This window comes from Bordetella sp. 15P40C-2, from assembly GCF_009763235.1.
In the GTDB taxonomy this organism is placed as follows: Bacteria; Pseudomonadota; Gammaproteobacteria; order Burkholderiales; family Burkholderiaceae_B; genus Bordetella_A.
The window spans coordinates 57554-112900 of the sequence record NZ_WSJA01000001.1 but is presented as its reverse complement, the minus strand read 5'-3'; the positions used below and the strand labels follow the sequence as shown (position 1 = coordinate 112900).

The window sequence follows — 55347 nt, the reverse complement described above, 5'->3', positions numbered from 1 at the left end:
CCATGCTCGCACGCAGCCTCGCATTGAATCACGCGCACGAAGGCATACGCGTGAACTGCGTCTGCCCGGGCACCATCGATACGCCCATGGCACAGGAGATGTTCGTGGTGGCCTCTCAAATGGGAGGAGCCGCACCGCCGACCGTCGATCAATTCCGCACCCGCATTCCCATGGGCCGCTTTGGTCTGGCCGATGAGATCGGCGACGCCGTGTTGTATTTCCTGAGCGACGCCGCCAGCTACACCACGGGCGTGACCATGCCGGTCGACGGGGGTCTTAAAGCGTGAACGACATCGCCACAGCGGCCGCCGCGCCTGAGCTCGACATCGACCCCTATGAAGACAGTGTGCTTGCATCGCCCTTCGAGATGTTTGCGCAGCTTCGTCAGGCGCCCGCCGTCTACCTGAAGCAGTATGACGTCTACGCCATCGGCCGGTACCGTAACGTCAAGGAGGCCATGAAAAACTGGCAAGACTTTTCGTCCTCCGGTGGCATTGGCTTGACGGATGTGCGTAAGCCCGACACATGGCGCGCGCGCAGCCCCATTGGTGACGCGGATCCGCCAGAGCATACCCAGGTACGCACGGTGATGCAGCGCATTCTCTCGCCGCAGGTCGTTCGCAGCTGGCATGAGACGTTCGAGGAAGAGGCGGAAAAGCTTCTCGACGCGCTGATGGAAAAGCAGACCATCGATGGCGTGCATGACCTGGCCGAGGCGTATGTGTCGACGGCGTTTCCCAAGGCCATGGGAATTAAGCAAACCCCGAACCTGCGTGAAAACTGGAATTTGATGGGGCAGCTGAACTTCGATAGTCAGGGACCGCGTAACGCGCGGTATTTGGCCACGGAGAAACGTGCGGAAGCGATCAAAGAGTGGGCGCAGGCCAGCATGCAGCGTGATGCGATGTTGCCCGGTGGGTTTGGCATCAAGATCTTCGAGGCCGCGGATGAAGGCAAGATGGCACCCGAGCTGGCGCCGCTGCTGATCCGGTCATTCTTGCGCGGCGGCCTGGACACGACAATCAGCATGATCTCCGCGGTGTTGTGGTATCTGGCGAAGGATCCCTCGCAGTACGAACAGTTGCGCGCGGACCCGGCGCTGGCGCGTCCCGCGCTAGACGAAGCCATGCGCATGGAAACGCCCTCACAGACGGCCTATCGTCTCACCATGCGTGATGTCGTGGTCGATGGCGTGCTGATTCCAGCAGATAAAAAGGTCATGCTGCAGTTGGGCGCGGCCAATCGCGACCCGGAATTCTGGGAGCGTCCAGACGAGTTCGACATCCAGCGCAACCCGGTCGGGCATCTGGCGTTGGGTCACGGCGTGCACATGTGCATTGGTCAGATGATCGCGCGCCAGGAAGGCGAATGCGTGCTGAAGGCGCTGATCAAGCGCGCGAGCAAGCTCACGCTGCGAGCGCCGGCAGAGCCGCGCCTGAACAATGCCCTGCGTACCCTCAAGACCTTGCCTTTGACGCTGTCGGCATGACTATTACGGAGCGCGTTATGTCCACCATGCATAGATTCGAGGGCAAATCCGTCATCGTCACCGGAGCCGCGCGCGGTATCGGTGCGGCGACGGCCAAGCGTTTTGCCGATGAGGGGGCGAAGGTGCTGTTGGTTGACCTGCTGCCGGAAGTGCTGGAGACCGCCAAGAGCGTCGGCGGGCAGGGGCTGGTACTCGACGTGGCATTGCCCGGGGCGGGCGACGCAATCGTCGAGGCCGCGCTTGCGCATGCCGGCCGGATCGATGTCCTCGTCAATAATGCCGGGGTAGGGGGTTCAAAGCACCTACTGAAGTCGGATGACGAAAGCCTGTCGCGCATCATCGATATCAATTTGATTTCTCTGCTGCGCATCACGCGCGCCGTGTTGCCGCACCTGCCTCAGCCGGGCGGCAGTATTGTGAACCTGTCATCGATTTTCGGTATGGTGGGTTATCCGGGTACCACGGCCTATGCGGTGGCCAAGGCTGGCGTGACGCAGTTCACGCAGCAATTGACGAGCGAGGTCGCTCATCTGGGCATACGGGTCAACGCCATCGCGCCGGGCGTGGTGGTGACTCCGATGACGGCGGGCCACTTGCAAAATCCCAGCTATGTGAAGCTGATGGTGGACTCGACCCCGATGGGCCGGGTGTGTCAGCCCGAAGAACAGGCTGCCGTGATTGCCTTCCTGGCCTCTGAAGATGCCTCTTTTGTGTGTGGCGTGACGTTACCCGTCGATGGTGGCTATCTGGCCGCCCGCTACACCCCTAATTACTGAATCATGACCAAGACGTCATGTGAGTGGGAGTAAACACCATGAAACACGATATGAGTGTCAAATGGCCGAACGGCGCGCGCTGCGCCGTGATGCTGACGTTCGATTTCGATGCGGAAACCCTCTGGACCTCGCGCGATCCAGCCAACGTCAATCGTCCTGGCATTCTGAGCCAAGGCGCTTACGGGGCCAAAGTAGGCGTGCCCAAGATCTGCGAATTGCTATACGAAGAGGACGTCAAGGCTTCTTTCTATGTGCCCGGCTGGACGGCTGAAAACCATACCGATAAGGTGGAGCTGATTCTCAAGGGAGGCCATGAGGTTGGGCATCACAGCTATTCCCACCGCTGGTCGGATGCCAATGCCGACGCCGAGATCGAAGAGATGGAAAAAGGCCTCGAGGCGCTCAAACGCACCGTTGGCGTAGTGCCGAAGGGCTATCGTTCCCCGGCCGGCGAGGTCAGCCCCCTGCTTTTCGAACTCCTCAAGAAGCACAACTTTCTCTATGACACGTCATTAATGGACAGTGTCAATCCGTATCGTCACATCATGCCCGACGGCAGCAAAGGGGTGATCGAACTGCCCTGGCATTGGAGCCTGGACGATGCGCCTTACATGCTTTTCTCCGTCAAGAGCCCTCGCACGATTTGCTCCAACAGCCATGTGGGCGAGATCTTCAAGGCCGAGTTCCGGGAGATCTATCAGTGGGGCGGTCTGTACGACCTGGTCATGCACCCGCAAATCACGGGTCGTCCCAGTCGTCTCGCCTTGCTGCGCGAAATGATCCAGTACATCAAAACGTTCCCCGGTGTCTGGTTTGCCACGGGACAGGAAATCGCCGAGGCCTGGTCGGCGGCGCACGAGAATCAGTAAGGAATCACCATGAGCGGTACCATGACGACGGAAGCGTTCAGGCAAGCGCCTGTGCTGGACATCGATCCCTATGACGAGGCGGTGCTGGAGTCTCCGTTCGAGACCTTTGCCGAGATGCGTCGCGCCGGGCCGGTGGCTTTCCTGCCCAAGTACGACATGTACGTGATGGCGCGCCATCGCGACGTGCAGCCGGCCCTGAAGGACTGGCAAACCTTTTCGTCAACCGGTGGCTCGGGCGTGGCGGATATCCGCAAACCGGGAGCCTGGCGCCCGCCCAGCGCGATCGTCGAAGTCGACCCGCCGCGACATAGCTACGTGCGCTCTGCGATGCAGAAAGCCATGTCACCGCAGTTGATTCGATCCTGGCGCGCAGTGTTCGTCAAGGAAGCCGAAAAGCTCGTCGATACCGTGCTGCAACAAGAGTACGTCGACGGTGTGGTCGATATCTCGGAAACCTATATCTCCACGACGTTTCCCCCCGCGTTGGGCCTGCCTGTCACGCCTGAGACCCGCGAGAATCTGTTTTTGCTTGGATCGCTGAATTTCGATGCCCAGGGACCGCGCAACGCGCGTTACGAGGCGACTCAGAAACAGGCTGACAAAATCATGCCCTGGCATGACGCGATGATGCGGCGCGAGAACCTGTTGCCCGGCGGCTTTGGCGACCGTCTATACCAGGCCGTCGATGCAGGCGAACTAGAGCCCGAACTGGCGCCGTTGCTGGTCCGTTCATTCTTGCGCGGTGGTTTGGACACCACCAGTAGCGCCATTTCCGGGGCGCTGTGGTATCTGGCCCAGAACCCGGATCAATATGCCTTGCTGCGCCAGGAGCCCGAGCGCATCCGTCCCGCGTTGGAAGAGGCCATGCGCTTGGAAACGCCCATTCAGACCGTGGGCCGCTTGACCATGCGTGATGTCGTGGTCGACGGCACCCTGATCCCCAACGATCGCAAGGTCATGATGTTCCTGGGCGCGGCCAACCGCGATCCGGATTTCTGGGACAGACCGGATGACTACGATCTGACCCGTTCCACTTTGGGCCACGTCGCCTTGGGCAATGGGATTCACATGTGCATCGGTCAAATGATCGCGCGCCTGGAAGGTGAATGCATCTTGAGCGAGATCATCAAGCGCGTGGCCGAAATCCACCTGGAAGGACCACCCGTGCGGCGCATCAACAATGTGCTGCGCAGCCTGAAGTCCCTACCGCTGCGCCTCAAGGCGGCCTGACCTAATTTCCATCGTAGATACGTATCAATATGCCGAAAATCACCTTTATCTCCGCCGATGGCGGCCAGACCGAAATCGAGGCTAAGAACGGCGACAGCATGATGTTCGCCGCGCTGGATGGGCACGTAAAGGGCATCCTGGGCGAGTGTGGCGGGTCGCTGGCCTGCGCCACCTGTCACGTCTATGTAGACGAAGCCTGGGCCGACAAGCTGCCACCCGTGTCGGAGCTGGAAAACGATATGTTGGACGCTACGGCGTGCGAACGCCAACCCAATAGTCGCTTATGCTGCCAGATTGAGATGTCGGATGCGCTGGACGGTTTGACGGTCACATTGCCCGCGAGTCAGCTCTGATGCGCCCGACAATTTGCAAGGGCCATCTGGAAGATCATTAGCTATGGGCATCAAGCACCGCTTTCCCCCTATCGACGAACGGTTGTTGCTGCAATCGGTATCCCGAGCCTTGGACGTCTTGGAAGCTTTTGCGGAAAGGCCCGATATCAAGTCACTGAGCGAGATCGCGTCTGCCGCGGGCGTCAACAAAAGCGCCGCGCAGCGCATTTGTCAGACGCTGGCCAGCCGCGGCTATCTCGAGCAGACCGAGCGCGGCAGTTTTACGCTGGGGCGGGTGTTGCTGGACCGGTCTTTTGACTACCTGAGATCCAATCCTCTCATTGAAAAGGCCATGCCGATTCTCGCGGATCTCCGGCGTACGACGAACGAGCGCGTCGACCTGAGTCTGTTCGATGCCCAGCACGACAATCTGACGATGGTCTACGCGGCCCGTACCCAAAGCAGAAACGAGCGTTTTTACGCCACGCTGTCGGGACGGCGCATGCCCGCTTGCACCTCCACCGGTGGGCGAGCCTGCATGGCGGTATTGCCCGACGAAGTCGTCGAGCAAATCATTGCCGATAGCCTGCCATTGACCATGGTCACGCCCAAGACGCTGACCGAGCCCGAGCAGATTTGGGAGAAAGTGCGCGAGGCGCGTCGCGACGGCTATTCCTTTCAGCAAGAAGAGACCTTGCTCGGAGAGGTGGTGCTTGCGGCCGCCATTCGCGAACACAACGGCATGCCGGTCGGCGCGATTCATATAGCGGGTTCGCTCAGCGAGTGGACCGTTGAGGAATTTTGTAAACGTTACAGCCCATTGGCCATCGAGGCGGCACGTGCCTTGAGTCAATGGAACGCGCATCGCTGATGGGCGGATAAAAGGATACAACATGACGGAAAACGAATATCAGAAACTCGACGGCCTGGCCCTCGCGGATTTGCTACAGAAAAAGGAAGTGACCTCGAGCGAACTGATGGAGCATGCGATTGCGCTTGCCAATTCGCGCGGGGTGGAGCTGAACGCCATTCGCTACGAGCGCTATGACGAAGCGCGTCAATGGGCCGCCGACTGGAAGCATGAAGGCGTGTTCCAAGGCATCCCATTCCTGCTCAAGGATTCGAGCCTGGCCTCCAAACGCTTGCCCATGAGCTTAGGGTCCAAGCTATTTACCGATACGAAGTTCAGTTTTGACGCGACGCTGACGCAGCGCTTCGAAGCGGCGGGCCTGATACCGTTTGCTCGTACCACGGTGCCCGAGTTTTGTATGGCACCCACCACCGAGGCCCTGGCCAACCAAGGCCCCACGATCAACCCATGGGACGCGACTCGTTCCACCGGGGGCTCCAGTGGCGGCGCCGCCGTTGCGGTCGCTTCGCGAATTGTGCCGTTGGCGCATGGCAGTGACGGTGGCGGCTCGATCCGTATTCCCGCCGCTTGCTGCGGTGTCTACGGATTCAAGGCGACACGAGGCCGCATCCCCACGGGGCCGACCAAGGGCGAAATCTGGGGCGGCATGGGCACAGATGGTGTGCTCTCCTGGACCGTGCGCGACACTGCGGCCGCCATGGACGCGACTATCGGCCGCGAACTAGGCGCGCCCTATGACAGCACGGACCCTGAACAGCGATTGCTGTCGGTCGTGATGGAGGCCAAGCGCAAGCCCCTACGGATTGCCGTATGGACCGAGGCCTGGGATGGTATTCCGGTCGCGCAGGATTGTCTGGATGGCGTGCGATACGCTGCGCAGCTGTGCAGGGAACTGGGTCATGAGGTAATCGATGCAAAGCCGCCCGCCTTGGATTATGGGCAATTCGTACGCAGTCACGTCCATGTACTCGCCGCCAATATCGTGGCATCCACCAATGCAAAGCTGGCCGGCCTCAAGCGCTCGCTGCGCGAAGATGACCTCGAGCCCGCCATGTTGGACGGCTACGAACTGGGTCGCGCCATGACGGCGGAGCAGTATGTTGAGGCGATCAATTGCTTCCATCACGTGGGCCGGGTACTGCAATCCGATATCGATCAGTACGATCTGATCCTGTCGCCGATGCTGTGCCAACTGCCGGTCAAGCTGGGCTATCTGGCCATGCAGGGCAAGTTCATCGATTTCCGGGAAAAGGTTGCCAAGTACGCGACTTTCTCGGCCGTGATGAATGCGAGCGGTCAGCCGGCTGCCAGTGTGCCGATTCATTGGACGTCGGAAAGCGTGCCGGTCGGCGTGCAGATCATGGGCCAATTTGGTCGTGACGACTTGGTATTGCGTTTGTCTGCCGAGTTGGAGCGCGCGGCGCCTTGGCATAAGCGCATTCCTGCGCGTTTTGCGTAAAGCAGGATGTATAAGGCGTCAAAGCGACAGTCCCGCGATGGCGCCTGCAACTGAAGAGGCAGCGAGTTGATATGAATCGCTACCGCTTCCTTTGTTAGTCTCACCTGGCTTTAGCGTTAGCCATGGCCGCGACAACATGCGGAAATGGATGGCGCTGGCCGTGTGGGGCCAAGTCCGCAGCCACCTGAGCATTTATCCTTAGCCGACTACCTTGCTAAGGCGCTTGGCGGCGCGTAGTACCGCATCCAGATGCTTGGTGTCGAATCGATGAGCCGGCGCGGTCAGCGTCACAGCCGCTGCTAACGTACCAGATGCGAAGAATACCGGCGCAGAGATACCCGCCACCTCGGTCAGCCTGTCGCCCACCGCCGTGAAGTAGCCATCTGCGCGGATGCGCTGGTACAAGTCTTTATCCGGGCCATCGGCAAATCCCAGCACGGGATCATACGCCGTCAAGATCCGACCCCCGCTACCCCGAGTCAGGGGCAACAGGTCACCCGCGCGGATGTGATCCCGCACCGGGTGTGGCGAATCGACACGATATAGACAAAGACGATCATCACCCTGCCTGACATGATAGGCCGCGCTTTCGCCGGTGGCGGCGACGAGCTGACGCAAGACCGGCACGACCACTTTTTCCAACGAGAACGATGCGGCATAGATGGCGTTGAGCCTGGCGATTTCTCCGCCGAGGGCGTAGCGACCATCGTCCAGCCGCTGTACCCATCCGCCATGTTCCAGTGAGGCCAGTAAGCGCAACGCCGTGCTTTTGTAAAGCTTGGTGCGCTCGGCGAAGTCGCCCAGCGAGAGCGCAATGTCCCCAGGCTGAAAGACTGCCATGAGCGAGAGCGCGCGATCCACTGCGGCCACGCCACCTTGTGCGGCGTCCGTGTCGGCCAGAGAGGGCGTTGCGGCTTTGCGGGGCATAACGGCGCATCCAGTAGGGAGTAGGTCGAAACTTGACAAGCCGGCTGGCGGCTTTATCATTGTTCCAACTATAAGAATCACATTCTATCCTATGGAACGGAGACCGTCCAGATGAGTATTGCCCCTCAACACGATGTGTTGATCAGTGAGGTCGGCCCCCGCGATGGGCTGCAGTCCGTCAAAACCATTATGTCCACAGAGGACAAGTGTCGTTGGATCGATGCGTTGGTCGCGGCGGGTGTGCGGGAAATCGAGGTGGCGTCCTTTGTTCCGGCACGCCTGCTACCGCAGATGGCCGATGCGGGTGACGTCGTGCGACATGCGTTGTCGCACCCGGGCGTGACGGTGATGGCGTTAGTGCCGAACCTGCGCGGGGCCCAAGCGGCGTTGCAGGCCGGAGTGCACAAGCTCACGATGCCGGTCTCGGCTAGCCGCGCTCACTGCTTGGCCAACGTGCGGAAAACACCGGAGGAAATGGTGGAGGAGGTCCGTGCAATCGTGGAACTGCGCAATGAGATCGCCCCGGCAGTGAAAATCGAGGCGGGTATCTCCACAGCCTTCGGATGCACATTGCAAGGCGAGGTGCCGGAGGACGACGTTATCCGTCTTGCCGCGATGTGCATCGCCGCCGGTGCGGACGAGTCCGGCCTGTCCGACACAGTGGGCTATGCCAACCCCGCCCAAGTACGTCGTTTATTCCAAAGGCTCCAGAGCGAAATCGGCAGCCACGCGGGCGCGGCTCACATGCACAACACCCGTGGGCTCGGCCTGGCCAACTGTCTGGCGGCGTGGGACGTGGGTGTGCGCACTTTCGACAGTTCTTTGGGTGGGCTGGGAGGCTGCCCCTATGCGCCAGGCGCGTCGGGAAATGTCGTGACTGAGGACCTCGTATTCATGTTCGAAGCCATGGGTGTGCGCACCGGCATCGATCTGGACAGGCTCATCGCCGCCCGCGCGCCGCTCGCTGCTGGGTTGCCGGGCGAACAGCTGTATGGCATGACGCCTGAGGCCGGTATGCCTAAAGGGTTTGCAGCCGAAACGGCCTTGGCCGGGACCGATCACTAAATCCGAACTGTTATTCGCAACATGACAAATACATACGGTCCGCTGCCCTATGAAGGGATCCGCGTTATCGAATTCACACATATGGTGATGGGGCCCACCTGTGGGATGCTGCTGGCTGACCTTGGGGCTGAGGTGATCAAAGTCGAACCCATGGGCGGCGATAGCACGCGTCGACTCTTGGGTTCGGGGTCCGGCTTTTTCCCCATGTTCAACCGCAACAAGAAAAGCATTGTGCTGGATCTGAAGCAGCCCGAGGGTCTGCAAGCTGCATTGCGGCTGATCGATACCGCAGATGTGGTCAGCGAGAACTTCAAATCTGGCGTCATGGAAAAACTTGGCTTGGGCTATGACGCGCTTAAGGCGCGTAACCCCCGGCTTATCTATGTCAGCCATAAAGGCTTTCTGCCCGGCCCCTACGAGAACCGTACCGCACTCGATGAAGTCGTTCAGATGATGGGGGGCTTGGCCTACATGACCGGGCGCCCCGGCGACCCCTTGCGCGCGGGCACCAGCGTTAACGACATCATGGGCGGCATGTTCGGCGCGATGGGCGTGATGGCCGCCTTGGCTCAGCGCGAAAAGACAGGCGTGGGCACACAGGTGCAAACCTCGCTTTTCGAGAACAATGTTTTCTTGGTGGGGCAGCACATGATGCAGTATGCCGTCACCGGAAAGGCCGCGGCGCCGATGCCATCGCGCATCTCCGCCTGGGCGATTTACGACGTCTTCACCGTCAAAGACTCAGAGCAGATCTTTCTCGCCGTGGTGAGCGACAAGCAATGGGACATTTTTTGCCGGGCTTTCGACTTAGCGCAATTGCGTCACGACCCTCGCCTGGCAACAAATAATGACCGCGTGCAAGCGCGCTCGTGGCTGCTGCCCGCATTGCGCGAACACCTGGCGCAGTTCTCGGCGGCGGAACTTAGCGCGGTATTCGAACGCGAGGGGCTGCCTTTCGCTCCGATCACGCGTCCCGAGCAACTATTCGATGATCCCCATTTGATCGCCACCGGCGGGCTGGCTCCCATCCGACTGCAGGACGGGCGTGAGGCCCTGGTGCCCTTAACCCCTGTCACATTAGGCGGGGCGCAGCTGCCCGTACGGCTGCAACCTCCCGGCATAGGCGAACACACCGAGGAGTTGTTGCGTGGTGTGGGCTATGACGAACACGAAATTGGCGCATTAAAAGCCAAGCACATCACTGAAGGAGACTCTACATCATGACTTCGATTTCCCGACGCGGCTTTCTGGGCGTTGCCTTGGGCGCTGGCGTGTCGCCGCTGTTCTCTCGTGCGGTCGCGTCCAGTAGTGCTTTTCCCAACGGCCGTCCCATACGCTTGATCGTACCGTACACGCCGGGAGGCGGCACCGACACGGTGTCCCGCGCCATCGCCGCGAAAATGGGCGATGCAGCCGGTTGGTCAGTCATCGTGGAAAACCGGCCCGGTGCGGCCGGCAATATCGGCATGAACACGGTCGCCAAGGCAACGCCCGACGGTTTCATGATAGGCATGGGGCAAACCTCTAATCTGGCGATTAACCCGGCCATGATGCCCACCATGCCGTTCGACGCGAAAACAGACTTCGCCCCGATCGCACTCGTCGCCTCCGTGCCCGTGGTACTGGTGGTCAAGAGCGACGCGCGTTGGCATACGCTGGACGACCTTATCAAGGAAGCCAAGGCAAAACCCGGATCGCTCAAGCAAGCGTTGGCGGGTATGGGTACTGTGGGACACATGGCCGGGGAATTACTCTCGAACCAGGCCGGATTCGAAGTGCTAAACGTGCCGTACCGTGGCGCGGCGCCTGCTCTGAACGACCTGATGGGAGGCAACACGGACTATATGTTCGCCACCCCGCAGGCTGCACAAGAAATGCTCAGAGGAAACCTGCTCAGAGCACTGGCTGTGACTTCGCCCGAGCGCCTCTCGATCCTGCCTGAAGTGCCTACTGTCGCGGAATCCGGTTACGACGGTTTTTCCGCCGTTGACTGGAAAGTGTTAATCGCGCCTGCCGGTACTCCCGAGGAAGTCGTTGTGCAGATCAACGACGTGGTGGAGAAAGTGTTGCGCCTTCCGTCGACGGCCGCCATGTTTACGGCCGAGGGCAGCACCGCGATGGGAGGTTCGGTGGAGCAGGCTCGCGAGTACATCGCCGCAGAGCAGCAGAAATGGGCGCGTCTTATTAAGGAGGCTGGCATCACGATTGACAGTTAACCGTGCCTGAGTGTGCCGTCGAACGTGCGCCTGCGCCTTGTTAGCGCAGGCGGCCGGATGGCACTGTACGCTGTCCCCCCGGCCACCAGACGTTCCCGTCGAGGGAGCTAAAAACCGCTCAAGCGCTTTTTTCCAGATAAACCGTCTGACTCGGGAAAGCAAAATCGGCACCGTGTTTCTGCACGATATCAATGATCGACAAATAGATCGCCTGCTGAATCCCCAACCATTCCGCCCACTTGGTCGTCTTGGTGAAGCAGTAAACCATGATGTTCAAGGACGAATCGGCGAACGCATTGAAGTACACCAGCGTGGTTTGCGTGTGATCGATGTCCGGATGCTGCGCCAGCATTTGCCGGATGTCATCGACGATCCCTCTTATCTTGCCGGCGTCTTCATAGCGCAGCCCGATCTCTGTATTGATCCGGCGGTTCACCATGCGCCCCGGGTTCTCGACGCTGATCGAGGAAAACAGCGAGTTTGGGACGTATAGCGGGCGGTTGTCGAACGTCATGATCTTCGTCAGGCGCCAGCCGATTTCGACCACGGTGCCCTCGATATTACGGTCCGGCGAACGGATCCAGTCGCCAATACTGAATTGACGGTCGAAGTACAGCATGGTGCCGGAGAACACGTTGCTGAGGATATCCTTGCTGGCCATACCGATCGCAATGCCGCCGATACCGCCAAACGCCAGCAGGCCAGACATGCTCAGGCCAAAATGCTCGCCAAAGAACAGCAGCATGACGATGAAGGCAATGAACTTCATCACCCGGGCAAGCATGCGCGTCGAGGTCGGGTTTCTGCCCTTGTTGATCTGTATCTTTTCCAGCCGATTGATCAGCATGGATAAGGAATGCAGGAATGTCCCTGCTGCGGCGGCGACTGCCGCCAGGTCGACCATGCGCGGTGTGATCCATTTCAGTCCGTAGTCGGAAATGGCCATCAGGGTGTACTGACGCATGACGGCGATGGCGCAAAAGAGCACGCCCAATTCGACCATGTGTACGATGATGCTGCGCGACCAGCCGCGCTTGCGGCGCTTCATCAGCATGATGGCGCCCGCGGCCAAGAAACATGTCGCTAGTGCTCCCGCGCCAATCAGGTATTTGACGAGTAACGCGTGATCTTCCAAAACTTTCCCCTTCCAGGTGCGAGCTCAGACCCGGTGTCCCGCATGAATTACGTAGCGCGCATTATATGGGGGGGTGAATTTCCCGCTCAGGCGGTCATCTGGTGAACCGCGCCTGAGCTCCGGACGCTGTTCGGTAGAACTCCGCGCGCCGACTTCAGTGAGTCGTTATCGGGTGGCCAAGACCCTGGTCGACGCCGCAGTGGGGCGCCCGTTGGCCGTGTACACCGTTGCCTGACCGCTGGCTGCACGCAGGACAGCCATGGCCTCTTCGGTGCTTTTCCTCAAATGCTCGATCACGACGCCGTTAGAGGCATTGAGTTCGCGGGCGCGCTCGAAAGACGGTTTTAAGTCGTTCCACACAGCGCCGATGTCGGGGTGCATGGCCGCCAAGGTGGCCATGTCGGTCGCTGGATTCATGGTGTCCAGCAGCGCCTGGCGCTGCACGCGCAGGGTATTGAGCGCATTGGCCCGGTACCATTTTGACTGCGTCACATCGGCCAGGGCCTGCGGATCGGCACCCGAGGTCAGTATCTGCGCTTCTTGCTCCAGGACGGCGACAAAGGCGTCGGTTTCTTCCTGCTCGCGCGACAGAAGCTGATGAAGTTGAGTCAAATGTTCGGTCATGATGGTCAATTTCCGGCGTCGCGCGCGGTCGGATGACCTCGGGCAACAAGCGGATTACAAAAGATCTTTGGCGCTATTGATCAAGCCTTCGGCGATGCGTTCCGGGTTGATTTTGAGCGTACCGTCGGCAAGCGCCTGGCGGATGGCCTGGACGCGTTCCATGTTCACGTCGTTGTCGCCTTCGCTCAGGGCCTGCGAACCGGCGGAGAGGGCGACCTGCATACTCTTGGGCTGTGCGGGCACATTGTCGCCACCGGTCTGGGCGACCGGCTTGACCACGCCAGCGGCGGTGGCGTAACCCAGAGCGGACAGTTGCTTCACATTCATGTTGGTCTCGAGGAGAGGTGTGTCGATACTTTTACGGCACGAAAGCCGGAAAATTTAGCCCAAACGCTCAGAAAGTGACAACCACGGTCCCGGCGTCGCTCACCACGCCCTGGATGACCTTGCCATTGGGGATTTTGACCTCAATGGTGCCTCCGATGTCCGCGGTGGTAAGGGCTTCGCCCTGGTTTGTAACATGAAGGCCGGGTCCGCGTACCTCGATTTTGACGGTTTCGCCGCGCCGGATCGCCTGTGCGCTACGCGTGGCGCTCATGCGTACGGGCTTTCCCACCTGAATCCGGTGCGTGGTGACGCGTCCGACCAGCTGATCGGGCGTGGTCATGGCGTGATCGGGCATGCGCAGCAAATCGCCGGTCCGCGCATCCAGCATGTCTGCAGTGATGGCCTGGTTGACGCCCAGTGTCTGGGCCGCGACGTAATACGTACCGTGGATCTCGACCTTGGCTCTGACATAGACAGGCGCGGCGTTGCTATGTTGGCAGCGCACCGCGACGGTGGTGTCAGACCGGATCTTGCGTCCCGGGGGCATATACACGTGATACGCATCGCACCCCGCTAAAGACTGAGGGGCAGCCGGCGGCGTGACGTGGATGATGGGTTCGCCCTCGTATTGCTGGGCGGCGGCTTCGAACAAATACTGTTCTACCCGATCGGCAATCGCCTGGCTCAGCGCATTGGCGCCGGACTGCGCCACGGCGGGGCTCGACGTGAAACCGAATACCAGCGCGGCAGCCACCAGCACGACGCGCGCGAAGTCATGCAGAAAATGGTCACGGGGTCGGGATGTCATGCGAACAGTGTACGGCTGTGCCGAACCGGGCCAATGGCGGAAATAAGCGCGAATTCGCCGCTTGTTTGTGTCTTTGTTAAAGGGGGCGCGCTTCTATGATCCTCACCGTGCCAATGGTGTTTACGCAGAGCATTGGTGGCTGTTGTAAACCCGATCAGGCTTGGAGTGAACAGTGATAGATAAACTCGGTTCAGAGTTCAGCTTTCTACAGACGGCGGTGGCGCTGCGGCAACAGCGGATGGAGCTGTTGTCGACCAATATCGCCAACGCGGACACGCCCAACTATAAGGCCCGCGACTTCGATTTCAAGCAAGCGCTGGAAAAGGCGGTCGGAGCGAATGGTGCCTTGCCCAATACGCAGCTGACCTTGACCTCGGATCGTCATCTGCCGGGGATGGGCACCGGCCCGCTGCAGTTCGCGCCGCAGTATCGCGTGCCGTATCAGGTCAGTATGGACGGCAACACGGTCGAGATGGATGTGGAACGCATGGCCTTTGCCGATAACACCATGAAGCAGCAAGCCAGTCTGCAGTTTGTCACCGCGCGCATTCAAAGCTTGATGAGCGCGTTGAGCCCCACCACCTAAGGCGCTATCCATGACCTTGAGCATTTTTCAGATTGCGGGCTCCGCGCTTACGGCGCAGTCGCAACGTATGAACGTGTCGGCCAGCAACCTTGCTAACGCAAATAGTGTGGCCGGTCCCGATGGTCAGCCTTATCGGGCCAAGCAGGTCGTCTTTCAGGTTGACCCGCTGGGCGATGCGATGCATTTGAACCCTATCGGCGGCGTAAAGGTCGCCGGGGTAGTCGATAGCCAAGCGCCCATGCGCCGCCAGTATGACCCCAAGAACCCCGCGGCTGATCAAGATGGCTACGTCACCTTGCCGAACGTCGACGTCGTGGCCGAGACGGTCAATATGATCTCTGCCAGCCGGTCCTATCAAGCCAACGTCGAAATCGTCAATACCGCTAAAAGCCTGCTTCAGCGCACGCTGAGCATCGGCCAATAAAAGGATACGCATGACCACTGCCATTACGAATCAGGGTAATTCCAGTTCCCTGTATGCCACACAAGCCGCAGCGGCGAAAAGCGCGAACGACACGAGTCAATTGCAGGATCAGTTCCTGACCTTATTGGTCACCCAGCTGCAGAACCAGGACCCGCTGAATCCGATGGAGAACGCCGAGGTCACCTCGCAGATGGCTCAGTTGTCCACGGTCAGCGGCATTAACGAACTGAACGCCACACTGCAAGCCGTGGCCGGCCAGATCGATGTGTCGCAGTCGATGCAGACCGCCTCGTTGATCGGTAAAAGCGTGCTTGTGCCTGGCGAAAAGGTCAAAGTGGGCGAGGGTGTGGCGACGCCTTTTGGCGTGGATTTGATGAGTCCGGCCGCCAAGGTGACGACGTCTATCCTCGATGCGAGCGGCAGGGTCGTGCGCGTGATCGAACACGGTCCTCAGCCGGTCGGCGTGATGTCCGTGGCCTGGGATGGCAAGGACGACATGGGCGTGGCCGTCCCCGATGGCGCCTATACGGTCGAGGTCACGGCCAGCGATGCCTCGGGCGTCGCGGTCGCCGCCAGCGCCTTGACCTATGGTCAGGTCAACAGCATCGCCTTTACCGCGGATGGTCTGCGCATGGATCTGGGCTTGGCGGGCAATGTGCCCGTGAGCGATCTGCGCAAGGTCATGTAACTCACGCATCATTCAAATCTAGTACGAGAGAACAACATGGGTTTCGGACAAGGTCTGTCGGGTTTGAGCGCTGCGGCGCAGAATCTGGACGTCATCGGCAACAATATCGCCAACTCCGCCACGGTGGGTTTTAAATCGTCCTCGGCGTCGTTTGCCGACGTGTATGCAGCCAACTCGCGCGTGGGCCTGGGGGTACAGGTCTCGGGCATCAATCAACGTTTCTCGGTCGGCAATGTGAAGGTGACCGGCGGTCAATTCGACATCGCGATCGATGGCGCCAAGGGCCTGTTCCGCTTGCAAGAGAAGGACGGCTCGTTGGTGTATTCCCGCAATGGCGAGTTCTTTGCGGATAAAAACGGCTATATCGTCAACGCCCAGGGTCAACAATTGACCGGGTATGTGGGTGGCGCGGACAGCACCACGCTGGGCGCGCTGACCGTGCCGACGGGCAACATCGCCCCGCGGGCCACGAGCGAGGCAACGACGAAGGCCAACTTCGATGCCAATGCTCCCATTATTTCGGAAGTCGACATTCCCGAACAGCTGGGCGCCGTGACGCTCACGCCGGCGGACACGGGCGTGCCCGATGCGCCGGCTTATTATCGCGTGAGCAGCAGCGGCACCTTGTCGTGGTTCGATGCCGCTGGCAATGCGACAAGCTCGCCCGCGAACGGCAAATACACGAGCGGCAACGGCCTGCAGGTCGAGCTGACCGGCGGACAAATCATCGCGGGCTCGTTTGATACGAACGCACCCAACAATGCCTACGCCGCCGCGCAAACCGGCCGTCCGTTCTCGCCGACGGACCCTAAAAGCTATACCCACTCCTTGCCGATTCCCGTGTATGACTCGCTCGGCAATACGCACCAGTTGACGCAGTACTTCGTCAAACGCGACGGCGCCGCGGGCTTGCAAAGCCAGTGGGATGTGCACTACACGCTCGACGGTTTGCCAGTGAATGAACCCGCTGGCGGCGGGCCGGTGCAAATGGTCTTCGATAGCGCGGGCCGCATGATTTCGGCCGCCGAAACCACGATCGTGATGAACGCGCCCGGATTCGCCGGCGCGCCGGCCGAGCCCCTGGCAATTCGTTTGGATTACTCGGGTTCGACGCAATTTGGCGGCGGTTTCACGCCAAGCTTTACGCAGTCGGGCTACCCCACCGGTGAATACTCGGGGCTGTCGATCGCTGCCACGGGCGAAGTGATCGCTGCCTATACCAATGGCGAAACGCAGATCGTCGGTGTGGTCGCACTGGGCGACTTCCGCAATCTGCAGGGCCTTAAACCCGTGGGTGGCAACGCGTGGATTGAAACCTCGGAGTCGGGTCCGGTGCTGGTAGGCCGCCCGGGCGGCAACGGCCTGGCCGTGCTGAAGGGGCAGGCGCTGGAAGAATCCAACGTGGATATGAGCCAAGAACTCGTGAATATGATTGTGGCGCAGCGCACCTACCAGGCCAACGCGCAGTCCATCAAGACCCACGATCAGGTTCTGCAGACTCTCATCACGATGCGCTGACGATGGATCGGCTTATCTACATTGCGGGCGGCGGTGCGGCCCGTACGCTCGAGCATCAGGCGGCGCTGTCGAACAACATGGCCAACGTCAGCACGCCGGGCTTTCGTGCCCAGCTGGCGGCGTACCGTGCCGTGCACATCACATTGCCTGGGCAAGACGCCTCGACGACCACGCGCGTGGCGTCGGTGGCCGCGACGGCCAACAGCAAATTCGAGCAAGGCGCGATCCAGACGACTGGCCGCAATCTGGATATTGCGATTCAGGGCGATGGATGGCTCGCGGTGCAGACGCCCGAAGGCGAGGCCTATACGCGTGCCGGCGCGCTACAGCGCAACGCCGACGGGCTGCTGGTCACCGCCACGGGTCGTCCGGTGCTGTCAGCGCAAGGCGCGCCGATCGATCTGGGCGATAGCGAACGCATCGCCTTTGATCGCAATGGCGGCATCAATGCGCGTCCCGTGGGCGGCCGCCCGCGCGACGTGCAGCGCGTGGCGCAGATCAAGCTCGTCAATCCCGATCCGGCAACGCTGGTGCGCGGCGATGATGGCTTGTTCCGCTCGCTCGGCCCCAATGGTCAAGCTGTGCCTCTGCCCGCGGATCCGCAGGTACGGGTCATGGGTGGCGCGCTGGAAGGCAGCAACGTCAGCGCCGCCGAAAACATGGTCGCTCTCATCGAGAACGCGCGTCGATTCGAGATGCAGATGAAGATGATCGCCGACGCCAATCAAAACGAACAGAAAGCCAACTCGATCCTTTCACCGGGTGGCTGATCAAGTTAACAGGAGTACCCCACCATGCTGCGCGCCCTCGCCATTGCGAAAACGGGTCTGGAAGCCCAACAGACCAATATGGACGTGATTTCCAACAACCTGGCTAACGTGAACACGGATGGCTTTAAGCGCAATCGCGCCATGTTCGAGGATCTGATGTATCAGACCATGCGGCAGGCAGGATCCCAGGTGGGTGATGCCAACATGCTGCCCACGGGTCTGCAGTTGGGTACCGGCGTGCGCACGGTGGCGACCGAGCGCATTCATGCGCAAGGTGGCATGAAGAACACCGGGAACTCCCTGGACATCGCCATTCAGGGTCAAGGCTTTTTGCAGGTCGAGTTGCCTGACGGATCCTTTGCCTATACGCGCAATGGCTCTCTGCAGGTCGATGGCCAAACGGGACAGTTGGTGACGGCCGGGGGATATCCTATTCAGCCGCCCATCAACATTCCCGACAATGCGCTGTCCATCACGATTGCGCGTGACGGTCAGGTTTCGGTGACGCAGCCGGGCGCGCCTGGTATCAATGTGAACGTGGGCCAACTGCAGCTATCCACGTTCATGAATCCCGCAGGTCTGCAGAGTCTTGGCGAGAACCTGTATCTGGAAACGGATGCTTCGGGCGCTGAAAACGCGCTGCAACCGGGTATGGATGGCGCGGGTCTTATCATGCAGCAGTACACGGAAAGCTCGAACGTGAATGTGGCCGAAGAGCTGGTCAACATGATCACGACGCAGCGTGCGTACGAAATGAACAGCAAGGCGATCTCGACGTCGGATCAGATGCTGGCACGCTTGACGCAGCTGTAATCATGACTCGTGTGCGCGTGTCCTGGCACGCGCGACGAGCGTCCCAGGACCGCGTCGTTCAAACGGGGCGTGTCCCCTGCAGCGTGATGCGATGCATTTCCCGCCGCTCTCCAGGATAGTCATTGATCGCATAATGCATCGTGCAGCGATTGTCCCAAAACGCGATAGAGCCCTTGCGCCAGCGGAACCGGCACGTATTTTCCGGTTTGGACGCGTGTGCATATAGATACTGCAACAGTGGCAGGCTTTCGGCGCGTGTCATGCCTTCGAAGGCATGGGTGAACGGCTGATTGACGAACAGGCATTTCCTGCCCGTCTCGTCATGCGTGCGTACGACGGGATGTACCACATAGTTCACGCCGACGGTCTCAAGCAGTTTGGTCGAACGCGTCGCGTTGCGCGCGGCGGTATTGCCCGTCAAAAATTCGTTGGTGTGCACCGCGCGCATTCCTTCCAGTTGCTGTTTCAGTCCATCAGACAGCGTCTCGTACGCGCGATACAGGTTGCACCATAAGGTGTCGCCACCGACTGCGGGCACCTCGCGTGCGTAGAGCACCGATCCCATGGGTGGCGTTTCCTGATAGGTTTCATCCGTATGCCACGTATCGCCGATGATGTCGCGGTCGGTGGGCTCTTTGATCACGGGCATGATCTCCGGATGGCTGTCGAGCGTCTTGTACACCGGGCTTTTGCTGATGGCGCCGAACTGGCGCACAAAGGCGATCTGCTGCTCCTTGGTGAGCGTCTGGTCCCGAAAAAAGATCACGCAATGATCGAGCAGGCACTGGCGAATCTGCGCCAGCATTTCAGGCGTCAGCGGTTTAGAGACGTCGACCCCGTGAATTTCAGCGCCTATGGTCCCAGTGAGTTTGATAATTTCCATGTCGACTCCACTCTTTCTTTTTTGCCCAAAAACGGGTGTGAGCGGTCAGTATAATTACCAAAAAATTGACACGTCTAATACTGTTTTTCTGGTGAATTAATAGGTTTTCGCGAACTATGATCGATGCGAGACGCTTGCGTTATTTCGTGGCGGTGGCAGAGGAACAGCACTTTAGCCGTGCGGCCGAACGCCTCGGTATCAGCCAGCCACCGCTGACCGAGCATGTGCGCGCGTTGGAACACGAGCTGGGCACGTCGCTGTTTCAACGCACCACGCGCAGCGTCACGCTGACCGAGGACGGACAAAACTTTCTGCCGCATGCGCGCCGTATCCTCGCCGATATCGACCGCTGCGCGGAAGTCATTCGCGACGCCCGTTGGAAAAAGATGCGTACGCTACGCGTGGGAATGCTGCACGCCTACGCCTATACGTTCCTGCCCAAACTGCTGTCGACTTGGGCGCGCACCGCGCCGGATATCCGCCTGAGCCTGCTCGAACACGCGACGCAAGATCAGACAGCAACGGTGCTGGCTGGCGAGGTCGATATCGCTTTCGTGCGCGAGCCTGTTCAGGATCCCATGTTGACAGTGCAGAGACTGTTCTCGGAACCCTATTGGATAGCGTTACCCGAGCGCTGGGAGATCGCCGCGCAGCGCAAGATCTCGCTTGAACATTTGAACGGTCGCCGCATGATCGGTTTTCCCAGCCATCATGCGAGCGGCAGTACACGCGCGCTGTTTCGCGATGTGTTTATCAAGCATAAGGTCAAGACAGCCGATTTTCTACAGGTCAAGACGATGCACGCCGCTCTGGCGTTGGTGGCGGCGGAGCAGGGGTTTTGTCCTGTGCCGCAGTCGCAGTGTGATCTGAAGCTCTACGGCGTCAAATATCGCCCGTTCGCCGAGGTCATCCCACAGCTCTCGGTGGGCATCGCATACCGCCACGCCATGCAAGATGATATCGCGCGTGGATTTATCGATTTCTGCGTCGGTTATTTTCAGAATAAGTAACGGTTTTTCCTCTTGAGTTCGCGGATTTATAGGAAAACCAAAGAAATCAAAGCCTGAAATTGTATTGGTCACTGCTGTTGGCCGATGCTAAATTTTTGTCTCCAAAACCACGCAGAATGGGCGCTGTGCTTCGGTATGAAGCGCGCGGCTATCACTACTAGAGTCGATATCCGGATGCTGCGGTCCGAAGAACTCGGGAGACAGAGCGAGATGGAGATCAAGAGAGGTTTTGCCTGGCCGCAACTATGCATGGCGATCGGTGCGAGTGTCGTCACCCTGACCGCGAGCGCACAATCCCCGCAAGAATGGCCCAGTCATCCGATCACGTGGGTGGTGGGTTACGCGCCTGGGGGCTCCACCGATGTCGTGGCGCGCACCATAGCCAAGAAAGTCTCGGAGGACCTCGGCCAGCCCATCGTTGTACAAAATCGGCCGGGCGCCAATAGCAACATCGGTGCGGTGTCGGTGTTACGCGCTGGTTCCGACGGCTATACCTTATACGTGGGCTCGGGTGCGAATGCGATCAACCGGACGCTGTACTCGAATCCGGGCTATGACATCGCAAAGGACTTTTCCGCCGTCGCGTTATTCGGGACGGTATCAAACCTTTTGGTAGTGAATCCCGATCTGCCGGTGCGCACGGTCGGCGAATACATCGAGTATGCGAAGAAAAATCCCGGCAAACTGACTTGTGGGTCGTCGGGCCCCGGCTCGAGCATCCACATGTCCTGCGAGCTGTTCAAGATCGAAACCGGAACGGACATCATGCATGTCCCGTTCAACGGCAGCGGACCCGCCATGACCGCGCTACTGGGTGGGCAGGTGGATTCCATTTTCGAGAATATGCCTACCGTGATGCCGAATGTGCAGGCCGGCAAGCTGCGTGCGCTGGGCGTGACGAGTCCGGATCGATGGCTCACGGCGCCTGATATCCCAACGTTGCGCGAGTCTGGGGTGCCAAATTTTTCAGTCGTCACCTGGTTCGGCCTGTTCGCTCCAGCCCAGACCAATAGTGACATCGTCACCAAGATGAACAAAGCCATTAACGTTGCATTGCAAGACGCATCGACTCGGGATGTGCTGACGCAGCGTGGCCTGCAGGTGCCACCCCAACCCAACCCGCCGGGCGAATTTGCGCAGCGGGTCAAAGCCGATGTCGAAAAATGGGCAACCGTCGTGCGTCAATCCGGCGCGAAGGCCGACTGACTACGATGAAGCAGACGTCTCGCCGTATTACTCTGATCACCGGTGCAAGCCGCGGCATAGGGTTGTCTATCGCCACGCGTTTGGCCGCTGACGGTCATCATGTGATCGGTCTGGCGCGAACGGCGCCGGATCGCGCCTTTCCAGGAACATTTATATCCGTGGATCTCGCCGATGCCCAGGCGACAGATGCGGCTTTAAGTGAACTAGCTCGCGCGTACGAAATTGACAGCGTCGTCAATAACGCGGGACTGACGACTTCGAGCACGTTGGAGGAGACGTCGGTCGCGGAACTGGATCGTATCCTCGCCATCAATGTGCGCGCTCCCCTGCAATGCGTACAGGCGTGTCTGCCTTCCATGATTCGATCTGGCCAAGGTGCGATTGTCAACATCGCCAGCCGCGCGGCGCTTGGCATGCCCCGTCGCAGCGCCTATTCCGCTGCAAAGAGCGGCCTGATGGGTTTTACGCGGACATGGGCACTGGAACTCGGTAAGCATGGCATTACGGTGAACACCGTCTCGCCCGGGCCCGTAGAGACCGAGCTGTATCGCAATAACAATCCGATGACCCCGGAACAGCGCGAACAGCTCGAAAGCCGTATTCCGTTGCGCCGGCTTGGGCAACCCGAAGATATCGCGGGTGCGATTGCCTTTTTTCTGTCCGCAGATTCGCGTTTTATCACCGGTCAGACGCTGTACGCTTGCGGTGGCCTTTCCATCGGAGCCGCGCCGCTATGAAGCCACATCTGAATGCAGCGGGACGCTCTTATGTCGCGCTCATAACCGGCGCCGCGGGCCAGATTGGCTACGCCATCGCAACGCGTCTCGCCGAGGACGGCTACCGCGTCGTACTCGTGGATCGGGCCGACGCGGTTCACCGCTGTGCGACGCAGCTAAAGACCGCCGGCCATCAGGCGATGAGTGTGGAAATTGACATCACAGACCCGCAAGCAGTCGCCGGCCTGCCCGCTCAGCTGGGGCCATGGTGGGACGATTTGGCGGTCCTCATCAACAATGCGGGAATTTCGCCGAAGACCCAGGGTGCCAAGCGTAAAGTGATCGACATGCCTTTGGACGAATGGCAACAAGTCCTCGCCGTCAATCTGACGGGCATGTTTCTCGTCACCCGAACGTGTTTACCCGCGATCCAGCGACAGGGCTGGGGGCGCATCGTCATGATTGCCAGCCAAGCCGCACGCACGCGCACGCATGTGCCAGGCGCGCACTATCAAGCTACCAAGGCGGGGATGGTGGCGTTCGCGCGCGTGCTCGCGGCCGAGGTCGCGCCTTACGGCGTCACCGTGAATAGCGTGGCTCCCGGGCGGATTCGCACCGACATGACGGCGGCCGTCAGTGATACGGTCAATGGAAACCTCGCCAGCGCCATTCCCGCAGGTCGTATGGGCCTGCCGCAAGAGGTCGCGGCGGGTGTGGCGTATCTCGTGTCGCCCGACGCAGCCTATTCGACCGGTTCGATACTCGATATCAATGGCGGCAGCTTCATGCCGTAGCGGTAGGCGGGGGAGGCAGGTGGCGTAGCACCTGCCTGCTGCATTATTTATAAAAATGATGGTGGCCTCAAGCACATGTGATTGGACCCGTACCTCGAATTCATCTTCAATGATGATCCTCAACCGGAGGTACATCAGTGAACAGTTCAGCACAATCCCAAGCGCTTCATGATCGGTCCATCGTTATTGACGGTCTGATTTATTTCAGTGATGGCGACGCCAGTGACCTATTGGCGGGCGGCGTTACGGCAGCGAACGTCACCGTGTCGGATTACCGCGCCGACCCGCAACGCGCGTTCGACGAAGTCTGCGAATGGCGGGAGCGCCTGCGTCAGCCGGGCTGTCCATGGAAGCTGGTGCTTAACGCCGAAGATATCGTGGCGGCGAAAGCGCAAGGGAAGGTAGGTCTGATCATGGGTTGGCAAAGCATGCGGCCCATCGAGGACCGGATTGAACGGATCGAGGCTTTTGCCGCGCTTGGCGTACGCGTCATGCAGCTGACCTATAACGAGGCCAACTATATCGGCGACGCCTGTCTGGAGGCTCGCAACAGTGGCCTGACCAACTTCGGTATCGAGGCTATCGCGCGCATGAACGAAGTCGGCGTGGCCGTGGACTTGAGCCACTGTGGCGAGCAGACGACTTTGGACGCCGCCAAGTATTCCAAAAAGCCCGTACTTTTGACTCACGCCAACGCCTCCGCACTGCAACCACGCAAGCGCAACAAGTCGGATGAAGCCATCAAGGCCGTGGCCAATTCTGGCGGCATGATCGGGATCAGCGTACACGGATTCCTGAATTGGGAAGGCGATCCGCAGCGTCCGCCGTCCATGGAAGGATTCATCAACAACGTTAAGCACGTGGGCAAGCTCGTGGGCTATGACCACGTCGGCATCGGCACCGACTATCCGAGCGTGCGCTCCTACGATGCCGTGCGTCACGTGATTGAAATGGGTGAGAAGTTCTACGCCAAGAGCGGCGGCGACTTCTCGCGCGCCTTCGGCCATTCCGTCAAGGCGCGATATCCCGAAGGCTTTGACTCAGCCCGCAAGATGAGCAATATCACTGCGGCGCTGCTCGATGCCGGCATCAATGAAAGCGACGTCGAGAAAATCATCGGCGGCAATTTCCTGCGGATTCTGGGCGAAATTTGGGGCGGCTAACGCGCTGGCCGAGGGATCAATCATGAGTCTGATTACTAAGTATTTTCGGCGCGGTCTGGCAACGGTGTGCGGCGCCGTCATCGGCGCATCGCTTCTGGCGGTGTCGCCAGCGGTCGAAGCGTCTCCGGATTTTCCAGCTAAACCCATTCGGCTTATCGTCGCCTATCCGCCCGGGGGCAGCACGGATATCACCGCGCGGATTGTCGCTGAACGCATGGGAGCCCTGTTGGGTACCAGTGTGGTGGTCGAAAATCTGGGCGGCGCCAGCGGCACCATCGGTGCCGCCAAGGTCGCCCGTACGACGCCAGACGGCTACGAGCTACTGTTTGGCTCTTCGCCCGAGTTGACCATCACGCGTTTCACGAACAAAGGTCTGCCCTACGATTCGCTCAAGGATTTCACCCCCTTGACGCTCATCGCGAAGGTTCCCTATGTTCTGACGGTCAGGGATTCGTTGCCCGCTAAAACGCTGTCTGAATTCATCGCGCTGGCAAAGGAGCAACAGGGAAAACTGACTTTTGCCTCTACCGGTGTAAACACCACCGCGCATTTGATCAGCGAAGTTTTAAAGCGCGACGCGGATATTGATTTCCTGCAGGTGCCCTACAAAGGCAGCGGTCCGGGAATGATGGACCTGCAAGCGGGGCACGTCGATTTCACCATCGATACGCTGACCGCTTCGATGGTGGCCGCACAATCGGGCCGTGTGCGTATCCTCGCGATCGCAACGCCGGAACGCTCCGAGATCGCTCCAGAAATCCCGACCTTCGACGAAAGCGGCATGCCAGACTTCGTGCGGGGAACCTGGTTCGGCATTCTGGCGCCCGCGGCCACGCCGGATGCGGTTAAGGAAAAAATCGCAAAGGCGGCACGCGAGGTGATGGCATCGGAAGATGTGCGCGAAACGCTGCGCAAACGCGGCGTCATGGCCGCCGGCGGGCCACCGCAAGAGTTCGTGGACCTCATCAACTCGGAAATCGAGGGCTGGTCGTTCTTGGGTAAGCAGTAACGCAGCCGCGCCGCCATGGCCGAGCGCCACGGCGGCGCGCTGTATGGACCAATCACGTCAACCGGGTCGGCTCGGTTTTCTCGTGCGTGGTCCCGTTCTTGACGCACCGTACCAAGCTATGGCGCAGCCAACGGTGTGGCGGAACATCGTCGTTACGGCGGTGCCACACCAGCTTCACTTGATTGCCGGGGATCGGTACCGGCGTCTCGGTGACGTGGAGCCTGCCGGAGTAGCGGCTGTTCTCCACCAATTTGCGCGGCAACAGCGCCAGCAGATCGGTTTCCGAAACGATGCGTGGTGCGATGCTGATTTGATTCAAAGTCAGTGCGATTTGCCTGCGTATGCCGTAGCCTTCCAGATGCCCTTCGATGGCGCTGGTGCCGCTAGCCGATACACTGATGCGCAGGTGCTTGGCTGTCGAAAATGCCTCCACGGTCATGGGCTTTTGCGCCAGCGGATGGTCTTTGCGCATCACGCATACATACGGGATGACTTCGATGACCATGTTGGGGAATTCTTCCGGGATATTGGGCAGTATTCCTGCGGCCACATCTATTTCGCCTTCACGCAGCATTTCCTCAAGGCGGTCCATCGCATAGGGACAGAGGCTAAGCGAGACGTGAGGGGCTTCGCGTAGAAGGTACTTGATAAACGGCGCCAGCAGAAAATGATGCGCGTAATCGGAAGCCGCGATCCGGAAGGTTGCCGAGGACAATCTGGGATCAAAATCGTTGTGCAAACGGATACGGTTGACTTCGCGTATCGCTGCCCGAAGATTCGGCCATATCAGTTCGGCACGCGCGGTGGGCGCGACACCGCCCAGGTGCCGTACGAACAGTTCATCCTTGAACTCGGTGCGGAGTTTGGCCAAGGCGTTGCTCACGGCCGATTGTGAAATGCATAGGCGTTCGGCCGCGCGGGTGACGTTGCGCTCCTGCATCACGGCATCGAAAACCTTCAGTAAGTTCAGATTCATGACACATCGATTGAAAATCTACGTCCGCCCGCTACAACTTTGACCTGACGCCGCGCAACGCTAAAGCTAGACGCCAAACGACACCGCCATCAGGAGAATCGGGCAGGCGTGAATGGTCGCATCTCAACGGTATCCCGTCCCGCGACCACACTTTCCGCGACCATGCGCCCCGTGACGGCGGCAAAGGTCAAACCCAGGTGACCATGCCCCAGCGCCAGTGTAACGGCGGGTTGGCCGGGCACGCGCCCCATGATGGGCAGCGAATCGGGCATGGAGGGACGAGCGCCTATCCATTTGGACAAGACCTTCAAGCGCTTGCCCAACATGGTGGCGACGTCGTTTTCCAATAGCGCGTACAGATCCTCATTTGGAGGCTCATCGGGCGAGGCAAATTCCGCAATGCCGGCCGCGCGGATACCACCGCGCATGGGCGTGAGGTATACCGATTTCTCCAACCATGCCACCGGTCGGTTGAGCTGCACGGTGGCACCGTCGAGCATCAAGTGGTAGCCGCGTTCGCTAACGAGAGGTAGTCGACACCCCAAGCCGGCGGATAACCGCGCGCCCTCGACGCCGGCGCACACGATCACATGGTCAAATGCATGCGACCTTCCGTCGGCCATGAGCGAGCAGCTATCGCGAGACGCATTGATGGTATGGATTTGCGCCTGCAAAAATTGGCCGCCCTGGCTGACGAAGTGCTCGGCGTAATGGACACAAAGGGCATGCGGGTCTAGCGTAAAGCGAGCATCTGGGTAGTAGACGCCACCCGCATGAAAGGGGCCGATGCCCGGCTCCATGGCCGCTGCGTCCGCCGCATTCAAGCGCATGGCGTGCGCGCCCAGGCGCTCGCGCAGGCCTATATGGCCCGCGAGCGCTCGTTCGAGTCCTTCGGCGCTCGAACTGAGCGAGAGCACCCCATCGTCGCGCACGAGTGAAGTAGCCCCTGTCATCGTCACCAGCGTATAGGTGTCGTCCGATGCCGTCTGCTGCAGTTGAGTCAGCGCGACACAGCCCGCCTCGAACCGCGATGGTGTACAGGCCCTGGCAAACTCGGTGGCGTAGCGCCATAGGTTGGGCAAGTAGTCGCGCCGCACGGCGATGGGGCTTGTTTTGTCGCGCAATGCGAAGGGCAGTTGTTTGAGCTGCTTCCAGCTCGTGTACGGCACGCGTGAGAACTCCGCGAATACGCCGGCGTTGCCGAAAGACGTGCCGCTGCCTGGGGCCGCACGGTCGATCAGCGTGACTTGCCGAATGCCGGCACGCTGCAACCATAGCGCGGTCGAAAGCCCGACGATGCCCGCGCCAATCACTCCAACTCGTAAGGCTTCGCTCATACTCTCGTTGCGCGGTGTAGAAACTGCTTTATAGATGGATCCGCCGCAGGCGCGCTGCGGTGGGAGAGTTCCGCGCCAGTTGGCCCAGACGGAACTCTCCTTCAGCCCACGGCTTACTTCTTGTTTTCCGCCAAGCCTAGCTTCTTGACGATCTCGCCTTCCAGCGCAAACTGCTCGCCGGCGTATTTAGCGTAGTCCTCGGTGTTCATGTAGTTCTCTTGCATGCCGAACTGAAACAGCGCGTCCTTGAACGCTTGGGTGTCAGCGACCTGCTTGAACACATCATGCAGTTTTTTGACGACCGCGGGGTCCATGCCCTTGGGGCCGATGATGCCCATGGGAGCAAAGATCGGCGGCGTACCGTCAACTTCTTCCAACGTGGGCGTGTCGGGGAACTGCGGCGCACGCTTTGCGCCCCAGGTCACCAGCATGCGCATTTTGCCGGAGTTGACCATGGGCAATACCGTGGTCGAGCCCGCATACACGTCGAGGAAGCCACCCACGACCGCCGGGATCACTTCGGATTCGCCCTTGAAGGGGATGTGCCGCCATTTGATGCCGTGACGCGAGGCGGTTTCTTCCATCATCACGTTGGAGAAACTGCCTACGCTCGCGGTACCGTAGGTAATCTTTTCGGGATTGGCCTTGGCGTACTCCACCAGATCCGAGAAGGTCTTGAACGGCGAGTCTGCCAGGACGGCCGCACCCACGGTGTAGCCAGCCAGCGCCACGATGTAAGTGAAGTCCTTCAACGGGTCGTAGCCCACATCCGCGATGTGCGGCATGCGCAGCGTCGGGCTGAGGATCACGCCCAATGTATAGCCATCGGGCTTGGCGCCAACCATTGCCTTGGAGCTGAGCGTAGCGCCTGCGCCGCCACGGTTTTCCACGATGATGGTTTGGCCGAGAATGGGTTCCGAGAGTTCGGCCAGACGGCGCGCCACCATATCGGTGGAACCGCCGGCGTTATACGGCACGATCAATCGTATCGGGCGGTTCGGGTACGCGTCATTCGCAGCGGCAGGGGCCGCGGCAAACAGGGCCGAGACGGCGATCACACTAGCAAGGCATTTCGATAACAGCTTCATACATTCCTCTTAGGGTTGCTGCGCGGACTATTTCGCAACCGACCAGATGTCGTTGAATGCGCGCTGGAAATTGCCTCCGAGCACGCCTTCGATCTGGCCAGCGGTCAAGCCGGCTTGTTCCAACGCTTCGGTAATGCGGGGGAACTGAGCGGGGGTGGGGATTTCTACGGGATAGCGCGCTTCCATCACATCGCCAAACGCGCTGGAGAAGTCGCCGCCCGAGGCAGCGTACTTGGTGCGCGACATGACCATGACGTGACGCACGGCTTCGTACGTTTCGACAGACGGATAATCGGTGCCGATGCCGACATGCTCGTAGCCGACCAGATTGCCGATGTGCTTGATGTTGGCGACGAAGTCTTCCATGGTCGGACGCTGACCGGCCTTGCCGCGCCAGAGCAGATAGGCGTGGATGCTGCAACCAATCACGCCGCCGGTATCGGCCACGGCGCGGATCACGTCGTCGGATTTGTTACGCGGGCGCACGATGATGGCGTTGGCGTTGGCATGCGTGAGCAACACGGGCTTGGTGCTATGTTGTGCGGCATCCAGGCAGGTTTGCGGTGCGCAATGGCTCAGATCGATCGCGATACCGACGCGATTCATTTCTTTCACCATTTCGATGCCCAGCATGGACAGGCCCGCATTGCGCTTTTCCAGGCAACCGTCGCCGATCAGGTTGGCCTCGTTGTAGGTCAGCTGAATGACACGCAGACCCAGGGTGTGGAACAGTTTGACGCGATCGATCTGGTCGCCCAGCGGCTTGGCGTTTTGCCAGCCCATGATGAGTCCCAGCTTGCCCTGTTGCTTGGCGCGTACGATGTCCTCGGTTTGTTCGACCAACACCCAGGAGCTGGAAGGATCCAACGCGCGCTCGCGCCAGGTCACGGCATCACGCAACGCCTCTTCAAAGCCGGCGCTCATTTCGGTGACGGTGAGGTTAATTGCGCTGACGCCACCGGCCAACATGTCGCGAGTGTCGCCGTCGCTGAAGAAGACCAGGCCGTCGATGACAACGGAGTTGCGGTGCAAGGCTTCGGATGATGTGGTCATAAAAATAACTCCTGCTATGCGGACGGGGGATGGTCCCCGACAGTAGATTGATTAAAAGCGGCCCAGGCGGAATGCGCCCATATCGATGGCGGGCCGATTGCCCATGATCAGATCCTTCATGACCTCTCCGACAGCCGGGCCAATGCCGAATCCGTGACCGGAAAAGCCCGAGGCGAGGTAGAAACCGGGTACGGTGTCCACGGCAGAGATGACAGGCAATGCATCCGGCGTGACATCCATATATCCGGCCCAAGATTGCGCGACCTGCGCCTGGCCTAGGATGGGAAATGCCTGAGTGGCATTGCGCCATGCTTGCTTAAGCCCCAGCTTCGAGGGCTTAGGATCCAGAATTCGTGTCTTCTCGAAGGGGCTCACCTGGTCTAGCGCAAAGCGACGAGGCGTGGCGAGCTCTTCAAAGAACCGTTTGCCAATACGCAGCCGGACAAAATCGCGATTGCGCAGCCAGGTCTGCAGGAAATGCCCCATCAGGCGGAAATTGTCCGGGACCAGATCCGCCATCGATGCCCCGAATTGGGAAATGGTGTAGCCCCCGTCGCTGCGCTTGCGGCACGTAAAGTTCTTGCCGTTGATCGCGGCCGTGGGGCCCTCGGGCAGGGCGGTGGTGCGTAACACCGACCCGCGGACTTTGAGTTGTGGGAACTCGACGTCCATATTGCCGCAGAAGAGCCGTGACCAGGCTCCCCCTGCGAGCAAGGCGGACGGAGCCGTGACGACTCCGCGCTCGGTGACGATGGCGCTGAGTTTGCCGCCGCTTTGTTCGATCCCCCGCACGGCGCAGTTCTCGAAGATGAGGGCGCCGGCGTCTTGAGCGAGTTCTGCGATGCGCTGCGCGGCCACGGTGGGCTCGGCCACGCCGTCAGACGCGCTGTACATCGCGCCAGACCAGCCGCGCGGCGAGGCGGGGATCAGCGACGACAGCGCGGAAGCCTCGATCAGGCTGGCCTCCACTCCATATTGGCGCACACTTTGCAGCCAGCGATAGTGCTGCTGCATATCGGCGTCGGTCTCCTGCAGATACAACATCCCGGTTGTACGAAAGCCGACATCTTTCTGTGCCTGGATGTCTTGCCACAGTTGCTTGGCGCGCATGGCCAGCGGCACCTCGACCGGGTCACGGCCTAGTGTTCGCACCCAGCCCCAATTGCGCGACGACTGCTCGGCGCCTATGCGGCCCTTTTCGAACAGCGCTACCCGCAGACCTTCCTTGGCCAGTGCGTAGGCGGTGCACACGCCTATGATCCCGCCGCCGATAATGGCCACCTCGACCGAGGACGGAAGCTGTTCCGGTGCTCGAAAATTTGACATGAACTATCGCTCTTCGATAAATTAATTTGTTATTCGATATATTTATACCTGTATAGTGCTGTGTAGCGCAATTAGGAATTGACCCATGGCGAATCCAGCTCTGCTTATCCAGTCGTTAGAAAAAGGTTTGTCCGTACTAGAGTGCTTTCGCGATTACGAAACGCTAGGGCTGCAAGAGATCGCGAACGTCGCGGGCATCACGCTCGGCTCGGCACAGCGCGTTGCTTATACGCTCGAGCATGCGGGGTATCTGACGAAGGATCCGCAAACCAAGCGATATCGTGTCAGTGTCAAGGCCGTGGGCTTGGGGTATAGCTATTTGCGATCCGGAGCCTTGCTACAGCAAGCGCATTCCGTGATGCATCAGTTGAACCAGGCATGCGGAGAGGTGGTGAACCTGTCGGTGCCTGACAACTGCAATCATATGGTGTTTGTCATGCGGGTCGCGCCCGCTAAAACCATTCCGCTGTATATGCCGGTGGGCACGCGGCTGCCGTGTCATGCCACCGCCTCGGGCCGCGCGATTTGGTCCGCCTTGCCTGGCGCGGCGCTCGAGGAAAAGCTGGCTGCGCTGGCGGCGACACATACGGAAGTGCAGCCGGGCATGAGTGTTGACGATCTGCGCGGGCTGATTCAGCAAGCGCGAGCGGACCTATACGCCTACGCCGACGAAGCCTTCTATGTGGGCGATATCAACGTCGCCGCCGCGATCAAGGGGCAGGACGGCGAACCCATCGCGTCGATCAATATTTCCGTACCCAAACTGCGTTGGACACTCGAGCGCGCGCGGGCGGAATTGGGGCCCTTGGTGGTCGAGGCCGCACGCGCCATCAGCCGATAAGTCCACGCGCGGTCCGGCCACCTGCGAGGCCGCGCTTACCGGTTAGAACCGTAAACTACCGGCCTTTTGCGGCCTTGTTCATCGGATCGCAGAGCGGGGGCGATTTCTACAATCGTTACCTCCCCAAGCTTTGTTCTCGATCTGGAATGAACCGTCTCGTCAGCTTTCTGGTCCTTGGCGCATGTCTTATCGTAAGCGGCTGCGCACTGGTGCCGCCAGAACCTGTCGTCACCGGGCCGTTGACGGCGGCGCCTCCGTCGCCGCAAGCGCTGGCGGCGCAAAGCGAGCCCAACGGTTCGATTTTTCAGCCCACGTCTTACGGTAATTTCCCGCTGTTCGAGGATCGTCGCCCGCGCAACGTCGGTGATGTGGTGACCGTGGTGATCCAGGAAAAAACCAATGCGGCCAAGAACGTCTCGACCACGACCAATCGCGACGGCAGCGCATCGCTAGGCTTAGACGCCGTACCGAAATTCTTCCCGCCTGGCATGGGCCCGGATCAGTCCTTTGAGATGTCGGGCGATAACGACTACCAAGGCAAGGGATCGTCAAGCGCGGCGAATAACTTCAGCGGCACCATCACGACGACGGTGATCGCCGTATTGTCCAACGGCAATTTGCAAATTGCCGGCAATAAGGAAATGGCGATTAATCGCGGCAGCGAGTATGTGCGCTTCTCGGGCGTGGTGGATCCGCGATCGATTACCGGCTCGAATACGGTGCTGTCTACGCAGGTCGCCGATGCGCGGATCGAGTACCGCAGCAAAGGCACCATGGCCGAGGTCCAGGAAATGGGCTGGCTGCAGCGCTTTTTCCTGAATATTTCTCCGTTCTAAAGGCACAGAGCCATGATTGCATCGCAACCGAATCGAGTCATGCGGATCGCTGTCGCCTTGATCGCAGGGCTCGCGTTATTGGGCGCGCCCTCCGCCTATGCCGAACGGCTAAAGGACCTGGCCAGCATCCAGGGCGTGCGCGACAATCCGTTGGTCGGCTATGGACTGGTGGTCGGGCTGGATGGCAGTGGCGATCAGGTGCGCCAGACGCCGTTTACCCAGCAGAGTCTGACCAATATGCTCTCGCAGCTGGGCGTGACGCTGCCACAGGGCACCAATATGCAGCTCAAGAACGTGGCTGCCGTGATGGTGACCGCCCAATTGCCGGCCTTCGCACAGCCCGGTCAAAATATTGATGTGGTGGTGTCCTCCATGGGGAACGCCAAGAGCCTGCGCGGCGGCACGCTGCTGATGACGCCTTTAAAGGGGGCCGACAATCAGGTGTATGCGCTCGCGCAAGGCAACATTCTGGTGGGTGGCGCCGGCGCGCAAGCCGGTGGCTCCAGCGTGCAGGTCAACCAGCTAAATGGGGGGATCATCTCCAATGGCGCGGTGGTCGAACGCACCGTTCCCACCCAGGTCAACCGGGACGGCATCATCCGTCTGGAGCTCAACGATACCGACTTCGGCACGCTGGAGAACGCTGTTTATGCCATCAATGTCGCGATGGGGCCCAATACCGCCATGGCGGCCAATGGTCGCGTAATCGAGGTGCGGGCGCCGCGCGACGCGCAAAACCAAGGGGCATTCCTGGCCCGCTTGCAGAACATCGATGTCAAACGCGCGGCAGCACGCGCCAAGGTCATTATCAATGCGCGTACGGGTTCGGTGGTGATGAATCAGACCGTCACGCTCGATCAGGCGGCGGTCGCCTATGGCAGTCTGTCCGTGGTCATCGACCAGAGCGTGGCCGTATCGCAACCCGATACGCCCTTTGGGGGCGGCCAGACGGTGGTAGCACCCACCACGCGTATCGGCATGGAATCGCAACCCGGCAAGCTTAAGGAAGTCAAAACCAGTGTCAAACTCACCGATGTGATCAAGGCGCTCAATTCGCTGGGGGCTTCTCCGCAGGAATTGCTATCGATCCTGCAGTCGCTAAAGAGCGCCGGATCGCTGCGCGCTGATCTCGAAATTATCTAAGCGAGTTTTCGTCGTATGTCTTTCACGCCTTACACGCCACGCCCTGGCACTGCGGGCAGGGGCGCGTCCTTTGTCTTTGACACGAGCACGTTGGATAAGATCAAGAAAGGTCTGTCCGACGATCCCTCCGCCAACAGCAAAGAGAGCGAGCTGGCGGTCGCTCGGCAGTTCGAGGCGCTATTCATCCAACAGCTGCTAAAGCAAGCTAGGCAAAGTAGCCTAGATAGCGGCCTGTGGAATAGCGATCAGACCAAGATGATCCAGAGCATGGGCGACGAGCAAATGGCCCTGGAACTGGCGTCGGGCCAAGGCATGGGGTTATCCGCCGCGCTCGTCGAGCTGATGAACGTCAACAAGCCGCAGGCGTCAGGCGAATCCAAGCCCGTTGACCCCGTCGTAGGCAAATCGACTCGGTTGCCGCAGCATCGATCCAGTATGCCGCTGGATGGCCCCAATGTGGCGGGCTCGATTTCGGAGTTGCTCGATCTATTGGAAAACGGCGTACAAAAAACGGTCAGCACGGCCAAGCGCATCGTCTCTCGGATCGAACCGGTACAAGACGCGGCGGACAAGGTCTCGGCCTTTGTACGCAGAATGGGCGACGCCGCGGCCGCAGTGGCACAGAAAAGTGGTATTCACACCGAGTTGATTCTCAGTCAGGCGGCGCTGGAATCCGGCTGGGGCCAACGCGAGATACGCAGCGAAAACGGCCAACCTAGCCATAACCTCTTTGGCATCAAGGCCACCGGCAATTGGAATGGCAAGGTCGTGAATGTCACGACCACCGAGTTTGTCGATGGCGTACCGCGCAAAGTCGTGCAGCCTTTCCGGGCCTATGACTCGTATGAAGAGTCCTTGCACGACTACGCACGGCTGCTCACCGAAAACCCGCGCTACGAAGCCGTAAAACAAGCACCGAATGCGCAGCGTGCGGCCATCGAGGTACAGAAAGCCGGTTACGCCACAGACCCCCAATATGCTGAAAAGCTCATCGGAATCATGGCGTATTTCAAGCCGACACAATAAACGCATGCGGTCTGGCTAAAGTTTTCCGGATCGGTGCCGATAAAGAGTAGTAGGTGTGTCGGCCGTCTCCTCAGCGGCTGGCATGCCCCCCAGACGTATAGAGAAAACCATGAACCTGTCCCAACTTGGCTTGTCCACCATGAACGCCGCGCGTGCTCGCCTGATCACGGCCGGGCATAACATCAACAACGCCAATACGCCGGGATATAGCCGCCAGTCGGTCATTGTCTCGACGGCGGGCGCGACGGCAACGGGCGGTGGCTTTCTCGGACGCGGCGTGCAGATCGATACGGTACGTCGGTCGTATGACACATTTTTGAGCAACCAGTTTGTCAGCGCGCAGAGCAAGGGCGCAATGCTGGCGGCTTATGGCAATCAAGTCGGTCAGATCAACAATCTGATCGCGGACAACACGGTTGGCATCTCGCCCGCCATGCAGAAGTTTTTCGACGGGATTCAGGCCGTGGCGAGCACGCCCGCCGATCCGGCGGCACGCCAGGAGTTATTGGGCCGCACGCAGAGCATGGTGGGTCAGTTCAATGAGATGAACACCTTTCTGAATAATCAGCGCAACGATGTGAATGGCCAGGTCCAGACCGTCGTGACGCAGATTAATTCGCATCTGCATCGCGTGGCCGAGCTGAACAAGCAGATCGAGATCGCGAAAGGTTCAACTGGCCAGGTGCCGAACGATTTGCTCGATCAGCGCGATCAAGAGGTCGCCGACCTGAATCTGTTGGCCAGGGTCAATGTGCTCGAACACAACGGTCAATACACCCTGACCATCGGCAACGGCCAGCTGGTGGTGTCCGGTGCCGATGCCTATGGCTTGACCGCAAAGCCGTCGGACGCAGACCCGCGCAACATGTCGGTCTACGTCAGCGTGCCAGCAGGCAACGGCGAGGCGCTGATCGAGTTGGACGCTGGTTTGATCCAGGGTGGCTCGCTGGCGGGACTGCTGACCTATCGCGACGAGAATCTCGATGCTGTGCAACGCCAGCTGGGGCAGCTGGCAACGGGCCTTGCGCTTGCCATGAATGCCCAGCAGATTCAGGGTCTGGATTTAACGGGTAAGCCTGGGACGCCGATGTTTCTGTTCGGCCAGCCCGATCAGGTTGCCAATGCGCAAAACCGCGGTACGGGCCAACTGACCGCCTCCATTAATCCGGATGGCGCTGGCGATTTACGCGCTTCGGACTACGACATTAAATTCGATGGCGCCAATTTCCGCGTGACGCGTCAGCCCGACGATGTGCAGGTATTTTTCGGTGCATCGCTCGATAACGCGCAGATCGATGGCATGACGGTTTCGGTCGGTGGTGCCCCCTTGGCGGGCGACAGCTGGAAGCTTATGCCCACGCGTGACGCCGGGGGCAAGCTTCAAGTGGCCCTCGCCACTCCCGACCAGTTCGCGGCCGCCTCGCTCGAAGGCGGCTCGGCCAACGGCGACAACATGCTCGCTTTGGCAGCGTTACAGACCGCCAAGATCCTGGGCGGGGGCACGATGAACTTCAACGAGTCGTACTCGCAGATCGTCAACAAGGTCGCCGTTCATACGCAACAAAACAGCGCAGAAGCCAAGGCTCAGGCCGCCTTGATCGAGCAGTCTTACTCGGCGCAGCAAGCCGTGTCGGGCGTCAACCTCGATGAGGAATACGTGAACCTCGACCGGTTCCAAGAACAATATGTGGCGGCTTCCAAGCTGATCGAAATCAGCGCTTCGCTGTTTGACACGTTGATCGGCATCCGCGCTTAACGCGCTCCGGCCAAATCGATACAAGAGTAGGCATTCACCATGCGTATCAGCACCAATCAGTTTTATCAGTCCGGGATCAACGCCATTGGCAAACAGCAGACGCAGCTGTTGCAGGTCTATCAGCAAATCAGCTCCGGACGCCGCATGGTCACGCCGGCCGATGACCCGCTGGCAGCGGCACAGGCGATCAATGTTTCGCAATCCAAGTCGCTGAACGAGCGTCTGGCCGATAACCGCGTGGTGGCCAGCCAAAACCTGGCGCTGGAAGAAAACACCTTGAATGCCGTCACGGACCTGATGGTGGAAATCAAGACTCGGCTGACCGAGGCCGGTAACGGCACGATGTCCGACGCTGACCGCGAGACGCTCGCGTCCGTCTTCAGCAACCTCAAAGAGAATATGTTGGCATTGGCCAATGCCACCGATGGCAACGGGCAGTACCTGTTCTCGGGCTATCAAGGCACCCGCGTGCCTTTTAACGCCAGCAGCAGTGGCCAGGTGCAATGGCAAGGCGATCAGGGCAAACGTCTGGTTCAGATCGATCAGACGCGCCAGGTCAGTACGGCCGACGACGGCAAAACCCTCTTCATGACGGCTTCACCTGGCGATCGTACCTATATCACCTCGGCTGCCAGTGCGAATCGTGGGACCGCGCATATTGCCGACGCCGTGATCACCGATCCGAACGGGGCGAACGTGGGCATGGACTTTGTGATCGAGTTCGCCGGCGAACCCGCACAGCATACGATCACCGTATTCAATAAGGCGGGCGAGCTCGTCGATGGCCCCTTCGGGCCTACGGCGTACGACGCGGGTGCCAAGCGACTCACCCTGCCGGGTGGCATGGACGTGCAGTTGGCGGGTGATCCGGCCGATGGCGATCGCTTCGAGGTCCGGTCCGTTCAGGGCGAGGACGTAAACATCTTCGATACCCTGGACAAACTCGCCGCCGCGCTGGCCACGCCGACATCGGGAGATCCGGTGGCGGCAGCCAACCTGCGCAACGTCATGTCCGAGTCGTCAGCGCGCATCAACGCGAACTACAACGCCGTACTCACCGTCCGCTCGTCCCTGGGCGCCCGATTGAGCGAGATCGAGATGCTCGATGCCAGCGGCGAGCAACGCGGGCTGGGCTATGCCAGCGAGCTGTCACGCCTGCAGGATCTGGATCTGTACACCTCGACGATGAATCTGGAAATGCGTCGCTCCGGCCTGGAGGCCGCGTCGCTCGCATTCAAGAAGATTCAATCCCTCAGCATGTTCCTCATTAATCGCTAGTGGTTCCTATGTCAGTGCGTAAAAGTATTGCGGTCGTGGTGGCGGCCTTTCTAGCCAGTGGTTTCGTGCTGTTAGTGGCGTTCGCCGGTTTACTCGGGCAGGAAGGCGCAACGGTCGCCGACGCGGGAACCGCTGCTGCGGCTAACGACGCGCAGGCGCGCGCGGCATGGTATGTCGGCCTTTCCATTGCGTTCATCGTGCTGGCCTCGGCCGGCCTGGCCTGTTATCTCAGGCAGGCCTTTCTTGTTCCATTAAAGCGGCTGCATGCCGCGTTGCTCGAACCGCTGCAGGCAACCAGCAAGCATGGCGGACAAGAGCCCACGGCAAACTGGGTTAGCTTGCAGGAAAGCGTGAACGAACTGGCCCAAGCGCACACCCGTGCGCTCGAGCAATGGCGAGCCGCCTTGGGCGAGATTGCCACGCAGTCGGATACCATCGTTCAGCACACCATCGATCTGGGATCGCGTGCGCAAGATCAAGCCTCTGCTTTGCAACAGACCGCCGCCAGCATGCAGGAGCTATCCAGCACGGTGACGCAGACCGCCGACAACGCCCGCGAGGCCGATGTCCTGGCGCGTAGCGCGTCGGAAGTCGCGCAAAAGGGCGGCGAAGTCATGAAAGAGGTCGTTCAGACCATGGATGGCATCAGCACCCATTCGCGCAAGGTCTCGGAAATCGTGTCCGTCATCGATCGCATCGCGTTCCAGACCAACATCCTGGCCTTGAATGCCGCGGTAGAGGCAGCGCGTGCCGGCGAGCAGGGCAAGGGATTCTCGGTGGTCGCATCCGAAGTCAGAAACCTGGCCTCGCGCAGCGCGCAAGCCGCCAAGGAAGTCAAGACGCTGATCGATCAGGCCACTAACGAAGTGGAAAACGGCCATGCGCTCGTCGAGCATGCAGGGCGTACCATGAGCGACATCGTGGATTCGATCGGCAAGGTCACCAACATCATGGGCGAGATTGCCTCGGCATCGAACGAGCAGGCCAGCGGTATCGATCAAATCAATCAGGCTGTGTCGCAGATGGACGACGTGATGCAGCGCAACGCGGGTCTGGTGCAGCAGGCGGGCAACCAGGCGATCTTGTTGAAGGATAAAGCGTTGGGTTTGATCGGCGGCGGCAAAGTGGCGATGGCGTCCTCGCAAGCGACGTCGCGTTCCGAGAAAGGCGAATCCGTGGCCAAGCCGAAAACCAAGGCCTCCAAGCGCAGCCCTCGTGAGGCGGCAGCATCTTCGGCGGCCCCCCGGAAAGAACAACGCACGCCAACCGCTACGCCAGCTACCAGCGCGCCCGATACCTCAGCCACGGCACCGTCCAACGCAAAAATCATGAGCCCGGTGACTGGCAATCATGCGGCGATGGATGAGTGGGAGTCGTTTTGATCGGATAGAGGCGCACGATTCGTCGTCGATCGCCCGGGCAGCTTGTTAAAAGGGTAATCGCGTTCAATCCCATCGGTCCAGACGATATTCCGTCGTCATTCCGTCCATAACGTCCGGATCTCCTCAAGTCGTGCGTAACGGCGTTTCAAAGATCGGGCGATGCCAAGCTTCTCCACCAGTTTTTCGGCCTGCGCGATATTTCCTTCTGTTGGCGCGCATTGTGGGCGTTGGTAGCGCAGCGGATGCATTCTTTGGGCGAAGCGCGAAGCCACCGCGTCCAAGGGTATGCCATGGGCGATGTCTTGGAGCAGTGTGCCGAGCATCGTGTTTCGCACGTGGCAAAAGCAGGCCGGTGCACTGGCCACCGCGCGCCACAATAAGTTGTCGCGGACTTTGCCGCGTTCGCCCCGTAGCGCGACGTGCAGATCGGCGAACCACTGCGCCATTTCCAGGATTCGCTGCGCCCGGTAGAGCGAATCCGTCTTTAACAGCGCCACGGCTTGTGTGGCGGCAGCCGAATCAAACATGCGCAGGGCATCGGCCAGGACGCGAAAGTCACGGCGCGCCGTCGCCATTCGTTGATTAGCGGTTTGTACGGTCGATTTGTGAATCAGCGCGTCCGGCCCGGTCAACGCGAAATGCTGCCAACCGCCGGCCAAGGGTACGCCCCACGATGTGTCGGTGTAGGAGAAGGGTCCGCGCACACCTGCCTCTTGAATAAGGCTTAACACCTGCTGCACCGACTCGCGATATTGGGCTGGCGCATCCGCGACGTTCCAGAGCGCTGAGCGGGTTTTACCCTGTTTGTCGATGGTGACAAGGCCGCCGTAGCGCTCGAAAAATCGCCGGCATAGGCTGCAGTCGTGATAGCGGCGGTCCTCCGGTGGAAATCCCGTGAGAAACGCGTCATAAAGCCCTTCCGTATCAGCTTGGAAAAGGCCATTGTCGGCCACGCAGGTAAGCAGCCGAGCCTGCATCCTGGCGACATAGGCTTCGAACTCGGGGTCGTGCTGATTTACTGCGCTGCGGCTTGTGCCGGTGTGTAGCGTGCGCTGCTTATCTGGCATAGATGGCGGGCGACGGAATGGTTGTTCGAACGTGCCGGAACGAAGTGAGTGCCCCGAAAAACCAATAGGTTCCTTGGAGCCCCTGTCGCCTTGCGACGCACTCCCGCAGGCGGGGCTAGCACGCCTGAGGTACCTGGACGTGCTGTGAGCTGACGCACACCTCGTCCACCCATCGTGCCGGCGCAAAAGATCTCGCTCCGACGAAAAGTCAATGAGGGCAAATGCCCCACGCCCGCTCTCGCCAATTTGTTGACAAAACGTAGGCGTTTGAAGCTAAATATCGTATAACAGAAGCAGGATATCGCTGTTCGATAAGGAATACTGATTTTCTCAGCAGCTTTCAACTCTGACGGCGTGGAATGTTTATGGATCGCCGCAGTGCAGATCACCGCAATAACGCAGTCCAAAGTTTCTCTGACGTAGTGGCCGTTATAGGTCGACGGGCCACGCCTTTAAGGAAAGTGGAGTATGAAAAAGTCGTTATTCATCCTTGGGATGTTGTGCGCAGCAGTCACCACCATCGGACTTCCCGCGAAGGCCGCGCAACCGGAACCGAAGTTTCCTGAAAAACCCGTCAAGCTCATCGTGCCCTTTGTCCCGGGCGGCTTTACAGACTCCATGGCGCGTCTGACCGCAGAGCAAATGAGCAGTGTGCTGGGGCAGTCAGTCATCGTCGAGAACAAGCCCGGCGCGAACGGCATCATTGCCGCCGAATACGTCTCCCGAGCACCCGCTGACGGCTATACGCTGATGGTGGCCTCCGCCGAAACTCTGGCGATCAACCCGAACGTCTATAAAGATCTGCGCTACAAGGCTGACAAGGACTTTGCACCTGTCGGCTCGATCGTGTCGGTCCCGCTTTTCGTCACCGTCAATAGCGAAACCGGCGATCCATCCCTCGCGGAGTTCGTTGCACGCGCGAAAAAGAATCCCAAGCAGTTGTCCTATGCGTCGTGGGGCACCGGTAGTACCGGCCACTTCGCCGTTGAATTATTCAATTCGAAAGCCGGCACGGAAATGACGCACATCCCATACAAAGGGACGGGTCCCGGCCTGGTGGACGTGATGGGCGGCCGCGTCGATATGATCCTGACCACCTTGATGACCAGCGAGCAGTTCGCGCGCGACGGCAAGGTCCGGCTATTGGCTATCACGTCGCCGCAGCGCTCACCCAAGATGCCCGAGGTTCCGACGGCCTCGGAACTGGGTATTGAAAATTACGACGTCGCGCTTTGGTATGGCATCGTCGCACCCGCGGGCACGCCCGAGCCGGTCATCGCGCGCTTGAACGCCGCCCTTCGCGAAGGGACAGCGAATCCGAAGTTCAAAGCCAGCATGGATGCTTCCGATGCCGTGATCCTGGTACGTAGCCCCGCCGAGTTCGGTAGCTTCCTGGAGGCTGAACGCCAGAAGTGGGGAACGGTCGCCAAAAGCTCCAACATTGTGCTGCAGCAATAAACCAGCCGTCGTGAGCACGCCGAGCCGGTACATCGGCGTGTCGCCGAGAGTTCAAACAGTAGAGGTGTTTTGTGGAACGTAGTAATCAGCTCAGCAACGAGATCATTGAAAAATATACCGTCCAAGAACGGCTTGTCGATTACTGGTGGTTAATCGACCAGACCGATGCCATGCAAGCGGCCGACTTCTATACCGAAGACTGCGTGTATCAAATGCTGAGTCATCGTTGGGAAGGCCATGAGCCGATCCTGGACTATTACAAATTCCGTAATGCCAGGGGCGCGCGCCTGATCCGCCACCTGATGAGCAATGTGCGGGTGACGTTGCACGGCCCGGATGTGGCAACGGTGAAAGCGGCCTTGAGTGTATACGCCGCCGATGGCGTGCCGGTATTGCCAGCCGCCGCGCCCATCATGGTGGCGGATGAAGAGTGCGAATTCGTCAAATGCCAGGACGGCGTGTGGCGCATGCGCAAGCACGTCATCACTGCGATGTTCAAGGGTGGCAGCAACGAACAATTGTTGGAGCCTCCCACCAAATAGCGGCCATTCTATAGCCATGCATCGCCGGTGCTTATAAAAGATATCGTTCGCGATAAGCCACCGGCGACATGCCGCAGTATTTGACGAATATCCCGCGAAACGCCTTGCTGTCGTTATACCCGACCTCGTACATCACTTCGGCCACGGTTTTACGCGAGTTTTCCAGATGCTTTTTCGCGGCTTCGATGCGGGTGCGCTGGAGATACTCCACGATGCTGGTGCCCGTGGCCTGACGAAAGCGTCGCTCCAGGGTACGACGGCCCATGGCGTGGCGTCTCGCCAATGCGTCGACAGTCAGCTTCTCGACATAACGCGATTCGATATGCTGTTGGACCGCCAGTACGGCCTCATCGTGATGGGCTTTGTGCCCCATGAAGACGGCAAACGGCAACTGGGTATGGCGGCTCCAATCCAGCTGAAAGAACTTCGCGCACCAGATCGCGGTGTCGCGGTCCGAATATTTTTCGATCAGATGTAGAACCAGGTGCGCGGCCGAAAAGGCTCCGCCGCTGGTGTACAGGCCACGTTCCTCTTTGACGATGCGGTCGCATACCCACTGCACCTTGGGAAACCACTGGGCATAGGCCGCCTGGGCCGCCCAGTGGACCACCGCCTGACGGCCATCCAGCAGGCCCGCGGCGGCTGGCAAGGCCGCGCCCACGCACAGGCAGGCCAATTCGCCGCCGTCCTTGTAGTGCCGCGCCAGCCACGCGATCATGGCTGCCTCCTCGGCGATCGCTTCCGGCCCGGGCGCGAGCAGTGGCGGAACGATACAGATATCCACCGGACCGGCATCCTCCAGCACGGCGTCGACCTGGACCTGTATACGGCCCTGGTCCAGCCGGACTTCGGGAGTCGACGCCAACAGGCGCACCGCGAACCGCGGAGCGAGGCCCTGTGCTTGCCGAAACTGATTGGCGACCATGAAGCCCTGGCGCGCGTTCTCCAGCGCCGCGATGTTGGCCGCGCCAGGCAGTAGAAAGGCGACGTTTTTCATACACGCAGCATACTGCGGGCGACTGTCGCGATCCACCTGCAAAAATGTCGCAAATCCCCGTCGTCGGGGGGCGCGATTCCCACTACATTGGGTCCTTCGGCCTAGCGGTCACCTATCTGGGAATGTGCCATGACTGAACAGTACGTTGACGGCTTCCTGCTTGCCATACCCTCAGCCAAATTGGATGCTTACCGGGCCATGGCCAGCCGCGCGGGGGACATCTGGAAGGAGTACGGCGCGCTGGATTATCGAGAGTGCGTGGCCGACGATTTGAACGCAGACCCGCAATTCGCTTCGTTTACTCAGGCGGCTAGGGCGGGGGAGAACGACGTCGTGATATTCGCCTGGATTGTGTATCCCTCAAAAGCTGAACGCGATCGCATCAATGCCGCCGTGATGGCCGACCCGCGTCTCAATCCGGAAGAGTGCAAGGATGTAGTGGATATGGCGCGCATGGCTTGGGGCGGATTTCGTACGCTCGTCCAGGCGTGAGTGCCGCTGCGGAGCTTGATATGACCAGAGTAAAACCCATACCCGACGGAATGCATAGTCTGACGCCTCACCTGGTTTGCGAGGGTGCCGCCGAGGCGATCGCGTTCTATGTCCGTGCTTTTGATGCGATTGAATTAGCGCGGCTGAAAGCCCCCGACGGCCGCATCGCGCATGCGTGCCTGCGCATCGGCGATTCTGCGCTGATGCTGGCCGATGCATTTCCCGAGTGCGGCGGCCTCGGGCCGGGCGCGTTAAAAGGATCGCCCGTGCTTTTGCACCTCTATGTCGAGGATGTGGATGCGGTGATGGCGCAAGCACAGGCCGCCGGAGCGACCATCACCATGCCGCCTGCCGATATGTTCTGGGGAGACCGTTACGGACAGCTGACGGATCCGTTGGGGCACAAGTGGTCAGTGGCCACCCACCGCCAGGAGCTGACGCAGGCCCAGATCGAGGAGAACATGAAGGCTGCATTCGCGCAGTTGTCGTCTTTTGACGGCCCATAACGCGTCTCACGCCGGAACCGTTGAGCGGCCTGGGGCTATGTTATCGCGCCAATGGTCGATTTCAGCGTCCAAAGCCCCGGGCGACCTCGCTCATCGCGGTATAGCCATCGAGGAACAGGCGGTCCAGAAAATCATTGATCTGCGGCAGGAATACCGTCAGCAACATCAGGCTGACCGTGAGCGTAATGGGGAAACCGACGGCGAACACGGAGAGCTGCTGCGCGGTGCGGTTCAGTATCCCCATGGCCAGATTGATGGCCAACAGGGCGATCACCATGGGCAATGCCAGCGCCACGCTCATCGTGAACAAAGTCACGCTGAACTCCACCACCACACCGATGCCGTTTAAATCGAGGCGCGGCCCGTCGATTGGCAGCATCTCGAACGTGCGGCCCAGCCCCGACAGCATGACCAGATGCCCGTTGACGGCGATGAACACCAGTATCGCCAAGGCGTTGAGCAGGCGCGCCATCACGCTGGTATTGCCACCGCTGGCCGGGTCAAAGAACGAGGCAAACGATAAGCCCATCTGCAGCCCGATCAGCTCGCCGGCCATGATGACCGCGCCGAAGACAAAGCGCATCACAAGGCCCAGTGCCATGCCAATCAGAATCTGCTCCACCATCACGCCGATGGCGGCGAGAGAGCCCAGGGGAATAACAGGAATGTCGCCTGTCAGAGGGGCCAGGGCGAAGCTAAGAATCGCGGCCAAGGCCACCTTGACATAGATGGGGACCGCCGAATCACCGACGACAGGTGCCGTCCCTACAAACGCCGCGATCCGAAAAAACGGCCAGATAAATGCACCGATCCAGCCGTAGAGTTGATCCAGGTTGAATTCGATCATGGCCTGACGGTCAGGCGACCATCTTTGGGATGGAAATAAACAGCGCCTCGATATAGTCGACCATCAGGCCGATAAGCCAGGGTCCGGTCAACACCAGGACGATACCGACGGCCAGTAGTTTCGGGATGAACGACAGCGTCATCTCGTTGATCTGGGTCGCCGCCTGAAAAATACTGACGATCAAACCGACGGCCAGGGTAGTGAGCAACAGCGGCCCGGCCATCGAGAGGGCAAGCAGCATCGCCTCATACGTCATGCTCATGACGGTGGCGGAATTCATTTCAATCGTCCCTGTTTATTGATAGAAACTGCGTGCCAGTGAACCCAGCAACAAATGCCAGCCATCGGCCAGTACAAAAAGCATGAGCTTAAAGGGCAGCGAGATCGTCACCGGCGGCACCATCATCATGCCCAGGCCCATCAACACGCTGGCCACGACCAGGTCGATGATGAGAAAGGGAATAAAGATCGAAAAACCAATCTGGAACGCCGTCTTGAGCTCGCTCGTGACGAACGCCGGAATCAAGACGCGCATCGGGACGGCCTCGGGCTCGGATACCTCGGTGATCCCGGCCATATCGGCAAAGAGCAGCAGATCGGTTTCGCGGGTCTGTTCGATCATGAACTTATGCAGCGGCTTGCCGCCCGCTTCGATCGCTTGTTCGAACGTGATGGCGCCGTCGTTTAGTGGTTTATAGGCGTTTTCATAGATCTGATCCATCACCGGCGACATGACAAAGAACGTCAGAAACAGCGATAGACCGATCAGGACGCTATTGGGCGGCGCGGTGGGCGTGCCGATAGCGTTCCGCAACAGGCCCAGCACGATCACGATCCGGGTAAAACCCGTCATCATCAACAGCGCGGCCGGCAGGAAGGTGAGCGACGTCAACAGAATGAGCGTTTGCATGCTCAGACTGTAGGTTTCGCCGCCGTTGCCGTTGGGCGTCATGGTCAACGCGGGCACCGCTGCTTGCGCGATGGCGCTGGTGGGCAGCATCAGCAGGCCGATAAACAGCAGGCTGACGGCCAAGTGCTTTCCAGAGTTTGCGCAACTCATGCTTTTCGTCCGCAGAGGTTGCGAAGTATGGATTGGAACGTCGCGGGGGCCGAGGTGGCCGGGGCGGGCGCCGCCTCGCCAGGCGCGTGTGGCGGCAAGGTGTGCAGCACATTGATCGAGCCCGGCGTGACGCCCAGCACGAGGCGTTGGTTTTCCACCTCCACCACCATTACCTGCATGCCGCGTGGACCCACCGATACCCGGTTCGTTACGGTCAGTGCGGTGTGCGGCGCTCCGGCGATGCGCACGCCGTTACGCCGGGCGAGCCAGGCGCAGGCGAGGATCAGCGCTACGACAAACAGCAGCGCTAGGAAAATGCGTGCTAGCGCGAGGGAGTCCATCGTCTTACCGTTTGGCGGCCAGACGGGACAGGCGTTCCGAAGGCGTCACGATATCGGTCAGGCGTACGCCGTAGTTATCGCCCACGACCACGACTTCGCCTTGCGCGACGAGGTAGCCATTGATATAGATATCCATGGGTTCGCCAGCGAGGTTTTGCAGTTCGACCACAGAGCCTTGATTCAGCTGCAACAGCTCGCGAATCGTGACGCGGGTACGGCCCAGCTCGACGCTGAGCTGCACCGGAATATCGCGAATCATATCGATGTCGAAGCCCTCGCCGAGCTTGGCTCCGGCAGCCGCGTCCAAGGGTTTGAAGACTTGTGCGGGCGGGGTGACCGTGGCGGCTGGCTCGGCCGGCGCCGGGGCGCTCGCTTGAGCTTGCTCGGCCAATGCCTGCTCCCATTCGCTCATCGCGTCCTGATTCGCCGTGGCGGCGGCACCATTGAACGCCTCGTCGACGTCGTCGGCGCTGATTTGCGTTTCGTTGAGATCAGACATCTTGGTTCTCGGACAGATAATCGAAAGAGGGGGCTTGCAGGTGCTCCTGCACCTCTAGCGCGTAGTGCTTGTTGGACGTGCCGTAGCCGCATTTCAATGCGGGTACGCCATTGACAAAGGCGGTGATGGATTCGCGCAGTTCAAATGGAATGATCGAGCCTTTTTCCAGCCGCATCAGATCGCCCAGCGATAAGTTCAGCTCGGCGAATTGCGCCACTAGTTCCACCTGCGCTTGCCGAATCTGATTCGACATTTGTTTGGACCAGCGCGAGTCGGCAGAGCTTTCGCCGCTTTCCTGATAGGGATTGGTCAGCAGCCCGCGGATCGGCTCGATCATCGAGTAGGGCAGACAGACGTTCAACGACCCGCCCATGGAGCCGAATTCGATCCGTATCGGCGTGACCACGACCACCTCGTGCGCGCTAGTCACGCTGGCGAACTTGGTGTGCATTTCCGAGCGGACGTAGGCGTATTCCAGCGGATAAATGCCTTCCCATGCCTGCGTGTAGCAGGCCAGCGTGTGATCGAGCAGGCGGCGGATGATGCGCTGCTCAGTCGCCGTGAAGTCCCGGCCCTCGACGCGGGTGTTGCTACGCGCCTGGCCGCCGAACATGCTCTCGATGATGAGAAACACGAGCATCGGATCGAAGGCAAAGAGCGCCACGCCCCGCAACGGATTGAGCTTGACCATGTTCAGGTTGCTCGGCACCGGCAGGTTGCGCTCGAACTCGGCGTATTTCAGAACCTGTATCTGGCCCACCGAGATATCGGCGTTGCGGCGCATGAAGTTCAGAAACACATGGCGCAGACGACGAGCGAATCGTTCGTTGATGAGTTCCAGCGTCTGCATGCGCCGGCGTACGACGCGGTCGGTCGAACTGAGGTCATAGGCGCGTACGCCGTCTAGCGACGGCGTCTGTGGCGTGTCCCCCGATTTAGGCTCATCGCCGGAGACGGTAGCCAGCAGCTCGTCGACTTCGGCCTGCGAAAGAAAACTCTCGTACGACATGGATTACTGCACCATGAACGACGTGAACAGCACCTCGTCAACACGTTGCGGATTCGGTTCCGGCGAGATCGGCGCGGCCACGGTGACTTTGATGCGCTCGCGCAGCTTGTCCAGCTCGGCGCGGTCGCTCAACGCCGAGGGGTCCATGTTGTTCAGCTCGGTCAGAATGCGGCTACGCACCACGGGCAAATACTTCATCAGACGCGTTTTGCTGCTTTCGTCGGCGATACGCAGCGTCATGCTGGTATAAACCACGCGCGACTCCATGCTATTGCGAAGCGTCACGGTAAACGGATCGATGTCCAGAAAGATCGGCTCGTACTGCAGGGCTGGCGCGGCCTCTTCCGCGGGCTTCGCGCTGGTTTCAAACAGCGCGGCGATCGGCTTGGCGTTGCTTTGCGTATAGAACCAGAAGCCACCAGCACCGACGCACAGGCCGACCAGTGCGACCATCAGTGTCTTGCCAAATCCTGCTGATTTCTTCTCTTTGTCCATACGGCTAACGTGGCGGAAAGGTGAATGGTTTCATTCGATGGTGTGCATTGTGAATGAAGCCAGGTATTTGTATGGACGGGAAAAACGCCGGAAAAACTCCCTTTCTTTGGCGTTTGCCTGGGCGGTCTAACGCGTTGCCAGCGCGGGCTTGTTCGTCGCTAGCCGGTCCCTAGGCGTAGGCATTGATCAGACCGAGGGCCTGGCGTTTGGCCGAGTGTGTCGGCGTCAGGTCGTCGGCGGAGGTGTTTGCCACGCCATTTGCTCGGTTGTCCGTAGGCGCCCCGGGGGCCTCTCCGCCAGATGATCCCTGAGCATCCGCGTATTCGCGCGACTCATGTTCGCCCACACTGGATTGGCCCAAGGACAGGCCGGCGTCCTGTAACTGAGATGCGAGCTCGGGCAGCGCCTGCTCCACGGCCGAGCGCACGGCCGAGTTGGCGCAGACAAAGTTCGCCGTGGCGACACCGTCCTTAATCGCGATCGCGACTCGCAGCGGCCCAAGCTCGGGCGGATCCAGGCGCAGTTGGGCGATTTGGTTGCCCGATTCGTCCATTTTCAAGAAAGCGAGCACCTGCTGGCTCATGGCCTGCGCCCAGGCGGGATGGAGCACCGGGGTGTTCACGCCAAGATAGGCGACTTGAGAGGGCGTGCCGAAGACATTGCTCGTGGCCGGTTGGCTCGCCATGGCTGTCGCCGCGGAGGCCAGATCCGCGTTTGCCATGGACGCGGCCGCTGGCGCGACGGCGCTCTGCTCGGCGGCCGTGTTCCGCGCAAAATTCCGGTTCAACGCGACGGAAGCTTCCAGTGTGTTGACAAAGTTCCGCGTCCGGAGATCCAGTTTGGGCGTGTCGGGGTCTTGTCGGATTGCCCTGGCGGATATGCCGTCGGCGGGCAGTTGGCGCCCGAGCTGCTTGGCGGCTTTGACCGTACGCGCGAGGGTTTCATTAGGACGAAGCTCTCGCTGTGTCTGATGAAGGAATCCGGTCACAGCCGGACCCAGAGGCAACTCGGATGCGGCTGACATCGGGTCAGTCGCGAGCGCCTGGGTCTGAGGTGGGTGCGCGGAAGGTGATTGGCCAGCGTTTTGGAGAGCGCTCTCGGATAAGCCCGATGCCGTCGTCGTCAGGTTCCATTGAGCGTTGTCGATAGCCGGTTTATGCGGTGCGTCCGGTGACCAGCGGCCGTCGGCGTTCCTGCTTTGAGCCGTGTCCAACAGTGTCGTGGCAGGGGCGGGTAGCTCGCGTCCACCTGCTATTTGGGCCTCACCAGGCCCCATAACGGCAGTCAAGTTGACGGCCGCCGAGACATCGGCTTCATCCTGTTGCTCTGACGCGAATTCGGGTATGGCGTCGTCTGCCACTTCTACAAACTCCGCGCCGTCAGCGATTTCAGCGGCAGTCAAAGCGGGGTCCTCAGCGTTGTCCTCATTGCCGCGCTCGCTTTGCCGCGCGGCATTCGCATCGTCTTGTCGTACACGCAATTGGTCAAAGAGCTGAGTAAACCCATAGTGACTCGCATCTGCATGATTGCCCGTGTGCGAAGGCGACGCCGCAGGGGCGTTCGGGACAACCGCTAGGGGAGGAGAGACAGTGGTCATGGTTGCGTGGAGTTATGCGAGTTGTAGGCGACGATGCGAGCGGGCTGCATACTCGTCGTTGGCTTTTTGTTCGAGCTTGGCTTGCACCAGAATTTGACGTTTCGCGTCGCGCTCGATGAGCGCCTGCATCGACGCCACCTTGCGCCGCTCGGTCATCCAGCGCTCGCGCGCCTGCGCGACCTGCTTCTGGATCTGACCCAGCACGCCGGACTGTTTGGCGATTGCGTCGTCCAGCGTGGAGATAAAGCGCTGCGTGTTCTGGCACTGGGACGACGTGATGCCGTCATGCATGGCCTGCTGCAGGTTGCGCAAGTAATCGTGCCGGTATTCCTGCAGTTTGATCAGCTGTTCTTCAGCCGAGCGCTGGCGGGCCATCGCCTGGCCGATTGCCTTGAAGGCCTCATCCATGGCTTTCTGCGCCAGGTCATGCAAGATCTGAAAGGGTACCGCCTGACTCATCGTTGAACTCCCGCAAACAAGCTGGCCAGCTCACGCGCGGCTTGGTCGGCCGATACCCGCTCGTCGATGTCCTGACGCAGGTAGGCCTCCAGGAACGGATATTTCTCGATCGCCATGTCGATCTGCGCATCGCTGCCGGGCACGTAGGCACCCACGGCCACCAGATCGCGGTTGCGCTGATAGCTGGAAAACAGTTGCTTGAACCGGTGGACGTGTTTGAACTGTTCCTTCTGCACGATGGCGAACATCACGCGCGAGATCGATGCCTCGATGTCGATGGCGGGGTAATGGCCCGATTCCGCCAAACTGCGCGACAGCACGATATGACCATCCAGAATGGCGCGCGCGGAATCGGCGATCGGGTCTTGCTGGTCGTCGCCTTCGGTCAGGACGGTATAGAACGCGGTAATCGAACCCGCCGGGCGACCGTTGACGCTCGCACCCATCCCGGTGCGCTCTACCAGGGCGGGCAGCTTGGCGAATACCGATGGAGGATAGCCCTTGGTCGCGGGCGGCTCGCCGATCGCCAGCGCGATCTCGCGCTGCGCCATCGCGTAGCGGGTAAGCGAATCCATGATGAGCAGCACATTCTTGCCTTCGTCACGGAAAAACTCCGCCAAACGCGTGGCATACACCGCGCCTTGCAGGCGCAGCAGGGGCGACACGTCGGCGGGCGCGGCGACGACGACCGAGTGGGCCAACCCGTCTTTGCCCAGGTTTTGTTCGATGAACTCCTTGACCTCGCGGCCCCGTTCGCCGATCAGGCCGACCACCACCACATCGGCCTTCGTATACCGGGCCATCATGCCCAGCAACACCGATTTGCCCACGCCCGAGCCTGCAAACAGACCCATACGCTGGCCCAGCCCAACCGTCAAAAGACCATTAATCGCCCGTACCCCGACGTCGAGCACGGAGGAGATCGGTGCCCGATCGAGCGGATTGATCGTCTCGGCGCTGAGCGAGGCCGCCTGCGCCTGATCGAAAAGGCCCAGACCATCCAGCGGCTTGCCATTGGCATCGACCACGCGGCCCAGCAGCGACCAGCCCACGGGCAGCGCCTGTCCACGGTCGGGCGCGGAGGCCGGCGCGGGCTGATCCGTGTCCGGCAAGGGCACGCGCGGCGACAGTGCGGAATCTGCCAGCATGACGCGGCTTTTCTTAGGCAAACCGGCGATATTGGCTTGCGGCATCAAGTACAGCGTCTCGTCGTGAAAACCCACCACCTCGGCCAGGATCCATTGATCCGGGCCCATCTCCACTTTACAGGTGGCGCCGACCGCCAGTTCGAGCCCCGTGGCTTCCAGTACGAGGCCGGTAGCCTTGGTGATGCGTCCGGTCGCCCGGGACAACGGCGTTTTTTCCACGCGATCGGCCGCCAGGCTCAGCTGCGCCTGCCAACGCGCCAGGGAGCTGACTGGCTGCCCGGTCATCATGCGGCGTCAATAGCAGGCGGGGGCGCTTGCAGCCCGATGGACGCCATGGCGGCATCCCAGCGGGTTTTCAGCGTGGCGTCGATATCGCCATAAGCAGTACGCGCCTTGATGTCGCCGCGACTCAAATCGGCGGCGGCGACCAGACGCACTTGCATTTCGCCTTGTTCGGATTGAACGAACGGGCGCAGTAGCGCAAGGTCGGCGTCGTTCAGGTAAAAGGTGATCGTGCCGTTGCACCCTTCGTGCTGGGACAGTATGTGACGCACGGTGGCCAGCAGACTGGGACCCGGATCAGCCAGCTGCAGACCGACGATATGGCTTGCGATACGCACGCCCATTGCGATCAACGACTGGCCGATTTCCTCGCGCAGGTCTACGATTTCCTGCTGGGCCGCGTCCAACAGGGCCATGAGCTGTTGCGCGGTTTGCTGCTGAATATCGGTAGCGCTTGCCATGCCGGCGGCATAGCCTTCGGCGTGACCCTCGGCACGGCCTTGCTCACGCCCCTCGGCCAGGCCTTGTTCCCGCCCGGCGGCGTAGCCTTCCTGGCGGGCTTGTTCGCGTAGCCGGGCCAGCTCTTGCTCTTGTTCCCGCTGACGGATCGCTTGCTGTTCAAGCTCGTGATCACGGGCTTGCTCGGCGCGTTCCGCCTCTTCTTCATGGCGCGCAATCGGCGCCATGGTCCAGCGCGACCAGTCGATCGACCGGTCAGACAACACGGTCGGCGGTGGCGTGACGGGTTTAAAAAGAGGCGTGGGACGCTTATACATACGAGTCATCTCCCGCGCTGTGCAGCAGGATCTTGCCCTCGTCGGCGAGGCGGCGCGCGACTTCCAGTACCTTCTTCTGCTCTGCCTCGACGATGGACAAGCGGATCGGCCCTTGTTCTGCCAGGTCTTCGCGAATCATCTGCGCTTGACGCAGGGACATATTGCCCAGGATGCGATTGACGACTTCTTCCTTGGCGCCCTTGAGCGCGATGGGCCAGATGGAGCCATCCACGTCGCGCAGAATCATTTGGATCGCGGCGTCTTCCAGATCGGCGAGGTTCTCGAACACGAACATCTCGTCCTGGATGCGCTGCGCCAGCTCCGCATCGCGTTCGCGCAGCACGGCCAACACCTTGGCTTCCTCGGTGCCGTTCATGGCATTGAGGATCTCCGCTGCGGTGCGTACACCGCCCAGCTTGCTGCGCTTGGCGCTCTGGCCCGATAGGACGCCGTTCAATACGTCCGTCAGCTCATACAGGGCCGAAGGCTGCACGCCACCAAAGGTCGCGATCCGCAGGATCACGTCGTTGCGCAAACGCTCGGACAGCAAGGTCAGCACGCCCGAGGCGCGGTCCCGGTCCAGGTGCACGAGGATGGTGGCGATGATCTGCGGATGTTCCTCGCTGATCAGCTCCACGATCGCGGTTGGCTCCAGCGAATTGAGCGCGTCGATGCCGTTGACCGCATTGCCGCTTTCCAGAATGTCTTCCAGAATGCCGGCGGCGCGATCCGGCCCCATGGCGCGCGTCAGGATGTCGCGGATGTAGCTTGCCGATCCCAGGCTCACCGACAGGAACTGTTCCGCGTCGGTGCGGAACTCTTCCATGACTTGATTGACTTCCGAGCGCGTGACTTGCTTCATGGTGGCCATGGCCGTGCCCAGGCGCTGCACCTCGTCGCTATTGAGATGTTTGACCACCTCGGCCGCGCATTCTTCTCCCAGCGCCACCATCAGAATGGCGGCTTTCCTTAGCGAGTCGGACTTACTCATCATTGTCATTGATCCAGTTGCGGATCACCATGCTGACCGCGCGGGGATCTTGCTTGGCGATTTCGCGGATAGCGTTCAGATTGTCCTCATACGAGTCGATCTGTTTTTGGGTCTCTGCGGGCGCGGGGGTGATCTCGACCGCGGGCAAGGGGGCGATTGCCTCGTCACGAGCGCGCATGAGCGGCTTGACGATCTTGAACCACAGGAACGCCAGCAACAGCGCCAGGGCCAGGTATTGCGCGGCGGTGCGAGCCAGATCCAGATAGAACGGGTCTTTCCAAACCGGCAGCGCGGGCTCTACGTTATTGAACGGAACATTCGCGACCTTCAGCGTGTCGCCGCGCGTCTCGGAATAACCGATAGCTTCTTTGACCAGATGCTGTATCTGCTCGATCTCGGTGGCGTCCAGCGGTTGCAGCTTGCCTTCTTCGTCGGTGCGATAGTTGACGACGACGGCTACCGACAGGCGTTTGATTTGACCGACGGATTCCTTGATGTGGCTGATGGTGCGGTCGACCTCGTAATTGACGGTCGAGCTCATATTGGTACTGCTAGGCCCACGCTCTTGCGTGTCCGCGTTTTGTTGATTCTGCGGCGCCACGACGGCGGCCGCCGGCGCGGGCGGGGGTTCGTTGGCCAACGCACCGGGCACGCCCATGGCGGGCAGTACGCCACGCTGTGCCGAATTGTTGGTCTGCTCGCTGCGAACGGCGGCGAGTTCAGGCTTTTGATTGGGGCGATAGGTTTCGGACGTCTGCTCGCGCACGCTGAAGTCCAACAATGCGCTGACCTCGGTGTGAACGTTGCCCGCGCCCACGATAGGCGTGAGGATCGACAACACGCGCGACGCGGTGCGCTGTTCCAGTTCGCTGGTATAGCGCAGATGCGTCTCGTTGGCGCCCAAGCCTCCTAGTGATGCCTTGGACGACAGTAGGCGGCCGGTTTGATCGACGATCGAGACATTCTCTGGCGTCAGGTCCGGCACGCTGGAGGCCACCAGCCAGGCGATGGCGGCGATCTGGCCGTCGCCC

General features: G+C 60.1%; 60 protein-coding genes (2 of these 60 only partly in view). 34 read left to right on the top strand and 26 right to left on the bottom strand.

Features of this window, described 5'->3' with window-relative positions:
* The 8 genes in view from GOQ25_RS00545 to GOQ25_RS00510 are tightly spaced (at most 50 nt apart) and all read left to right on the top strand, a layout consistent with a single transcriptional unit that may run on beyond the window.
* A protein-coding gene (locus GOQ25_RS00545) for an SDR family NAD(P)-dependent oxidoreductase (protein ID WP_160348484.1) crosses the window boundary here: on the top strand, positions 1-287 show its 3' end. Its footprint begins 484 nt before the window's first position; only the last 287 of its 771 coding nucleotides appear in the window; the start codon falls outside the window, past its left edge; it ends in the stop codon at positions 285-287.
* Positions 284-1489, top strand: coding sequence for a cytochrome P450 (locus GOQ25_RS19730; protein WP_160348483.1), 1206 nt, complete (start codon positions 284-286; stop codon positions 1487-1489). Before GOQ25_RS00545 ends, GOQ25_RS19730 begins: the two co-directional genes overlap by 4 nt.
* A gap of 17 nt (positions 1490-1506) precedes the next feature.
* Positions 1507-2265, top strand: a complete 759-nt coding sequence (locus GOQ25_RS00535; protein ID WP_236844428.1) for an SDR family NAD(P)-dependent oxidoreductase — start codon at positions 1507-1509, stop codon at positions 2263-2265.
* A 50-nt stretch (positions 2266-2315) separates the two neighbouring features.
* Positions 2316-3134 carry a polysaccharide deacetylase gene (locus tag GOQ25_RS00530; RefSeq protein WP_236844427.1) on the top strand — a complete coding sequence of 273 codons (819 nt, stop codon included), beginning with the start codon at positions 2316-2318 and terminating at the stop codon, positions 3132-3134.
* Between the two features lie 9 nt (positions 3135-3143).
* Entirely contained in the window at positions 3144-4364 is a 1221-nt protein-coding gene (locus GOQ25_RS00525) for a cytochrome P450 (RefSeq protein ID WP_160348481.1), read from the top strand.
* A gap of 29 nt (positions 4365-4393) precedes the next feature.
* Positions 4394-4717: a 2Fe-2S iron-sulfur cluster-binding protein gene (locus tag GOQ25_RS00520; RefSeq protein WP_160348480.1), complete on the top strand. Its 324-nt coding sequence runs from the start codon at positions 4394-4396 to the stop codon at positions 4715-4717.
* A gap of 43 nt (positions 4718-4760) precedes the next feature.
* Entirely contained in the window at positions 4761-5567 is an 807-nt protein-coding gene (locus GOQ25_RS00515) for an IclR family transcriptional regulator (RefSeq protein ID WP_160348479.1), read from the top strand.
* Positions 5568-5589: 22 nt separating this feature from the next.
* Entirely contained in the window at positions 5590-7026 is a 1437-nt protein-coding gene (locus GOQ25_RS00510) for an amidase (protein ID WP_160348478.1), read from the top strand.
* 198 nt (positions 7027-7224) lie between these two features.
* Here GOQ25_RS00510 and GOQ25_RS00505 read toward each other — a convergent pair whose 3' ends face one another.
* Positions 7225-7953 carry an IclR family transcriptional regulator gene (locus tag GOQ25_RS00505; RefSeq protein WP_160348477.1) on the bottom strand — a complete coding sequence of 243 codons (729 nt, stop codon included), beginning with the start codon at positions 7951-7953 and terminating at the stop codon, positions 7225-7227.
* A gap of 111 nt (positions 7954-8064) precedes the next feature.
* On the opposite strand from GOQ25_RS00505, the gene GOQ25_RS19365 reads away from it, so the two are divergent.
* From GOQ25_RS19365 to GOQ25_RS00495, 3 genes are read left to right on the top strand one after another with little or no spacing between them, the layout of a single operon-like run.
* Positions 8065-9018 (top strand): hydroxymethylglutaryl-CoA lyase, encoded by a 954-nt coding sequence (locus GOQ25_RS19365; RefSeq protein ID WP_202109272.1) that lies wholly within the window; start codon positions 8065-8067, stop codon positions 9016-9018.
* Between the two features lie 21 nt (positions 9019-9039).
* The gene (locus GOQ25_RS19360) at positions 9040-10242 is read left to right on the top strand and encodes a CaiB/BaiF CoA-transferase family protein (RefSeq protein ID WP_202109271.1); all 1203 of its coding nucleotides are present in this window, start codon (positions 9040-9042) and stop codon (positions 10240-10242) included.
* On the top strand, positions 10239-11234 hold the full coding sequence (locus GOQ25_RS00495; RefSeq protein WP_160348476.1) for a tripartite tricarboxylate transporter substrate binding protein: 996 nt from the start codon (positions 10239-10241) through the stop codon (positions 11232-11234). The genes GOQ25_RS19360 and GOQ25_RS00495 overlap by 4 nt, the downstream gene beginning before the upstream one ends.
* A 118-nt stretch (positions 11235-11352) precedes the next feature.
* Here GOQ25_RS00495 and GOQ25_RS00490 read toward each other — a convergent pair whose 3' ends face one another.
* From GOQ25_RS00490 to flgA, 4 genes are all read right to left on the bottom strand, one after another.
* Positions 11353-12369, bottom strand: coding sequence for a mechanosensitive ion channel family protein (locus tag GOQ25_RS00490; RefSeq protein WP_304488813.1), 1017 nt, complete (start codon positions 12367-12369; stop codon positions 11353-11355).
* 165 nt (positions 12370-12534) lie between these two features.
* Complete coding sequence (locus tag GOQ25_RS00485) at positions 12535-12993, bottom strand: flagella synthesis protein FlgN (protein WP_160348475.1); 459 nt, start codon at positions 12991-12993, stop codon at positions 12535-12537.
* Between the two features lie 54 nt (positions 12994-13047).
* Positions 13048-13320 (bottom strand): flagellar biosynthesis anti-sigma factor FlgM, encoded by a 273-nt coding sequence (gene flgM, locus GOQ25_RS00480; protein ID WP_160348474.1) that lies wholly within the window; start codon positions 13318-13320, stop codon positions 13048-13050.
* A gap of 67 nt (positions 13321-13387) precedes the next feature.
* Positions 13388-14128 carry a flagellar basal body P-ring formation chaperone FlgA gene (gene flgA, locus GOQ25_RS00475; RefSeq protein ID WP_160348473.1) on the bottom strand — a complete coding sequence of 247 codons (741 nt, stop codon included), beginning with the start codon at positions 14126-14128 and terminating at the stop codon, positions 13388-13390.
* A gap of 172 nt (positions 14129-14300) precedes the next feature.
* On the opposite strand from flgA, the gene flgB reads away from it, so the two are divergent.
* From flgB to flgG, 6 genes are read left to right on the top strand one after another with little or no spacing between them, the layout of a single operon-like run.
* Complete coding sequence (gene flgB, locus GOQ25_RS00470; RefSeq protein WP_160348472.1) at positions 14301-14714, top strand: flagellar basal body rod protein FlgB; 414 nt, start codon at positions 14301-14303, stop codon at positions 14712-14714.
* Between the two features lie 10 nt (positions 14715-14724).
* Positions 14725-15138, top strand: a complete 414-nt coding sequence (gene flgC / locus GOQ25_RS00465) for a flagellar basal body rod protein FlgC (protein ID WP_160348471.1) — start codon at positions 14725-14727, stop codon at positions 15136-15138.
* A gap of 10 nt (positions 15139-15148) precedes the next feature.
* The gene (locus GOQ25_RS00460; RefSeq protein WP_160348470.1) at positions 15149-15826 is read left to right on the top strand and encodes a flagellar hook capping FlgD N-terminal domain-containing protein; all 678 of its coding nucleotides are present in this window, start codon (positions 15149-15151) and stop codon (positions 15824-15826) included.
* Positions 15827-15862: 36 nt separating this feature from the next.
* Positions 15863-17344, top strand: coding sequence for a flagellar hook-basal body complex protein (locus GOQ25_RS00455; protein WP_160348469.1), 1482 nt, complete (start codon positions 15863-15865; stop codon positions 17342-17344).
* Between the two features lie 2 nt (positions 17345-17346).
* Positions 17347-18114, top strand: a complete 768-nt coding sequence (flgF, locus tag GOQ25_RS00450; protein WP_160348468.1) for a flagellar basal-body rod protein FlgF — start codon at positions 17347-17349, stop codon at positions 18112-18114.
* 24 nt (positions 18115-18138) lie between these two features.
* Entirely contained in the window at positions 18139-18927 is a 789-nt protein-coding gene (flgG, locus tag GOQ25_RS00445) for a flagellar basal-body rod protein FlgG (protein WP_160348467.1), read from the top strand.
* A 58-nt stretch (positions 18928-18985) separates the two neighbouring features.
* Here the strand turns inward: flgG and GOQ25_RS00440 are convergent, their stop codons facing one another.
* Complete coding sequence (locus GOQ25_RS00440; protein ID WP_160348466.1) at positions 18986-19810, bottom strand: TauD/TfdA family dioxygenase; 825 nt, start codon at positions 19808-19810, stop codon at positions 18986-18988.
* A 116-nt stretch (positions 19811-19926) separates the two neighbouring features.
* On the opposite strand from GOQ25_RS00440, the gene GOQ25_RS00435 reads away from it, so the two are divergent.
* From GOQ25_RS00435 to GOQ25_RS00410, 6 genes are all read left to right on the top strand, one after another.
* Positions 19927-20820, top strand: coding sequence for a LysR family transcriptional regulator (locus GOQ25_RS00435; RefSeq protein WP_160348465.1), 894 nt, complete (start codon positions 19927-19929; stop codon positions 20818-20820).
* Between the two features lie 210 nt (positions 20821-21030).
* Positions 21031-22026 (top strand): tripartite tricarboxylate transporter substrate binding protein, encoded by a 996-nt coding sequence (locus tag GOQ25_RS00430; protein WP_236844426.1) that lies wholly within the window; start codon positions 21031-21033, stop codon positions 22024-22026.
* A 5-nt stretch (positions 22027-22031) separates the two neighbouring features.
* Positions 22032-22763, top strand: coding sequence for an SDR family oxidoreductase (locus tag GOQ25_RS00425; protein ID WP_236844425.1), 732 nt, complete (start codon positions 22032-22034; stop codon positions 22761-22763).
* An 8-nt stretch (positions 22764-22771) separates the two neighbouring features.
* Entirely contained in the window at positions 22772-23536 is a 765-nt protein-coding gene (locus GOQ25_RS00420) for an SDR family NAD(P)-dependent oxidoreductase (RefSeq protein ID WP_160348549.1), read from the top strand.
* 137 nt (positions 23537-23673) lie between these two features.
* On the top strand, positions 23674-24699 hold the full coding sequence (locus GOQ25_RS00415) for a membrane dipeptidase (protein WP_160348463.1): 1026 nt from the start codon (positions 23674-23676) through the stop codon (positions 24697-24699).
* A gap of 22 nt (positions 24700-24721) precedes the next feature.
* Entirely contained in the window at positions 24722-25708 is a 987-nt protein-coding gene (locus GOQ25_RS00410; RefSeq protein ID WP_160348462.1) for a tripartite tricarboxylate transporter substrate binding protein, read from the top strand.
* A gap of 52 nt (positions 25709-25760) precedes the next feature.
* On the opposite strand, the gene GOQ25_RS00405 is transcribed toward GOQ25_RS00410, so the two are convergent.
* The 5 genes from GOQ25_RS00405 to GOQ25_RS00385 all read right to left on the bottom strand — a co-directional run bounded on the left by GOQ25_RS00405 (position 25761) and on the right by GOQ25_RS00385 (position 31488).
* The gene (locus GOQ25_RS00405) at positions 25761-26684 is read right to left on the bottom strand and encodes a LysR family transcriptional regulator (RefSeq protein WP_160348461.1); all 924 of its coding nucleotides are present in this window, start codon (positions 26682-26684) and stop codon (positions 25761-25763) included.
* 89 nt (positions 26685-26773) lie between these two features.
* Positions 26774-28021 (bottom strand): FAD-binding oxidoreductase, encoded by a 1248-nt coding sequence (locus tag GOQ25_RS00400; RefSeq protein WP_160348460.1) that lies wholly within the window; start codon positions 28019-28021, stop codon positions 26774-26776.
* 113 nt (positions 28022-28134) lie between these two features.
* Positions 28135-29109: a tripartite tricarboxylate transporter substrate binding protein gene (locus GOQ25_RS00395; protein ID WP_160348459.1), complete on the bottom strand. Its 975-nt coding sequence runs from the start codon at positions 29107-29109 to the stop codon at positions 28135-28137.
* 27 nt (positions 29110-29136) lie between these two features.
* Entirely contained in the window at positions 29137-30162 is a 1026-nt protein-coding gene (locus tag GOQ25_RS00390; protein ID WP_160348458.1) for a dipeptidase, read from the bottom strand.
* Between the two features lie 51 nt (positions 30163-30213).
* Positions 30214-31488, bottom strand: coding sequence for an FAD-binding oxidoreductase (locus tag GOQ25_RS00385; RefSeq protein ID WP_160348457.1), 1275 nt, complete (start codon positions 31486-31488; stop codon positions 30214-30216).
* 85 nt (positions 31489-31573) lie between these two features.
* Between GOQ25_RS00385 and GOQ25_RS00380 the strand changes: the two genes are divergently transcribed.
* From GOQ25_RS00380 to GOQ25_RS00350, 7 genes are all read left to right on the top strand, one after another.
* A complete protein-coding gene (locus tag GOQ25_RS00380) occupies positions 31574-32329 on the top strand; it encodes an IclR family transcriptional regulator (RefSeq protein WP_160348456.1) in 756 nt (251 codons plus the stop codon).
* 146 nt (positions 32330-32475) lie between these two features.
* Positions 32476-33165 (top strand): flagellar basal body L-ring protein FlgH, encoded by a 690-nt coding sequence (locus GOQ25_RS00375; protein ID WP_160348455.1) that lies wholly within the window; start codon positions 32476-32478, stop codon positions 33163-33165.
* Positions 33166-33204: 39 nt separating this feature from the next.
* Positions 33205-34308, top strand: coding sequence for a flagellar basal body P-ring protein FlgI (locus GOQ25_RS00370; protein ID WP_202109270.1), 1104 nt, complete (start codon positions 33205-33207; stop codon positions 34306-34308).
* A 15-nt stretch (positions 34309-34323) separates the two neighbouring features.
* Positions 34324-35334, top strand: coding sequence for a flagellar assembly peptidoglycan hydrolase FlgJ (gene flgJ, locus GOQ25_RS00365; protein WP_160348453.1), 1011 nt, complete (start codon positions 34324-34326; stop codon positions 35332-35334).
* A 109-nt stretch (positions 35335-35443) separates the two neighbouring features.
* Positions 35444-37090 carry a flagellar hook-associated protein FlgK gene (gene flgK / locus GOQ25_RS00360; protein WP_160348452.1) on the top strand — a complete coding sequence of 549 codons (1647 nt, stop codon included), beginning with the start codon at positions 35444-35446 and terminating at the stop codon, positions 37088-37090.
* 39 nt (positions 37091-37129) lie between these two features.
* Positions 37130-38368 carry a flagellar hook-associated protein FlgL gene (flgL, locus tag GOQ25_RS00355; RefSeq protein WP_160348451.1) on the top strand — a complete coding sequence of 413 codons (1239 nt, stop codon included), beginning with the start codon at positions 37130-37132 and terminating at the stop codon, positions 38366-38368.
* Between the two features lie 8 nt (positions 38369-38376).
* Positions 38377-39750: a methyl-accepting chemotaxis protein gene (locus tag GOQ25_RS00350; protein WP_160348450.1), complete on the top strand. Its 1374-nt coding sequence runs from the start codon at positions 38377-38379 to the stop codon at positions 39748-39750.
* Between the two features lie 95 nt (positions 39751-39845).
* On the opposite strand, the gene GOQ25_RS00345 is transcribed toward GOQ25_RS00350, so the two are convergent.
* Complete coding sequence (locus GOQ25_RS00345) at positions 39846-40703, bottom strand: hypothetical protein (protein WP_160348449.1); 858 nt, start codon at positions 40701-40703, stop codon at positions 39846-39848.
* 582 nt (positions 40704-41285) lie between these two features.
* Between GOQ25_RS00345 and GOQ25_RS00340 the strand changes: the two genes are divergently transcribed.
* Together GOQ25_RS00340 and GOQ25_RS00335 are read left to right on the top strand one after the other, a co-directional pair.
* Positions 41286-42275, top strand: a complete 990-nt coding sequence (locus GOQ25_RS00340) for a tripartite tricarboxylate transporter substrate binding protein (RefSeq protein ID WP_160348448.1) — start codon at positions 41286-41288, stop codon at positions 42273-42275.
* Positions 42276-42346: 71 nt separating this feature from the next.
* On the top strand, positions 42347-42817 hold the full coding sequence (locus tag GOQ25_RS00335) for a nuclear transport factor 2 family protein (protein ID WP_160348447.1): 471 nt from the start codon (positions 42347-42349) through the stop codon (positions 42815-42817).
* Between the two features lie 31 nt (positions 42818-42848).
* On the opposite strand, the gene GOQ25_RS00330 is transcribed toward GOQ25_RS00335, so the two are convergent.
* On the bottom strand, positions 42849-43814 hold the full coding sequence (locus tag GOQ25_RS00330; RefSeq protein ID WP_160348446.1) for a GlxA family transcriptional regulator: 966 nt from the start codon (positions 43812-43814) through the stop codon (positions 42849-42851).
* Positions 43815-43943: 129 nt separating this feature from the next.
* On the opposite strand from GOQ25_RS00330, the gene GOQ25_RS00325 reads away from it, so the two are divergent.
* Both GOQ25_RS00325 and GOQ25_RS00320 read left to right on the top strand, forming a co-directional pair.
* Complete coding sequence (locus tag GOQ25_RS00325) at positions 43944-44306, top strand: DUF1428 domain-containing protein (RefSeq protein ID WP_160348445.1); 363 nt, start codon at positions 43944-43946, stop codon at positions 44304-44306.
* Positions 44307-44326: 20 nt separating this feature from the next.
* Positions 44327-44812: a VOC family protein gene (locus GOQ25_RS00320; protein ID WP_160348444.1), complete on the top strand. Its 486-nt coding sequence runs from the start codon at positions 44327-44329 to the stop codon at positions 44810-44812.
* Positions 44813-44873: 61 nt separating this feature from the next.
* Here GOQ25_RS00320 and fliR read toward each other — a convergent pair whose 3' ends face one another.
* The 13 genes from fliR to fliF form a co-directional block, all read right to left on the bottom strand.
* The gene (fliR, locus tag GOQ25_RS00315) at positions 44874-45659 is read right to left on the bottom strand and encodes a flagellar biosynthetic protein FliR (RefSeq protein ID WP_160348443.1); all 786 of its coding nucleotides are present in this window, start codon (positions 45657-45659) and stop codon (positions 44874-44876) included.
* A gap of 10 nt (positions 45660-45669) precedes the next feature.
* Positions 45670-45939 carry a flagellar biosynthesis protein FliQ gene (gene fliQ, locus GOQ25_RS00310; RefSeq protein WP_160348442.1) on the bottom strand — a complete coding sequence of 90 codons (270 nt, stop codon included), beginning with the start codon at positions 45937-45939 and terminating at the stop codon, positions 45670-45672.
* 15 nt (positions 45940-45954) lie between these two features.
* Positions 45955-46659 (bottom strand): flagellar type III secretion system pore protein FliP, encoded by a 705-nt coding sequence (gene fliP, locus GOQ25_RS00305; protein ID WP_202109277.1) that lies wholly within the window; start codon positions 46657-46659, stop codon positions 45955-45957.
* Between the two features lie 56 nt (positions 46660-46715).
* Positions 46716-47060: a flagellar biosynthetic protein FliO gene (fliO, locus tag GOQ25_RS00300; RefSeq protein WP_160348440.1), complete on the bottom strand. Its 345-nt coding sequence runs from the start codon at positions 47058-47060 to the stop codon at positions 46716-46718.
* 4 nt (positions 47061-47064) lie between these two features.
* Positions 47065-47559 carry a flagellar motor switch protein FliN gene (gene fliN / locus GOQ25_RS00295; RefSeq protein WP_160348439.1) on the bottom strand — a complete coding sequence of 165 codons (495 nt, stop codon included), beginning with the start codon at positions 47557-47559 and terminating at the stop codon, positions 47065-47067.
* Positions 47552-48568: a flagellar motor switch protein FliM gene (fliM, locus tag GOQ25_RS00290; protein ID WP_160348438.1), complete on the bottom strand. Its 1017-nt coding sequence runs from the start codon at positions 48566-48568 to the stop codon at positions 47552-47554. Before fliM ends, fliN begins: the two co-directional genes overlap by 8 nt.
* Before the next feature lie 3 nt (positions 48569-48571).
* Complete coding sequence (locus tag GOQ25_RS00285) at positions 48572-49063, bottom strand: flagellar basal body-associated FliL family protein (RefSeq protein ID WP_160348437.1); 492 nt, start codon at positions 49061-49063, stop codon at positions 48572-48574.
* Between the two features lie 169 nt (positions 49064-49232).
* A complete protein-coding gene (locus GOQ25_RS00280) occupies positions 49233-50660 on the bottom strand; it encodes a flagellar hook-length control protein FliK (RefSeq protein ID WP_160348436.1) in 1428 nt (475 codons plus the stop codon).
* A 12-nt stretch (positions 50661-50672) separates the two neighbouring features.
* Positions 50673-51119, bottom strand: a complete 447-nt coding sequence (gene fliJ / locus GOQ25_RS00275; protein ID WP_160355595.1) for a flagellar export protein FliJ — start codon at positions 51117-51119, stop codon at positions 50673-50675.
* Positions 51116-52552, bottom strand: a complete 1437-nt coding sequence (gene fliI / locus GOQ25_RS00270) for a flagellar protein export ATPase FliI (protein ID WP_370519849.1) — start codon at positions 52550-52552, stop codon at positions 51116-51118. The genes fliJ and fliI overlap by 4 nt, the downstream gene beginning before the upstream one ends.
* Positions 52552-53325, bottom strand: a complete 774-nt coding sequence (locus GOQ25_RS00265; RefSeq protein ID WP_160348433.1) for a FliH/SctL family protein — start codon at positions 53323-53325, stop codon at positions 52552-52554. The genes fliI and GOQ25_RS00265 overlap by 1 nt, the downstream gene beginning before the upstream one ends.
* Positions 53318-54325 carry a flagellar motor switch protein FliG gene (fliG, locus tag GOQ25_RS00260; protein WP_370519842.1) on the bottom strand — a complete coding sequence of 336 codons (1008 nt, stop codon included), beginning with the start codon at positions 54323-54325 and terminating at the stop codon, positions 53318-53320. Before fliG ends, GOQ25_RS00265 begins: the two co-directional genes overlap by 8 nt.
* Positions 54309-55347, bottom strand: the 3' portion of a protein-coding gene (gene fliF / locus GOQ25_RS00255) for a flagellar basal-body MS-ring/collar protein FliF (protein WP_160348431.1). The gene runs 548 nt beyond the window's last position; the window shows 1039 of its 1587 coding nt (coding positions 549-1587); the start codon falls outside the window, past its right edge; it ends in the stop codon at positions 54309-54311. Before fliF ends, fliG begins: the two co-directional genes overlap by 17 nt.

What these genes read in the sequence shown, in the direction of transcription:
- GOQ25_RS00535 (WP_236844428.1), top strand. Translation starts at nt 1,507, where the DNA reads ATGTCCACCATGCATAGATTCGAGGGCAAATCCGTCATCGTCACCGGA.
- GOQ25_RS00530 (WP_236844427.1), top strand. Translation starts at nt 2,316, where the DNA reads ATGAGTGTCAAATGGCCGAACGGCGCGCGCTGCGCCGTGATGCTGACG.
- GOQ25_RS00525 (WP_160348481.1), top strand. Translation starts at nt 3,144, where the DNA reads ATGAGCGGTACCATGACGACGGAAGCGTTCAGGCAAGCGCCTGTGCTG.
- GOQ25_RS00520 (WP_160348480.1), top strand. Translation starts at nt 4,394, where the DNA reads ATGCCGAAAATCACCTTTATCTCCGCCGATGGCGGCCAGACCGAAATC.
- GOQ25_RS00515 (WP_160348479.1), top strand. Translation starts at nt 4,761, where the DNA reads ATGGGCATCAAGCACCGCTTTCCCCCTATCGACGAACGGTTGTTGCTG.
- GOQ25_RS00510 (WP_160348478.1), top strand. Translation starts at nt 5,590, where the DNA reads ATGACGGAAAACGAATATCAGAAACTCGACGGCCTGGCCCTCGCGGAT.
- GOQ25_RS00505 (WP_160348477.1), bottom strand. Translation starts at nt 7,953, where the DNA reads ATGCCCCGCAAAGCCGCAACGCCCTCTCTGGCCGACACGGACGCCGCA.
- GOQ25_RS19365 (WP_202109272.1), top strand. Translation starts at nt 8,065, where the DNA reads ATGAGTATTGCCCCTCAACACGATGTGTTGATCAGTGAGGTCGGCCCC.
- GOQ25_RS19360 (WP_202109271.1), top strand. Translation starts at nt 9,040, where the DNA reads ATGACAAATACATACGGTCCGCTGCCCTATGAAGGGATCCGCGTTATC.
- GOQ25_RS00495 (WP_160348476.1), top strand. Translation starts at nt 10,239, where the DNA reads ATGACTTCGATTTCCCGACGCGGCTTTCTGGGCGTTGCCTTGGGCGCT.
- GOQ25_RS00485 (WP_160348475.1), bottom strand. Translation starts at nt 12,993, where the DNA reads ATGACCGAACATTTGACTCAACTTCATCAGCTTCTGTCGCGCGAGCAG.
- flgM (WP_160348474.1), bottom strand. Translation starts at nt 13,320, where the DNA reads ATGAATGTGAAGCAACTGTCCGCTCTGGGTTACGCCACCGCCGCTGGC.
- flgA (WP_160348473.1), bottom strand. Translation starts at nt 14,128, where the DNA reads ATGACATCCCGACCCCGTGACCATTTTCTGCATGACTTCGCGCGCGTC.
- flgC (WP_160348471.1), top strand. Translation starts at nt 14,725, where the DNA reads ATGACCTTGAGCATTTTTCAGATTGCGGGCTCCGCGCTTACGGCGCAG.
- GOQ25_RS00460 (WP_160348470.1), top strand. Translation starts at nt 15,149, where the DNA reads ATGACCACTGCCATTACGAATCAGGGTAATTCCAGTTCCCTGTATGCC.
- GOQ25_RS00455 (WP_160348469.1), top strand. Translation starts at nt 15,863, where the DNA reads ATGGGTTTCGGACAAGGTCTGTCGGGTTTGAGCGCTGCGGCGCAGAAT.
- flgF (WP_160348468.1), top strand. Translation starts at nt 17,347, where the DNA reads ATGGATCGGCTTATCTACATTGCGGGCGGCGGTGCGGCCCGTACGCTC.
- flgG (WP_160348467.1), top strand. Translation starts at nt 18,139, where the DNA reads ATGCTGCGCGCCCTCGCCATTGCGAAAACGGGTCTGGAAGCCCAACAG.
- GOQ25_RS00440 (WP_160348466.1), bottom strand. Translation starts at nt 19,810, where the DNA reads ATGGAAATTATCAAACTCACTGGGACCATAGGCGCTGAAATTCACGGG.
- GOQ25_RS00435 (WP_160348465.1), top strand. Translation starts at nt 19,927, where the DNA reads ATGATCGATGCGAGACGCTTGCGTTATTTCGTGGCGGTGGCAGAGGAA.
- GOQ25_RS00430 (WP_236844426.1), top strand. Translation starts at nt 21,031, where the DNA reads ATGGAGATCAAGAGAGGTTTTGCCTGGCCGCAACTATGCATGGCGATC.
- GOQ25_RS00425 (WP_236844425.1), top strand. Translation starts at nt 22,032, where the DNA reads ATGAAGCAGACGTCTCGCCGTATTACTCTGATCACCGGTGCAAGCCGC.
- GOQ25_RS00410 (WP_160348462.1), top strand. Translation starts at nt 24,722, where the DNA reads ATGAGTCTGATTACTAAGTATTTTCGGCGCGGTCTGGCAACGGTGTGC.
- GOQ25_RS00405 (WP_160348461.1), bottom strand. Translation starts at nt 26,684, where the DNA reads ATGAATCTGAACTTACTGAAGGTTTTCGATGCCGTGATGCAGGAGCGC.
- GOQ25_RS00400 (WP_160348460.1), bottom strand. Translation starts at nt 28,021, where the DNA reads ATGAGCGAAGCCTTACGAGTTGGAGTGATTGGCGCGGGCATCGTCGGG.
- GOQ25_RS00395 (WP_160348459.1), bottom strand. Translation starts at nt 29,109, where the DNA reads ATGAAGCTGTTATCGAAATGCCTTGCTAGTGTGATCGCCGTCTCGGCC.
- GOQ25_RS00390 (WP_160348458.1), bottom strand. Translation starts at nt 30,162, where the DNA reads ATGACCACATCATCCGAAGCCTTGCACCGCAACTCCGTTGTCATCGAC.
- GOQ25_RS00385 (WP_160348457.1), bottom strand. Translation starts at nt 31,488, where the DNA reads ATGTCAAATTTTCGAGCACCGGAACAGCTTCCGTCCTCGGTCGAGGTG.
- GOQ25_RS00380 (WP_160348456.1), top strand. Translation starts at nt 31,574, where the DNA reads ATGGCGAATCCAGCTCTGCTTATCCAGTCGTTAGAAAAAGGTTTGTCC.
- GOQ25_RS00375 (WP_160348455.1), top strand. Translation starts at nt 32,476, where the DNA reads ATGAACCGTCTCGTCAGCTTTCTGGTCCTTGGCGCATGTCTTATCGTA.
- GOQ25_RS00370 (WP_202109270.1), top strand. Translation starts at nt 33,205, where the DNA reads ATGCGGATCGCTGTCGCCTTGATCGCAGGGCTCGCGTTATTGGGCGCG.
- flgJ (WP_160348453.1), top strand. Translation starts at nt 34,324, where the DNA reads ATGTCTTTCACGCCTTACACGCCACGCCCTGGCACTGCGGGCAGGGGC.
- flgK (WP_160348452.1), top strand. Translation starts at nt 35,444, where the DNA reads ATGAACCTGTCCCAACTTGGCTTGTCCACCATGAACGCCGCGCGTGCT.
- flgL (WP_160348451.1), top strand. Translation starts at nt 37,130, where the DNA reads ATGCGTATCAGCACCAATCAGTTTTATCAGTCCGGGATCAACGCCATT.
- GOQ25_RS00350 (WP_160348450.1), top strand. Translation starts at nt 38,377, where the DNA reads ATGTCAGTGCGTAAAAGTATTGCGGTCGTGGTGGCGGCCTTTCTAGCC.
- GOQ25_RS00340 (WP_160348448.1), top strand. Translation starts at nt 41,286, where the DNA reads ATGAAAAAGTCGTTATTCATCCTTGGGATGTTGTGCGCAGCAGTCACC.
- GOQ25_RS00330 (WP_160348446.1), bottom strand. Translation starts at nt 43,814, where the DNA reads ATGAAAAACGTCGCCTTTCTACTGCCTGGCGCGGCCAACATCGCGGCG.
- GOQ25_RS00325 (WP_160348445.1), top strand. Translation starts at nt 43,944, where the DNA reads ATGACTGAACAGTACGTTGACGGCTTCCTGCTTGCCATACCCTCAGCC.
- GOQ25_RS00320 (WP_160348444.1), top strand. Translation starts at nt 44,327, where the DNA reads ATGACCAGAGTAAAACCCATACCCGACGGAATGCATAGTCTGACGCCT.
- fliR (WP_160348443.1), bottom strand. Translation starts at nt 45,659, where the DNA reads ATGATCGAATTCAACCTGGATCAACTCTACGGCTGGATCGGTGCATTT.
- fliQ (WP_160348442.1), bottom strand. Translation starts at nt 45,939, where the DNA reads ATGAATTCCGCCACCGTCATGAGCATGACGTATGAGGCGATGCTGCTT.
- fliP (WP_202109277.1), bottom strand. Translation starts at nt 46,659, where the DNA reads ATGCTGCCCACCAGCGCCATCGCGCAAGCAGCGGTGCCCGCGTTGACC.
- fliO (WP_160348440.1), bottom strand. Translation starts at nt 47,060, where the DNA reads ATGGACTCCCTCGCGCTAGCACGCATTTTCCTAGCGCTGCTGTTTGTC.
- fliN (WP_160348439.1), bottom strand. Translation starts at nt 47,559, where the DNA reads ATGTCTGATCTCAACGAAACGCAAATCAGCGCCGACGACGTCGACGAG.
- fliM (WP_160348438.1), bottom strand. Translation starts at nt 48,568, where the DNA reads ATGTCGTACGAGAGTTTTCTTTCGCAGGCCGAAGTCGACGAGCTGCTG.
- GOQ25_RS00285 (WP_160348437.1), bottom strand. Translation starts at nt 49,063, where the DNA reads ATGGACAAAGAGAAGAAATCAGCAGGATTTGGCAAGACACTGATGGTC.
- GOQ25_RS00280 (WP_160348436.1), bottom strand. Translation starts at nt 50,660, where the DNA reads ATGACCACTGTCTCTCCTCCCCTAGCGGTTGTCCCGAACGCCCCTGCG.
- fliJ (WP_160355595.1), bottom strand. Translation starts at nt 51,119, where the DNA reads ATGAGTCAGGCGGTACCCTTTCAGATCTTGCATGACCTGGCGCAGAAA.
- fliI (WP_370519849.1), bottom strand. Translation starts at nt 52,552, where the DNA reads ATGACCGGGCAGCCAGTCAGCTCCCTGGCGCGTTGGCAGGCGCAGCTG.
- GOQ25_RS00265 (WP_160348433.1), bottom strand. Translation starts at nt 53,325, where the DNA reads ATGTATAAGCGTCCCACGCCTCTTTTTAAACCCGTCACGCCACCGCCG.
- fliG (WP_370519842.1), bottom strand. Translation starts at nt 54,325, where the DNA reads ATGACAATGATGAGTAAGTCCGACTCGCTAAGGAAAGCCGCCATTCTG.